Consider the following 56992-nt stretch of genomic DNA (forward strand, 5'->3'; position numbering starts at 1 on the left):
CTGCAGCGCTGATCTGCCTGATCCACGTTGATCGCGATCGGGTCCGGTGCGCCGACGCGTGGACGAGCGGTCTACGGCGTGGCACCCACCCGCTGACCGCTACTCACCGCCTCGAGGACCCCCAGCCACGCGTCGGCTGGGGGTCCTCTCTTTCGTAGACCATTCTGCGAGCTTCATCCGGGTCACCGGTCCGTGTCGCCCTTTCACGTGGACGGTGATGTCCTCAAGCTCACCCTGCAAGTGCCGCCCCTGGCCCCCTGCTGCCCCTCGAAGGGCTGAGCGAGCGACCTGTTCTACTCTCTCCTACGCGGCCGGTGACGCTCCTCGGCTGGTGCCCTGAAGGAATCGCTGTCAGGAGGATCGTTGGATCACGACGAGCGGGTCGACCGGCCCGGAAGCCACGGCGAACACCAGATACAGCGTGAGTTGGGCACCCTCAGCCGCGCGGACCGGTTCTACGACGAGCAGGTACTGGATCGGCTGAACCCGCAGATGCAAAAGTTCGTTGCCCGGCAGGAGATGTTCTTCCTTGCCACGGCGGACAGCCATGGCGAGTGCGACAGCACATTCCGGGCCGGACCGCCGGGTTTTCTCCGGGTACTCGATGAGGCGACCCTGGCGTACCCGGAGTACCGCGGGAACGGAGTCATGGCCTCGCTCGGCAACATCCGGGAGAACCCGCACGTCGGCATCCTGATGATCGACTTCTCTCAGGACCGCATCGGCCTGCATGTCAACGGCCGGGCGCAGTTGGTCACCGACGAGGCCATGCGCCGCAGGTATCTCAACCTGCCCGTTGATCCAGTACCCGGCCGGCGACCCCAGATGTGGGTGGAGGTGGAGGTCGAGGAGGCCTACATCCACTGCTCGAAGCACATACCGCGGCTGGTGAGCGCACCGCTGCGGCAGAACGCGAACGGAGAGGGCGGTGCGGCGGCCAGCGGTGAGCAGGCCTGGGGCACGGACGACGTCAAGCGCAAGGGCGGCGACTACTTCGGAGCCGCAGCCGGGGCAGGGAGGCGACTGCCTTCCCGCTGACGACCAGCCTACGGATCCGCTTCAGCAACACCCCGAGCATGCGGGACCAAACAGGACGGCATGGGCCTGGCGGTGAGGATGCCCTGAGGGCCCTCACCGTCTCGGCAGCGTCTCCCTCGGGACCGGACCCCTGCGCGACGCGAAAGGGCCGGGGCGGTGATGACCAGGAGGATGCCCGCACCATGCTCCGGGGGCCGAGGTGCCGTCGAGAGCCACGTTCTGCATCCCGTCGGGCACCCGGGCGGATCACGGCGCCGTGCGTTTCGTAACGCGCCCGATTCACCGGTCATCCGATCGATCCCACGCACCGCCGCGCACGTCATTCTCACAGCATGACTGACACCCCCCGCCCCGACTCCACAGAACGCGAGCGCGCCCCCGAGCCGGCCGACGGCTCGGGCGGTGCGAGTCGCAGAGCCGTCATCGCCGCTTTGGGCGGTGCCACCCTCGGAGCGGCCGCTCTGGGGCTCTCGTCCGGGCCTGCGGCCACGGCCGCAGGCCGGAACGACGCAGCCCCGGCCCGGCAGGCCGCCGACTGCGTCCTCACGCCCGAGCAGACCGAAGGGCCGTACTACCTGGACCTGGAGACGGTCCGCAAGGACATCACCGAGGGCAAGAGCGGCGTACCACTCACCCTCCGCGTCAAGGTGATCGACACCGCGACCTGCTCCGCGCTGCCCGGCACGGCGGTCGACATCTGGCACTGCGACGCGCTCGGCGTCTACTCCGGCTACGTGGCCGGCGGCTCCACCCCGGACACGACCTTCCTGCGCGGCGTGCAACTGACCGACTCCGGCGGCGTCGCCGAATTCACCACCGTCTACCCCGGCTGGTACGTCGGCCGTGCCCTCCACATCCATGTCAAGACGCATGTCGGCGGCACGGTCGCCAACGGCAAGTACCACGGAGGACACGTCTCCCACACCGGCCAGCTCTACTTCCCGGAGACGTACAACAGCAGGGTCGCCGCTCTGGCTCCCTACCGGAACAACACGGCTACGCGGACGCTCAACGCCAGGGACGGCATCTACCGCAACGGCGGGTCCTCGACCCTGCTGACGCTCACGCAGGTCGGCAGCGACCTCGGCAAGGGAGTGACCGGCACTGTTGTGCTCGGCATCGATCCCGATGCCGTGCCCTGACACGCCGCCCGAGCGGTAGCCGGTCCGCTGCGACGGTGCCGGCCACCGCCCGTTGTGCCGTGGGCCGTCCACGCAGACCGCTCGCAGTCGCGCGTCCCAGTGCGTCGATGACGGACGTGAGCCTCACTTCCGGGAATGGGCGGCCGGGATGCGGGGATGACGGGAGCATGACATGTGAGTCGTGCGGTGCGCCGCTGACCGGTCGCCCCCGCAGTGGTCGACCGGCCCGCTACTGCTCCGGCGCATGCAGACAACGGGCGTTCCGGCAACGTTCGGCGCGCCCGGATTCAAGCCGGGCGCAGAGGGTCGCGTCATCGCCGGCACAGAGCGCCGGCTCCTCGGCCACCGCTCAGGGGCGCGGCCTGCCAAAGGCCCTCGACTCCTTCGTCGGCCGGCGCGCGGAACTGTCGCGGCTGCGCACGCTGCTGAGGACGTCGCGGCTCCTGACGCTGACCGGTGCCGGCGGCGTCGGCAAGACGCGGTTGGCGCTGGAGTTCGCCAGGGACCTGCCCGGCCGCAACGGGCGGGTCGACCTGGTCGAACTCGACGCGCTGCGTGACGGCGCCGCGCTGGCACAGTCCGTCGCCGCTGCACTGGCCGTGGGTGAACGGGCAGGACGATCCGGTGTCGACGTCCTGGTCCACGCGATCGGCGACGCCCGTCGGCTGCTGATCCTGGACAACTGCGAGCATCTGGCCGAGCCGTGCGCCCGGCTGATCGCGACCCTGCTGAGTCACTGCCCTCGGCTACGGATCCTGGCCACCAGCCGGGAGGCCCTGCGCGTACCCGGGGAGACCGTGCTGCGCGTCGGTGAGCTGTCGCTGCCGCCGGCCGGCGCCGGAGACGACCCGGTTGTCCTTCTACGGGCAGACGCCGTCCGGCTGTTCGTCGAACGTGCCTCGAGTTGCTCACCAGGGTTCACGCTGCATCGCGGAAACGGCCGGACGGTTGCCGAGATCTGCCGCAGACTGGACGGCCTGACGCTCGCCGTCGAACTGGCGGCCCGCCGGGCCGGAACGCTTACACCGCGCGACATCCTGGCAGGACTGGGCGACCAGATGTCCCAGCTGACCCTCCTGTCAGGCGGGCACAGGACCGGACCCGGGCGCCACAGCGAGCTGGCCGCCGCGATCGACTGGAGCCACCGACTCCTCGAGCCGGCCGAACAGGCCGTCTTCCGGCGTCTCGCGGTCCTCGTCGGCGGATTCGACACGGCCGCGGCGCGGGCGGTCTGCGCCGGAGACGGTGTCGCCCCGTCGCGGATACTCGGCATCCTGTGCGCCCTCGAGGCCAAGTCCCTGATCACACGTGTCTCGGGAGACACGGCGGGACACGCGGAGACCGCACGATTCAGACAGCTGAGCACCATCCGCGCCTACGCCGTGGAGCGCCTGCTCGCATCCGGCGAGCTGCACAGCACCAGACAGCGGGTCCTCGTGTGGCTGAACGGACTCGCGCAGCGGGCCGGCGACGAGGTGTTCCCCGACCAGGCCGGCAGCCCGCTGACCGTGGAACGGGACAACCTCGCGGCGGCTCTGGATGGCAGCACCGGTTGCGACGGTGGCTCGCGCCCACGGCTGGAGCTGGAACTTGCGCGGGTGCACTACGAACAGGAACAGCCGTCCGCCGCCCGCGCGTTACTGACGGGACTGCTGCGGGAAACCGGCGTCCCGGCGCTCGGCGGGGCGCTATCGGCGCTCGCCGCGCGCGTGGCCTGCCAGCGGGCCGATCCGGCGCAGGCGCTGCGCCTCGGCGAGCAGGCGGTGGCCATGGAGGGCCTGCGCGATCACCCCGCCGGGCTCGCCAACGCCCTGGACGCGCGGGCCGCCGCGCGGCTGTGCCGCGGGGAATTCGACGCGGCCGTCGACGATCTGCGTGAGTGCGTGGAGGTCGTCAGCACGCTGGGCAGACCCAAGGACACCGCATGGTGCACCCATCACCTGGCCTGGGCGCTGCTCCAAGCAGGCGGGGAGCTGGAGGCCGACTTCCTCATGTCCCGCTGCCTGCCGGTGCTCAAAAACCACGCCCCGTGGAACCAGGTCGCGGCCGCTCTGCACACAGCGGGCGCCGTGCGGCTGGCGCTGGGGCAACTGGAAAGCGCCGAGGCACTGTTCGGCGAGGTGCTGCGGATCGTCCCGGAAGCAAGTTTTCACGCGCTCTACCCGGTGGAGGGCCTGGCGCTGGTGGCCGCCGAGAGCGGGGACATGCGACGGGCCCTCCTGTTGTACGAGGCGAGCGCACAGGCACGCCGCCGACTCGACACCGTCTCCGAGGCTCCATGGCGACGCCAGGTGGAACGAACGGTGACCCGTATCAGCACCCGGATGCCGGCATCCGCTCGGGACGCGGCCGTCAGCGGCGGCCGTCGGCTGCCCGCGGAGCGGCTTGTCGCGTACGCCCTGCGGACAAGGGGCGACGACCGCCGAGCGGCTGAGCACGCCGTAGCGGTCGTCGACGACCGGTCGGCGCTCACCGGAAGGGAGTTCATGGTGGCCGAGCTCGTCGCCGACGGACTGACCAACCGTCAGATCGCGGAGCAGCTCGGTCTTTCGATCCATACGGTCGCCACACACCTGGACAAGGTGCGCGACAAGCTGGGCTTGCGGTCACGCACGCGGATCGCCCTGTGGGTGGCCGCACGGACCGAGCCCGGAGACACGTCCGTGTGACGTATCACCGGCCTCTCGCCGTCGTCGCTCGGCGGTCGGGTCCACTCACGTCCTGCTCATCCGACCAGGTCGGTCGGTTCCCGGGACGAGGCAGCTGTCGGCTGGGCTGGATGACCAAGTCGACGCGCTGCTGCGGGACACGCAACTCCGGGTGCCGGTCCGCGCTGTCCTGCGCCGGCTTCGCCGCGGCCTTGTCGGCCAGGGCGTTGACCGCTGCGTTGAATCGCTCCATGGAGGTGGGGGTGGTCGGGTCCCAGGACGTACTCCTTGATGGTGCGGCGGTGCGGGGCCGTCGGATCCTGCCGCGATGCGGGCACCGGGCTCAGGATCTGCGGCAGCCGGGCGCCTGCGCGGTAGAGCAGATAGGCGCCGCCGGCGGTGGTACAGGCGGCCCGGAAGTCGTCGTCGGGCAGGTCCTGGGCGTTGGTCAGCACATACGGCTTGAGGCTGGCCACGAAGTCGGCGACGACCGAGGAGACGTCGCTGATGAGGATGTCCCCCTGGTTGAAGCACTCGTACAACGTGGGCAGTTGCCCGACGATCACGTGGTGCCGGGCAGGTCCGTGGCTCTCCCAGAAGATCCGGTGCCCTTCGGCGTGGAGTGCGTGCCACTCGGCGGCGCCGTCGCGGTCGGGGACCCGAGCGTCACGGATCTGCTGGGCGTCGTCGCTGTCGTGCCGTCCGGCCAGTTCGTCGCACCTGGCCCGGATCTCCCGTCGCCGACATTCCTCCGCACCACACCGCACTCCGCGGGCGGCAGCCACGTCGCGGTTGCGACGGGCTTCCGGACAGCCGCCGACGCTGGCCTGTTTGAGGTTGACGACCCGGCAGGCGTCCATGGCGATCGGCGTCCCACCCGGACAAGACCGCGCGGTGTGGCCGGGTGGGGCGCGGCTACGTGGCCTGGACGCCTGGGATCGCCGTCAGCAAGCGCCGGGCCATGGAGACGACCGGCGCGAGGACTGCAAATTCGGCTTGGCACCTCCCGGGCTTGCAGGCCGGACAGAATCAGCGCTTCACAGCAGCCACCGAGCGATCCGTGACGCCACGGAACCTCAGGCTCCACGCTTGCGGCGGAAGGATGTCCTGCCGTTGCGCTGCAGCAGCGAGACAGTGGTGGCAAGACGCCCTCGGCCCAGGTCGGGTTCGAGGCCGGCGCCCAGTCGGTGCAGCTGGTCGGCGTGCCAGCTGAGGTCGAGCACACCGTCGAGCGCCTTGAGGTCGGCGATCCTGCCGAGCACACGGCGCATGCCATAGCGCAGCCGGTGCGCGACGACTGCTTCGGCTCGGCCCGTGAGGATGACGTCCGCGGCAGCAGGCGTTGTGGCGGTGGGCCGGCCCATTCCGACGACGTCGCACTCGCCGCTGGCTACGGCGTCCTCCATCGCGTCACGGCTTCGAAAGCCTCCCGTGACCGCCAGCGGTATGTCACCCACCAGGCCGCGCACCGTGCGTGCGTACTCCAGGAAGTACGCTTCGCGGGCGCGCGTCGACGCCGCGGCGGAGCCCGTCATCGCCGGAGACTCGTAGTTGCCGCCGCTGATCTCGATCAGGTCGAGTCCTTCCTTCGCGAGAGCCGCGACGACAGCGTGGGACTGCTCCTCGGTGAAACCACCGCGCTGGAAGTCGGCCGAGTTGAGCTTGATGGCGACGGCGAAGCCGGGCGACACCTGTGCCCGTATACGGCGCACGATCTCGAGGACGAACCGCATCCGCCGCTCAGGGTCGCCGCCCCACTCGTCGTCGCGCCGGTTCGACAGCGGTGAAAGGAACTGGGAGATCAGGTAGCCATGGGCTCCGTGGACCTGCACCCCGGAGAACCCGGCCGCTTCGCACACCGCCGCCGCGGTCGCGAACCGCTCGACGATGTCCTCGATCTCCGCGGACGTCAGCTCGCGGGGCCTGGTGGCGCCGGGCAGGTTGAGCGCGACCGGGCTGGGCGCGACCGGTGTGTGCCCGAGTGCAAGCAGATTGGCCTGGCGGCCCGGGTGGTTGAGCTGTACCCAGGTGGGAATGCCGGAGTCCTCGGTCGCCGCGGCCCATCGGGTGAGCGCATCGATGCAGCTGTCGTCCTCTATGACGACATTGCCCGGCTCGACGAGCTGGTGGCGGTCGACCATGACGTTGCCCGTGACGATCAGTCCGTACCCGCCCTGGCTCCAGGTCCGGTACAGCCGTTGGAGGCGATGATCCGGCGCGTTGCGCTTGTCTGCGAGTGCCTCGCTCAACGCGGACTTCATGATCCGGTTCGGCAGCACCTGACCGTTGGGCAGGGTGAGGTGGTCGGGCAGGGAGGTCATGTGCGGTTGTCCTTCGGTGGGAGGGGTGCCTGGCGCGGCACGTCGAGATTGCGGAGCGTTCGGTTGCTTCGCAACCTGGGCAGGTCCAGCGGGCTCAGGCGCGTACACGCTTGAGGAATGGCTCCGCCTATTACCTCGGCGCGTGAGTCGAACCGGGAATCTGAAAGCGAGTCCTGCTGGCCGGACCCGACATGCTGACGATAGAAAGCATGTGCCCGACAGCGATCTGCACGCCGTTACCCGCATGCCCCCGGTCCCACAGAGGAGTCCCCAATGGGAACGTATGAGGATGTCTTCCGCTCCAGTACCGAAGACCCGGAGAGCTTCTGGCTGAGGGCCGCGGAGGGCATCGACTGGGATGTCGCACCGCAACGCGCCCTGGACTCCTCGGGCGCACCGTTCTACCGCTGGTTTCCCGACGGGCGGCTCAACGTCTGTTTCAACGCGCTCGACCGGCACGTCGAAGCCGGCCTGGGCGACCAGCCCGCGCTGGTCTACGACTCCCCCGTGACCGGCGCGCGGCGCACCTACACCTACGCGCAGCTGAGGGATGAGGTGGCGGCCTTCGCCGGAGGCCTGTCCCAGCTCGGCGTGGGGCAGGGCGACCGGGTGGTCGTCTACATGCCGATGATCCCCGAGGCGGCCATCGCGATGCTGGCCTGCGCCCGCATCGGCGCCATCCACTCGGTCGTCTTCGGCGGGTTCGCGCCGCCCGAACTCGCCGTCCGCATCGACGACGCCGCCCCAAAGGTGATCGTCTCCGCCTCGTGCGGCATCGAGGGCAAGCGGGTCATCGCGTACAAGCCGCTGCTGGACCGCGCGATCGAACTCGCCGGACACCGGCCGGAGAAGCGGGTGATCGTGCAACGGCCGCAGGAGCGGGCCGAGTTGGGGTCTGACGACCTGGACTGGGCCGACCTGGTCGCCACTGCGGCGCCCGTCGACTGCGTGCCAGTGGCCGCGACGGACCCGCTCTACATCCTCTACACGTCCGGGACGACAGGAAAACCCAAGGGAGTCGTCCGCGACTGCGGTGGTTACGCGGTGGCCCTGCACTGGTCGATGGGCGCCGTCTACGACATCGGCCCGGGCGAGACCATGTTCACCGGCTCCGACGTGGGCTGGGTGGTCGGGCACTCGTACATCGTCTACGGCCCTCTGCTGGCCGGCGCCACGACCGTGCTGTACGAGGGCAAGCCGGTCGGCACGCCGGACGCGGGCCAGTTCTGGCGCGTCGCCGCCGACTACGGCGTCAAAACCATGTTCACCGCCCCCACTGCCTTCCGTGCCATCAGGAAGGAGGACCCCAAGGGCGCGCTCGCCGCGGAGTACGACCTCTCCCGCCTGCGCTATCTCTTCCTCGCCGGCGAGCGCCTCGACCCCGAGACCTACCACTGGGCCAGCGCCCTCCTCGACATCCCGGTGATCGACCACTGGTGGCAGACGGAGACCGGCTGGCCCATCGTCGCCAACCCGGTCGGCATCGAGGCCACCCCGGTCAAACCCGGCTCGCCCACCCGTCCGCTGCCGGGCTGGGGCGTCCGCGTCCTGGATCCCTCCGGGCAGCCCGCGCCGCCCGGCGTCGACGGCGCGATCGTCGTCAAACTCCCCCTGCCGCCCGGAGCGTTGCCCACCCTCTGGAACGACGACGAGCGCTTCATCGGCTCCTACCTCTCCGCCTTCGACGGCTACTACCTCACCGGCGACAGCGGGCACATCGACGCCGACGGCTACGTTTTCGTCATGGGCCGCACCGACGACGTCATCAACGTCGCCGGACACCGGCTGTCCACCGGAAGCATGGAAGAGGTCCTCGCCACCCACCCCGACGTCGCCGAATGCGCCGTGATCGGCGTCGCCGACGCCCTGAAGGGACAGATCCCCCGCGGCCTCGTCGTCCTGAAGGCGGGCACCGCCCGCGAACCGGCCGAAGTCGAGGCCGAACTCGTCCAGCTCGTCCGCGAGCGCATCGGCGCCGTCGCCTCCCTCAAGGACGTCGCCGTCGTGGCCGCCCTGCCCAAGACCCGCTCGGGCAAGATCCTGCGCAAGACCATGCGCGGCATCGCCGACGGCCACGACGAACCCATCCCCTCCACGGTGGACGACCCGAACGTCATCGAGGACCTGCGCCCTGTTCTTCGCCGCGGCCCCGGTCATACCGCTTGAGCGGCCCCGCAGGCTGGCGGCGACGGGGTCGTCGTGGCCAGGCTGCGAGGAGGTCGGCCACCTGCTTGGCACTTCGTACACGCCGATCATGTGACGACGTGTGAGCGACCCTGACCCGCCTCCGAACGCCCCTCGGAGCAAACCGCTCAACCGACTACCGAGGCGCCGAGCGGCCCTCGTCGGAGCCGACCCCGACAGTCAGCCGATTGCGCCCACCGTCGCCGGCGGCGGAGACGGACGCACCGCGAGGGTCGGCAAGACCACGCCCACGGCCGTCGGGCGCACGACGTCCCGGCGGGAAGACACCCGCAGTGTCCAGGGGTTCGTCACGGGCCCGTCCGCGGCAGGCAGGACCCTGCCGCGGCCTCAGTGATCCTCTGCCGTCGGCGGGGGCGAGAACGATGTCGAAGCGGACCTGTGTCCAGGTGCCGTCGACGACCCGCCCGTCGGGTGTGGGCGTGCCCGCCGGACGCTGGTCGAGAGCCTTGACCAGCGACTCCTTGACGCCGAAGGCCGTGTCGGAGTCGAGCAGTTCCTCGCCCCGGACGAAGATGTGCGTGGCAGGGATGCCACCGGGGTGGTGCCAGTCAGCCGACCGGGCTGAACGTCCACAGCAAGTTGGTGCTCTGCTGCCACGTCCACTGCTTGGTAACGGCCCCTTCGGCGACCAGGCCGCCGCCGTCGAGGACCAGTCCCGTGCTGCGGTTGGCAATCGAGTACCGGCCTTCGCCGCGGTGGATGATCTGCCACTGTTGGGTGTTACTGCCGTCCCAGGCCTTCTGCCGGGCCGGGTCGCCGTTGCCGGTGGAGCCCCAGCCGTCGGCGACCATGCCGTTGGTGCGGTTGACGAGCCGGTAGTAGCCGTTGCCGAGTTCGAGTGCCTGCCACTGGAGATTGGTGCTGTCCACTGCCTCCCACTGCTTCAGGTTCGAGCCGCCGGCCACATTGCCACCGCTGTCCAGCACCAGGTGGTTGGTGACATTGGTCAGGCGGAAGTACTTGTCGGGCCTGAACGTCACCTTCAGTGATCTGATGGCGTCATTGTTGCCGGTCACCCGGAGGTCGGGGGTGTTCGAGGTGAACGTCCAGGCGGTGCCGGTGAAGTTGTCACCGGAGTAGCCCGTCACCTGGTAGCCGTCGGGTATCAGGACGGACGATGCCGTGGCGGGCGCCAGGCCGGCGGTGGACAGCTGGGAGGACGTGTAGCTGCCCAACGGCAGGACCGCGCGGGCACCTTCGTAGTTGACGTTCGAGGTCACCGCCGCGGAAACGCTCACGGGCATGCCCTGGACCTCGACGCACAGCACGGAGACGTCGGCGTTCGGCGCGGTCGCCGGCACCGTGACGTTGATCTGGTCGGTGACGGTGTACGGGAGCGAGACCGAGGGGTTGTTCAGCAGATAGACGCGGCTGATCGTGTTGTCGATCGCCGGGATCCGCAACTGGCCGTTCGTGGGCCAGGTGAAGACGTGGGCGAAGAGCTTGCCGTTCTTCTTGGTGACCTTCCCCCATGAGGGGTCGGTGGCGAACGGGCTGCCGCTGGTGCCGTGAATGCTGTCGCTGTGCGTCGACATCCATGAGGCCAGGCCGTTCAGGACGGTCTGGGATCCGGCGGTGACCGAGCCGTCGCCCTTGGGGCCGATGTTCAACAGGAGGTTGCCGTCCCGGGAGACCACCGTGATGAGTTCCTGGACGATGTCCTTGACGGACCGGTAGGAGTTCTCCCTCCCCGCGTTGTAACCCCAGGCGCCGTTCATGGTGGCGCACCGCTCCCACGGCCGGCTCATCGGCGCGGCGGGGATACCGAACTCCGCGACCGCGTAGTCGCCGAGACCGTGGTCCCGCTTGACCCGTTCGTTGACGATGAGGCCGGGTTTGCGGGCGATCAGCCAGTCGTAGAGGTCGACGCCGTCCGATTCCAGCCACCAGTCCTCCAGGGTGGGGCTGGAAGGCTCGCCGAACCAGTCGCCGTCGAACCACATCAGCGCCGGGTCGTAGCGGTCCAGGAGTTCCTGAAGCTGCGCCTTCAGGTCGGCGATGTAGGCGGTGCGGGCGGCCTGCGAGGACATCGTGGTGAGACCGCTTTGGTGACGGTCGGTCTGGGACGGGTGGTTCCAGTCGAGTATCGAGTAGTACAGGCAGAACTTGATCCCACGGCTCTCGCACTCCCTCTTGAGGTCCATGAGGGGGTCGGTCCGGACGCCGTTGTAGTCGTGCAGGTTGTACTGCCTCGTGCCGGTGGTGTCGGTGAAGCCCCCGACGTTGGAGTCCCACATCGCGAAGCCCTCGTGGTGCTTGGAGGTGATCACGAGGTACTTCATGCCGGCGTTCTTGGCCAGTTCGGCGATGGCGGCGGCGTTGAACTCGGTCGGGTTGAACTTCTTGGTGACCTGGCTCTGGTAGTCCGCCTTGCTCCACTGCTGGCTGTCGAAGGCCCACTCCCCCTGGCCGAGCTGCGAGTAGGACCCGAAGTGGATGAACATCCCGAACCTGGCCTGGTACCACCAGTCCATCTTCGAGGGGACGGCGTACGCCTCGGCGGTGGAGGGCCACAGGACCTGCGGCAGCCCGAAGGCCGCCACTCCCCCGGCGAGGGCGGCGGCCTTCATCAGAGAGCGTCTGCTGAGGGAGGCAGAGGACATGGGGCGGCTCCATGGGTCGAGGGGGGGATGACAGGGCGAGCGGAACGCCGACAGGGGCGGTCATGCTCCGCGTCGCCCCACAAGGAGACATCGGATGGATTTATAGGAGACCGACGATGTCCACGTCTATAGCTGGGGCGAGATTGACTCAAAGAGGGAAATAAACCAGAGGTTTGGAAGACACCCGGAGTTGCGAAGCGCCCACCCACCCGCCGAGTGAAGCACTATACATAGGATCTATTGGGGACCAGGTGAGCCCGGAGCACCGCGCTCTCAGGGCTCGCGAATGAATCCCCCACCGCGAGATGGACGCCGCCGGACGGGCCCATGTGGTCGAGGGGAGCGGCCCAGCCCGGCGGGCCACACCGGCATCCGTCGGTGCCGGGTTGGCGGCTGGTGATCAGTCTGGATGCGGATGCCCGAACAGCAGGTCGTAGCCCGGCGGGAGTTGGAGCAGTGTTGGCGGTCTTCTCCGTGACGCCTTCGATCCGGGCAGCGGTTGCCCGGATGAAGCGATCGGGCGACAGCGGTCGTGTGCCTGGAGCGGGTTGAGCAGGACGAAGGCGATGTCCTACAGGCCCGGCGTGAGCGGCTCGTGCGCGCACGCCCGGTCGACGGCGTCCAGCACGGGCAGCAGCGCCCGGAACACGTTGGCCACCGCGAGTTCGCGGACGGCCATGCGGTCCTGCCGCACCCGCTTGCGGTAGTTGTCGTACTCGGCCTTCACCCGCTGCAGGGTCGGCGGTCCGCTCCTCCACCAAGCGCCGTAGTTGCTGCAGTTCGGTGCTCCGGCCCACTCCCGGTCATCGTCAGGCGGCCTCCGGCTTGTCCTCGTCGACGATCTCGGCGTCCACCACCTCGTCCTCGGACGAGTCATCAGCCGTGCCGCCCGCGGGCGCCCCCGCCGACTGCTCGGCCCGCGACTTCTCGTACAGGGTCGTGCCGATCTTCTGCGCGGCCTGCGTCGTACGGTCGACGGCCTGCCGGACGGCCGCCGTGTCCGCGTTCTCGTCCTTCAGCGTACGACGCCAAGCCCAGCTGGCAGAGGACACAGGCTGCACCAACCGCACGGTGCCGGACGTGTCCGCGGTCGCCGACCCGAACACCGGTGTCGCGGTCTACGACAGCTATCGTTCGGCGACCGGCTGGATGGTCTTCGGCGGCACCAGATGACCACGTCGATGGTGTGCGCGGGCAGCGGGACGGCCTCGATGGTGCCCATGAGGAACTCCACGTTGGTCGCGCCCGCCTTCTCGGCGTTGGTCAGGGCCAGGGCGGCGTCCATGCCGCCGCCCGAACCGAGGTCCAGGACGCGCTCACCCTCGCGGAGTTCGGCGACGGCGGTGAGGTTGCCGCAGCCTAGGGAGGCAGCGCCGGCCTCGGCGGGCTGCTCGCTCATGACTGGCGTACCGGACAAGCTCACCGCTTTCCTGACCGCCCGGCAGCCCGCCGGAGCCAGCACGTGAACGCGCCGCTCGGCCGCAGCGTCGCGGCCGAGCGATCGGGACCGGGTTGCTGGTCGCGGTCTCGCCAACGTTTTCGGTCCGAGTGTCCTCCGCCCTGACTGGCTCACGGGACACAACGTTCGCTGCCGACCCGGCGACACAGCCCAGCCGCCAAGATCGTCGGCAAGGCAGCTTCCCAGGTCAGCAAGGGCGCAGCTCAGGCCCAGGATGCCACCGGCACAAACGAACTGTCCTGCCGGAACAGATCCGTCCCCGCCGTCGCCTCCACCCTCAGCTGGTAGTTGTAGTGCCGCAGGCAGTAGCCGGGATAGTTGTACGACTCCCAGCGGATCGAGCCCGATGCCGTGCCCGTCCTGGCGATGAAGGTCGCGTCCTTCGCGAACGTCGACGTGCCGTCGTTCGCGTCGAAGCGGCCCCGGAAATCGTAGTGGCGCAGGTAGTTGCCGGACGCGTCGCGGAAGGAGAAGGCGTTCGAGTCGGCGAGACCTGCCACGACCGTGAAGGTCGACGCCGTCTTCTCCGCGCTCGTGCTGGAGCCGCTCACCACCGGGAGGTTGAGCAGGGAGGACTGCTCCTGCCAATAGCGGGTGGTGTAGTTGGCCGACTGGAAGGAGCGCGTCACGTTCTTCGACAGGCTCGGACCGCCCGACACCGTCTCCTTGATGACCGTGAAGTGGCGTGCCGTACCGGAGATGGAGGGCAGCGCCTTCGGGGCGGACCAGGTCGCGAAGGTGTCATAGCTGTCGCTGTAGTAGTAGTTGCCGTCGCCGTAGCCGTCGAAGAAGATGCGCCAGCCGCCGTTGTCGAGCTGGATCACGGACGGGCCCTCGCGGTAGCTGCCCCAGCCGGCCCAGTCGCCGGTTCTGGTGATCGTGTAGGGGCCGGTGAGGCTCGACGCCGTGCCGTACTCGATGTACTTGGCCGTCTCGTTCTTCGTGAACGCGTGGTAGGTCGAGCCGATCTTCACGATGTACGTGTCGATGTGGTTCGAGCCGATCCCGGACAGGGCGACGGGTGAACTCCACGCAGTGAGCGCCGAGTTGGTGGCCTTGAGACGGTACGGGGTGAAGATCCACTCGTCGCTGGTGAGCGAGCAGGACACGATGATGTTGACGCTGCCGTCACTGTCGACGAACCACTCGGGCGCCCACGCCCGGGACAGGCCCGCGATCGGGACCGTGTAGTCGTACAGGAAGGTCCAGTTGACGCGGTCGGAGCTGCGGGCGAAGCCGATGGTCGTGCTGACGTCCTGCCAGGTGTGCGTGGTGTAGGTGAGGTAGTAGTAGCCGTCCGTGTGCTTGAAGACGCTCGCGTCGCGGATCCTGTCGCTGGGCGGGGTGTAGGCCGAGGCCTGGACGAGGCGGAAGTCGGTGGCGTCGTCGGACTGGTAGACGTTGACCGTGCCGTCGTTGCTGTTGAGGAACGGGACGATGGTGTAGCGGGTGGCGGAGCCGCTCGCCGGTGCCGCGGCCGATGCCGTGCCGAGCAGGCCGGGCAGTTCGCCCAGTACGAGCGCCGAGGCGGGCAGGGCGGCCATCGCGCGCAGGAGGGCGCGGCGGGACGGGGCGGGGGGTCGAGTGCTCACGTGCGGCTCCTTGGTCCAACCGAAAACCGTGATGTGCGGAATATCGAACACAGTTCGGCAAGTCGGTCAGAAGGTAAAGGTGGGGCCTGTGTGCGTCAATGGATTGAGCAGGACTCGATGACACCTGTGTGACGGTTGCGTTGCCGTCGAATCGCCACCGAGGGAAGGGATGTTCGAGATTCCGTACCACAGGGGCCCGCTGGACGTTACCGTTCAGTAGACAATGCTGTCCCGGAAAGGTGTCCCGCATGACGCTCGACCGTGCCGCAGGCCTGGCGGAGTCCGCCCGAGCTCTCGCCGAGGGGGAAACCACCTCCCGGGCGCTCGTCGAGCAGGCGCTCGCGCGGATCGAGGCGACGCAGCCCTCCCTGAACGCCTTCCGGATCGTGCGGGCCGAGGCCGCCCTGGCCGAGGCCGACGCGGCGGACGGGCTACTGGCCGCCGGCCTGCGGAAACCGCTGCTCGGCGTGCCCGTCGCCGTCAAGGACGACATGGACGTGGCCGGGGAGCCGACCGCCTTCGGCTGCGACGGGGAGTTCCCGCCGGTCGCCGAGGACGGTGAGGCCGTACGGCGGTTGCGCGCGGCCGGGGCCGTCGTCGTCGGCAAGACCAACACCTGCGAGTTCGGGCAGTGGCCCTTCACCGAGGGGCCCGCCTTCGGGGCGACCCGCAATCCGTGGCATCCGGAGCACACGCCCGGCGGCTCGTCCGGCGGGTCGGCCGCCGCCGTCGCCGCCGGTCTCGTGCCCGCCGCGCTCGGCTCGGACGGCGCCGGATCCGTGCGCATCCCCGCCTCCTGGACCCACCTCGTCGGCATCAAGCCGCAGCGCGGCCGCATCTCCACCTGGCCGCGCGGCGAGTCGTTCCAGGGCATCACTGTCAACGGCACCCTCGCCCGCACGGTCGCGGACGCGGCCCTGCTGCTGGATGCGGCGAGCGGCAACCACGAGCTCGATCCGCACCGGCCTGCGGCCATCAACGCCTCGGAGGCGGTGGGCCGTGAGCCCGGGCGGCTGCGCATCGCGCTCTCCCTCAAGCCGCCGTTCACCGCCGTGCCCGCGCGCCTGCAGCCCGAGGTGCGCGCCCGCGTGCTTCAACTGGCCGAGAAGGTCAGCGCGTTGGGGCATGTCGTGGAGGAGGCCGACCCGCCCTACGGTCAGATCGGGCTCGCCTTCGTCCCCCGCGCCACCGCCGGCATCGCCGAGCGTGTCAGCGAGGCTCCCTTCCCCGCACTCCTCGACCGGCGCACCCGCGACGCCGCCCGGCTGGGCCGGCTGCTCGGCGGGGTACCGCTGAGGGCGGCGCGGCGTGCGGAGGCGGCGCTGCAGCGCCGTATCGGCACCTTCTTCGAGTCGTACGACGTCGTCCTCGCGCCCACGACCGCCGCTCCCCCGCCGCGCATCGGCGCGATGCAGGCGCTGAGCGGTTTCGCCACCGACCGCGCGATGATCGCCGCCTGCCCGTATGCCTGGCCGTGGAACGTGCTGGGCTGGCCCGGGGTCAATGTGCCCGCCGGGTTCGTGAGCGGCGGGCTGCCCGTCGGGGCGCAGCTGCTGGGACCGGCCGGCAGCGAGCCCTTGCTGATCTCGCTCGCCGCCCAGTTGGAGGCGGAGCTGCGCTGGCACGAGGCGTGGCCGCCGCAGCGGGCCGTCACGGACTCCCCGGCGGCGTAGACGGGTTCGGCCCGTACCCTGTGACCATGGACGATGCGTCGATGGTCGGGCTCATGGGGCGGGTCACCGGTACGGTCGGGCCCGGCCTCGTCGGCGAGGTGATCGTCCGGGTGCGGGGCGGGGCCGAGCACTTCCTCGCGTACGCGGCCACCGGGACCGACCGGATCGAGCGGGGCACGGTCGTGATGGTCGTCGAATACCTGCCGCCCAGGACCGTCTACGTCACTGCCGCATACGACAGTTGAGCATGCTCCACCCCAGGTGAGAGCCGTTTGCGGGCGGGCGCGTCAAGAACGCGACAAGGATTCGCCGACGTCTTCTCGCGGGCCTCGCGCAGGAGCACACTCCCTTCGTTCGGTGCCGAAAGGGCACCATGCAAAGGGGGCGTATGCCGATGGTTGTCGGCGTCGTTGCGGGAGTGGTGGTTGCCTCCATTCTCGTACTGATCGGTCTGTTCAAGCTCATGTGGCGCGTCGCGGAGCCCAACGAGGCGCTCGTCATCTCCGGCTCGAAGCACAAGACGGAGGGGCTCGGGGAGGGCATGGGATTCCGCATCGTCACCGGGCGCGGCACGCTGGTGCTGCCCGGTGTGCAGGCGGTGCGCAAGCTCTCGCTCGACCTGAACGAGACCGAACTGCATGTGGACTGCGTGACCCACCAGGGCATTCCGCTCAAGGTGCGGGGCGTGGTCATCTTCAAGGTGGGCGACGACTACGTGTCGATCGCGAACGCGTCCCGCCGCTTCCTCGACCAGCAGAAGCTGATGGCGGAGCGGGTGCACAACGTGTTCGCCGGTCATCTGCGGTCCATCGTCGGCGGGTTGACCGTCGAGGACATGATCCGCGACCGGGAGAAGCTCACCGCGCAGACCCGGGCCGCCTGCGGCACGGAGATGGAGAAGCTGGGGCTCATCGTGGACTCCCTGCAGATCCATGAGATCGAGGACCCGACCGGGTACATCCAGAACCTGGCCGCACCGCACGCCTCCGCCGTCCAGCGGGACGCACGGATCGCGCAGGCGGAGTCGAACCGGCTGGCCACGGAGGCCGAGCAGCAGTCGTTCGCGCGGATGGCGGAGGCCACCCGGGACAGCGAGATCTTGCAGGCCGGTTACCAGGCCCAGCGGGACAAGGCGGCCGCACAGGCGCGGCAGGCGGGTCCGCTCGCCGATGCCGCGGCCCGACAGGAGGTCGTCGTCCAGGAGACCCGGGTCGCCGAACTCGAGGCGCACCGGCGCGAGCAGCAGCTCCAGGCGGACGTCCGCAAGCCCGCGGACGCCAAGGCCTACGAGAAGCGCACGCTGGCCGAGGCCGAGCGCGACGCGCGGATCTCGGCGGCTCAGGCCAAGGCGAAGGAGACCGAGCTGGCTGCCGCCGCCGAGGCGACCCGGGTCAAGACGGCCGCGGGCGCGGAGGCCGAGGCGACCAAGGCACGGGGTGCCGCGGCCGCCACGGCGACCAAGGCCACTGGTGAGGCCGAGGCGGCCGCCGCGCAGGCCAAGGGTCTGGCGGAGGCCGAGGCGACCAAGGCCAAGGGGCTCGCCGAGGCGGAGGCCATCAAGGCGCGGGCCGCGGCCCTCGCCGAGAACCAGGAGGCGGTCGTCGCCCAGCAACTCGCCGAGAACTGGCCGGAGATCGTCAAGGCGGGCGCGTCCGCGTTCGGAAGCGTCGACAACATGGTGGTGCTCAACGGTGCGGACGGCATGGCCGACATGCTCGCCAAGGCGCTCACCATGGGCGGCACGGGCCTCGGCCTGGCCCGCCAGCTGCTGGCCTCGATGAACCAGAACGGGCAGACCCCGCACGGGACTTCACCGTCTCTGAACGGGATAGCGGCACCGCCGTCGCAGAAGGTGCCGGTGGAGAAGGAGGGATAGCCGTTCCGGCGGCAGTACGACAACAGCTCCCGGGGGCCCTCGGTTTCGAGGGCCCCCAGGCCTGCTGAGCTGCCCCCCGCCCCTCTAAGGTGCCTGCGTGACTGCGTTTACCGATGAGAACGTCCCGGGCCGCTTCGGCCCCACCGCCACCACCGAGGCCGACCCCCGCCAGGTTGGCAGGGTGCATACCGAGTACTCCCCTGCGCACGACGGCGATCCCGACCCCGGCGAGATCGTGTGGACCTGGGTGCCCTTCGAGGAGAACGACGGCCGCGGCAAGGACCGCCCGGTGCTCGTCGTCGCCCGTGAGAGCGCCGGCACCCTGCTCGCCGTGCAGTTGTCCAGCAAGCGGCACGACGGCGACCGGGAGTGGGTGGCGATCGGCAGCGGGCCCTGGGACCGGTCGGGGCGCGACTCCTGGATCGACGTGGACCGGGTACTGCGGCTGCACGAGGACGGCATGCGCCGGGAGGCCTGCGCTCTGGACCGGGGGCGGTTCAACCTGGTGCGGCAGCGGCTGGCGGAGCGCTACGGCTGGAGCTGAGCGTACGGCCTCGCCGGACCGGACGCCGTTGCTCGATCCGGGGCCTCGTGAGGTCGGCCCTGGACCTCGTGGCGCCGGTCCGTCGTCAGCCGTGCGCCTGCTGGGCGTGCTTGGGCAGCAGGCCCACCAACAGCAGCGTCAGGAGGTTCAGGCCCGCGGCGATGCCGAAGACCAGTTCTGCGGCGGCGAAGTAGGAGTGGACGGACGGGTGTCCGACCCAGGCGAAGAACACCGTGCCGAGGGCGGCGACGCCGATGGCGCCGGCGAACTGCTGGACGGCGTTGAGCAGGCCGGCGCCGGTGCCGACTTCCTCGGCGGTGGCGTCGCCGATGATGAAGTCGACCAGCGGGACGAACACCAGCCCGGAGCCGAAGCCGGTGAGCAGCAGCGCGGGCGCCAGCTTCCAGACGGTGATGCCGGCGCCCCAGTGGGCGAGGGACCACCAGTCGGCCAGGAGGCCGATGACGGCGAGGGCCAGGCCCAGGTGGAGGGTGGCGCGTCCCAGTTTCTCGGCGAGCACGGCGCCGGCCAGCAGGACGGCGACGGCGGTGCCGAGGGCCCAGGGGATCAGCGTGAGGCCGGTGTGCAGCGGCGTCCAGTGCATGCCCTGCTGCAGCAGCAGGTTGATGACGAGGACGAACGCGCTGAGTGAGGCGTAGAACCCGGCCACGATCACCAGGCCGACGACGAAGCTGCGCTTGCGGAAGAGCGACGGTGTGATGACCGGGTGCTCGCTGCGCCGCTGGGAGACGACGAACAGGGCGAACAGGACGACCGCGGCGGCCATCATGACGTAGGCCCAGGAGGGCCAGCCGAGTTCGCGGCCCTGGATGAGCGGGACGATGAGCAGGGCCGAGGCCGCGGTGAGCAGACCGACGCCGGTGAGGTCGAGGCGGGCGGCCGGGTCCTCCCCGCCGCGGCGGGGCAGGACGCGCCAGCCGAGTACGGCGGCGAGGACGCCGAACGGGACGTTGATGAGGAAGATGGAGCGCCACTGGCTGCCGAACAGGTCCAGGTGGAGCAGCCAGCCGGCCAGGATGGGCCCGGCCACCATGGTCAGGCCCATCAGCGGGCCGACCGGGGTCAGGGCCTTGCGCAGGTGCTGGGGCGGGAAGACGACCTTCACCAGGGCCAGACCCTGCGGGATCATGACCGATCCGCACAGGCCCTGGAGCGTGCGGGCGACGATCAGGAACACCACGTCGGGGGCGAGGCCGCAGGCCAGCGAGGCCAGGGTGAAGCCGGTCATACCGAGCAGGAACAGCCGTCGGCGCCCGAGCAGGTCCCCGAGCCGTCCTGAGGTGACCAGGCCGAGTGCGAAGGCGGCGGTGTAGGCGCTCAGCACCCACTGCACGGTCACCTGACCGCCGCCGAGATCGGCGCGGATGGACGGGCCGGCGAGATTGGCGATGCTGGAGTCGATCAGGTCCATGAGGTCGGCAAGGACGACGACGGTCAGGACGAGCCACGCGGTGCGCAGAGGCAGCGTGGCAGTGGTGGGCGCTTGAGATGAGCGCTGGTCAATGGACACGAACACCGTTCTACATCGGAGCACTGTTCCTAGCAATACGAACACTGTTCTTAGTGACGTAGAACACTGTTCGTAGATCCGCTAGACTGCCCGTATGTCACCGACTCCACAGGAACGGCGCGCAGCGCGGCACCAGCTCGGCAGCGGCTCGAGTGCACCGGCGGCCCGGCGTGGACCGTCCGGCGGGCACAAGAAGCCGATCACGGTCGACACCATCATCAGCACCGCGTTCGGCATCGTGGAAAAAGAAGGCTACGAAGCCCTGACGATGCGGCGCGTGGCCACCGCGCTGGAGACGGGACCGTCCTCGCTCTACGCCCACGTGGTCAACAAGGAGGACCTGGACGAGCTGCTCATCGGCCGCCTGTGCGCCGAGATCGACCTGCCCGAGCCGGACCCCGCGATCTGGCGGCAGCAGATCATCCAGGTGTGCACCGAACTGCGCGACCAGTACCTGCGTTACCCGGGTATCTCACAGGCAGCCTTCGCCGCCGCTCCGTCGAATCTGGACACGCTGCGCGTCGGCGAGGGATTGCTCGCCATCCTGCTCGCCGGCGGGATCGAGCCGCAGGCCGCCGCCTGGGCGATCGACTCACTGACGCTCTACGTCAACGCCTACAGCCTCGAGGTGTCCCTGGCGAACCGCCGGCTCAACCGCAGCGACGACGACTGGGTCGTCAGCCGCGGCGAACTGCTGCGCCGATTCGCCGCGCTGCCCGACACCTTCCCCCAGACCAAGCGCCACGCCGCCGAACTCACCGCCGGAACCGTCCACGACCGCTTCGACTTCACCATCGGCCTGATGATCGACGGGCTGGCGGGTGCGCGGCAGGACCCGGCGCGCTGAGGCAACGCGGGTCAAGCCGGCTCGGGTTGCGGCTCCGGTTGCCGCACCGCTGCGACCGCCGGTTCCCATGCTTTGGTGGTCCGCACATAGCCGTAGATCACTGAGGTCAGCGCCAGAATGAGCAGCGGCCCGAACACCCAGGGGTGCATGGCCATCTCCACCGGCAGATAGCGATAGGACACCAGGAGCGCTGCGAAGACCGTCGCGCCGTAGGCGACCAGCTGGATCCCCGATCGGTCCCAGCCGCGGCCGTGCGCGCGCAGGGCTGACTCGATCGTGAGTGTGAACACCACGCCGGCTATGAGGTCCGCGCCGTAGTGGTAGCCGAATCCCAGCGTGGCGCAGAGCGTGGCAAGCAGCCAGAAGGTGCCTGCGAAGCGCATGGGCCGTGGGGCCTTGCGGGAGTGGATGAAGATCGTGGTGGCCCACGCGGTGTGCAGGCTGGGCATGCAGTTGCGCGGAGTGAACGCGTCGAACGGCATCGGATGCGGGGTGTCGAGCGACGGCGGCGTGTCCGGCCACACGTTGGCCAAGGCCCACTGCCCGGTGGGCGGTTGTCCCGGCCACGGGTGGACCGCCGGCCAGTGCTCGATGCCGTTGCCGTAGGCGAAGATCGGTCCGACCACCGGGAAGATCATGTAGATGGCCGGCCCGATCAGGCCGATCACCAGAAAAGTGCGCACCAGATGATGAGCCGGGAAGCGACGCTCGGCCGCCACGTTGCGCAGTTGGTACAGCGCGACGACGACCGCGGCCACCGCGAGCTGGCCGTAGACGAGGTCGAGGAGATGGAAGCCGAACGGGCCCGTGGCCGTGACCAGTCGGCCCACCAGCCAGGACGGTTCGCCCAGCGCATGATCGGCGGTGGCCACGTACTGGTCGAGCACCGTGGGGCGCGTCTTCGAGGTGATGAGCAGCCAGGTGTCACCGGTCTTGCGGCCGGCCACCAGCAGCAGGGCCAGGCCGACTCCCTTCAGCAGCAGCATCCGCTCCTGGCCGGTGCGGCGGGTGACGGCGATGACCGCACAGCCCAGGATCACCCACAACGCGCCGTTCCCGAAGGGGTGGCCGTCGGTCACCTTGATCTCGAACGCCCATCGCACCAGCACGAAGACGGCGTCGATGCCGAGAGCACAACCAGCCGCGATGAACCGTTGCCGCCGGGTGAGCACCACCATCATCAAACCCATGCTGGCGTAGAGGAGGAAACCCGATTTCGGGGGCAGTACCACCTCTTGCACCTGGGTCGTGAGTGGCCCCGGCAGGCCGTAGTGGCGCGCGGCGACCTCCAACGCGATGAGGAATCCGAGCACCACTACACCCGCCGCGGTCCACAGCAGCGTCCGCGGCCGCCACCAGGTGGCGAAGGAAGAACTGGATCTTATTCGCGAGAAGAACCGCGATTCTGTGGGTATCAATTGGCTGGCCGATTTTTCAGATGTCGGTTAGTCAGGTCGCTTTTGTGCTGGATGGCATGGTTTTTCGGTAGAGGGCGGACTATGACGGCGATAGTCGTGAGCTCGAACATGCTATCGGGGCAGTGCAAGTGGGTTTCGCTGGTCACGGCGGTCTCGCGACGCCGCGCCGACTGAGAAGACTCGTTCGGGCCACCCAAGGTTCACTCACCCGATGGTGAACAGACCGATCCCCAGGGCGATCAGCGCCGCGACCTTGGCGGCCTCCAGGGCCACGTAGTACAGGTGGTCGCGCGAGCGGGGCAGGTCCTCACCCGACAGGACCCGGTCCGACCTGCGGTTGAGGCGCGGGCGTACGACGAGCAGTTGTGCGAGGAGCAGCGCCGCCGCGGCAGCGACCGGCCCGACGACCCGGCCGGGTGGATGGCCCGCCGCGACGGAGGCCACGACCACGACGGCGAGCACGGCCTCGACGAGGTTCAGCGCCTGGAAGACCAGCCGCCCGATCCCCAGCCCGATGGGAATCGTCACGCCCGGCGCGCGGAACTTCAGCGGTGCTTCCAGGAAGGAGATCGCCAGCACCATGCCGAGCCAGACGAAGGTGACCGCGACCGCCACTGCGGCCCACGTGGGGTACATCAAGCATGCCTTTCTGCTGTCTGCTGCGGCGCCGGCGCCAGGTGGACCACGCATGCATCGGGTTCGGCGAACGGTTCCAGACCGGTCGCGGCCAGCGGGGCACGCAGCTCGGCCAACGCGCCCTGCATCAGGGCCAGATGGAGCGGGCAGACCAACTGGCCGTACTCCTCGGCGAGTTCGAGGAAGGGGCAGTGCCGCAGCCGGATCCGCGACGGCACCCTCCCGCCTTCCGGGTCCGGGGCGAAGCCGAGGCCGTCCAGCAGCTCGACGAGTTGGCCGGCCGAATCCTCGGCGGTGGGCCGCCGGGACGGGGGCGGCGGCTCGACCAGGGAACGGCCCCAGGCCCGGCCGGCCTCCATCGCGGTGGAACGCGCGTCGGGCCCCGTGGCGGCGATCCGGCTGAGCAGCATCTGCGCGAGCAGCCGATAGCCGCGGGTTCCGCCACGGTCCATGCCCTGCGTCGGGGCGTAGACGGTGCGCGGGCGCCCGGGCCCGGAGGGCTCCAGTACATGCCGCTCGACGAGCCCCTCCCCGGCCAGCGCCTCCAGGTGGAAGCGGACGGTGTTGGGGTGGACGCCGATACGCTCGGCCGCCTCCGCGACACCGAGCGGGGCCGCGGCCGTGCGCAGCACGTCGAGGACTTCGCGACGGCGCGGGCTCCTGTGCGCCCCGGGCATGCCCCTCACTCCCCTCCCACCTGCACTCATTTTCTCCAAATAATACTTGTAATAATTGAGGGGCAAGCGGCGCGGCCGGCGAAGGCGGACAGATGGAGGGGAGCCGATGAGCAAGGCCGAGAGGCAGGTCGGCCGGGAGGCGGAGGCGGCGATGCCACGCGTCCTGTGCCATACCGACGCCTTGACCGCCGCCGCTTCCAGCGATGTCGCGGTGCTGTGGAAGCTCGCCGAGAGCGGACGCCAACTCGACGCCAATCTGGTCCGGTTGACTCCGGGCCGCCATGTCGCCCCGCACGCGGAGCCAAACCTGGACGTACTGGTGCTCGTCGTCGCAGGCGACGGCGTGCTCGGCGCCGGTCCGAGGGACGAGCCGCAGTCACTGACCACGGGCGCCCTGCTCTGGCTCCCCCATGGCTCCACCCGCAGCATCACGGCGGGAGACGACGGCCTCGCCTACCTGACGGTCCACCGCCGCCGTCCCGGCCTGCAGATCGGCCAGGCGCCCTGAGGCCGCACCGCACGCGGGCCCACAGGACCTGGACCCACAGGACCTGGGCCCATGACCTGGACCCACAGGACCTGGACCCATAGGAGCTGTGCGAAAGCAACGAGAGGCAAAGTTCTCAAGCCCGGGAACTCGGACCGTGTTTCGTCCGTCTTCTTGTATGAGTCCCCCGCAGCATCCCCCGTCTGCGGGGGACTCACCGACTCGACTGCGACTGGGCCACCGGAAACGCCCGCGCGAACGCCTCTCGGACCGTATGGCCCGCCGTGCGGTCCAGAACCCCGAAGGTCACGCGCTCGAAGACCCGGGCGAACCGGCCGTCGGGGCCGAGCAGCGCCTTGAAAGCGCCCGCCACCTGCGCCGGGTCGTTCTGGAAGACCCCGCAGCCCCACGCGCCCAGCACCAGCTGCCGGTAGCCGTGGGCCGCGGCCGTCTCCAGCACTCTCTCGGCGCGGACGGCCAGGGCCTGCGGCAGTTCGGCGGCGCGCTGCGGCGCCGTACGCCTGATCACTCCCGCGTTCGGGGCGGCGGCCGTCAGGAAGCCCGCAGTGTACGGCTCGTCCAGCAGGCGGCCGCGGTCGTCGCGGAAGACGGGCACCGCCGGAGAGTGGATGACCCGGTCGGTGTAGAAGGGATCGCGGTGGGTGCGGTGGTGGTCGTAGAACTCCGGGGCCCGCAGCAGGCACGTGTACAGGGCGGAGGCGCGGCACAGGGCCTCTTCCTGGGCCTGGGCGCCGTTCAGAAAACCGCCGCCCGGGTTGCGGGCCGAGGCGAAGTTCAACACCGCCGCCTTCCCGCCCAGCCGGCGCGCCGCCTCCAGGCTGCTCTCGCCGGTGACCTCGAAGAACGTGTCGGCATCGGCGGTCGGTGACACTTGCACGGGGTCCGGCCCGTGCATCCGCGTACCGGCCCGCGCCGCCTCCACCGCCGTGGCAATGGACACCTCGCGCCCGTCGGACGCCCGATAGGCACCCGCCGAGACGATCTGTTCCGTCTGCTGCGCGACGCCGCGCAGGCGCGCGCTCATGGCGCCACCCCCGTGTGCGCCACGCTCGCGCGCCGTGCGCGCTCCCCCGTCGTGCTCATGCACGAATCGTGGGCGATCCTGGACATGCGGTGCAACAGAGTTTCCGCGTCCGCGAACGCCCAGGAAAGCCAGAGAAAACGCCCGGAACGAGGAGATTACCGAGCCGGAACATGCCGATACGCACCCTTGTGCGATGCGGCGGGAGGGTCTTGAGTGGGACGAGTGCTGTCGTCCGGGCACCTGACGGGCCGGGTCGGCGGCACGGTCGAATCTCAGGAGGTTCCCGATATGTCAGATACGCGGAGCACCGCTCCGGCGAGCGACTGTACGGAGCCCCGCACCGCCCTCACCCCACCCGAGGTGGAGGCACTGGTCCGGGGCATCTGTTTCAAGACCGGCCCACCCCGCACTGTCGGGGTCGAAGTGGAATGGCTCGTCCACGAGCTGCACACACCGCAGCTCCCCGTCACACCCGAACGACTCGAAGCGGCCTACGCCGCACTGCGGACCGTGCCCCTGAGGTCGGCGCTCACCGTCGAGCCCGGCGGCCAGCTGGAGCTGAGTTCCCCGCCCGCCACCTCCCTGATGGAGTGCATCGGTACCGTCTCCGCCGACCTCGACGCCGTCCGCTCGGCCCTCGCCGGGCAGGATCTGGGCCTCGTCGGCATCGGTCACGACCCCTGGCATCCGCCCCGCCGGTTCCTGCACGAGCGGCGCTACGACGCCATGGAGACGTGCCTGGACCGCACCGGCCCGTCCGGCCGCCGCATGATGTGCACCTCGGCCTCCGTCCAGGTCTGCCTGGACGCCGGATACGAGGAGCCCGGCCCGCTCGGTCACGGCCGGCGCTGGTGGCTGGCGCACCAGCTGGGCGCGGTCCTGGTGGCAGCCTTCGCCAACTCCCCGCTGGCCCGGCGCGAACCCACCGGCTGGCGCTCCACCCGGCAGCTGCTGTGGCTGGAGATCGGCCCCGGCCGCGCGGGCGCACCCCCGCTGGACGGGGACCCACGCGCGGCCTGGGCCCGGCACGTCCTGGATGCGCCGGTGATGTGCATACGAGGGGACGACGGGCCGTGGGACGTTCCGGAGGGGCTGACCTTCCGGGAGTGGACCAGGTCGGGAGCGCCGCGGCCGCCCACCCGCGAGGACCTCGACTACCACATCACGACGCTGTTCCCGCCGGTCAGACCGCGTGGCTTCCTCGAACTGCGCATGATCGACGCACAGCCGGGCGAGGACGGGTGGATCGTCCCGCTCGCCGTGACGACGGCGCTCTTCGACGACCCGGAGGCCGCCGAGACCGCGTACCGCACCGTGAAGCCCCTGGCCGAACGGGCGCTCACGCTGCCCGCGCCGCACAATCCGCTGTGGATCGACGCGGCCCGCAACGGTCTGGCCGACCCCGAGCTGCACGAGGCGGCCGTCGCCTGCTTCACGGCAGCGCTCGAGGCCCTTCCCCGGCTCGGCGCCACCACCCAGGTCACGGACGCCGTGGCGGCGTACCTGGACCGCTATGTCATGCAGGGCCGCACCCCGGCCGACGACCTGCTGGACCGGGTGCGCGGCACCGACCGGCGCCCGCACGGGAAGGACATCCGCACATCATGACCGACCCCGCCCTCGACGAACTCTCGATCGACGCAGAGAGCCTGCGCGAGCGGGCCCTCACCACACTCACCACCGCCCGCGCCCGCACCACGCTCCTGACCAGCTGTGTCGAGGAGCCCGACCTGACCGCGCAGCACTCTCCGCTGATGTCGCCGCTGGTGTGGGACCTGGCGCACATCGGCAACCAGGAGGAGCTGTGGCTGCTGCGGGCCGTCGCCGGCCGGGAGGCGATGCGCCCCGAGATCGACGGCCTCTACGACGCCTTCGAGCACCCGCGCTCCGAACGCCCCTCGCTGCCACTGCTGCCGCCCGCCGAGGCCCGCACCTATGCGGCCGAGGTGCGCGGGCGGGTGATGGACCTGCTGGAGAGCGCCGACTTCCACGGGACCAGACTCACGGAGGCGGGCTTCGCCTTCGGGATGATCGCGCAGCACGAACAGCAGCACGACGAGACGATGCTGATCACCCATCAGCTCCGCAAGGGCCCGCAGGCCCTGACCGCCCCGGACCCGGAACCCGTACCGCTGTTCACCGGCCCGGCCGAAGTCCTCGTCCCCGGCGGCCCGTTCACCATGGGCACCTCCGCCGAGCCGTGGGCACTGGACAACGAGCGCCCGGCGCACCGGCGCGAGGTGGCGCCCTACTACATCGACACCACTCCGGTGACAAACGCCGCCTACCAGGCGTTCATCGACGACGGCGGCTACGACAACGAGCGCTGGTGGACCCAGGCGGGCTGGGCGCACATCCGCGAACACTCGCTGCACGCCCCGCTGTTCTGGCGCCGTGACGGCAAGCAGTGGCTGCGGCGCCGTTTCGGGGTCACCGAGGTGGTGCCGCCCGACGAGCCGGTCGTGCACGTGTGCTGGTACGAGGCCGACGCCTACGCCCGCTGGGCCGGACGGCGGCTGCCCACCGAGGCCGAGTGGGAGAAGGCCGCCCGACACGACCCCGCGAGCGGCCGCTCGATGCGCTACCCGTGGGGCGATGCCGACCCGGCGCCCGAGCACGCCAACCTCGGGCAGCGCCACCTGCGCCCTGCCCCGGCCGGCAGCTACCCTGCGGGCGAATCCCCGCTCGGTGTACGGCAGTTGATCGGCGACGTGTGGGAGTGGACGTCGAGCGACCTCGCGCCGTACCCGGGCTTCGAAGCCTTCCCGTACAAGGAGTACTCGGAGGTGTTCTTCGGGCCGGAGTACAAGGTGCTGCGCGGCGGTTCGTTCGCCGTGGACCCGGTGGCCTGCCGGGGGACGTTCCGCAACTGGGACTATCCGATCCGCCGGCAGATCTTCTCCGGGTTCCGCACCGCCCGCTCCGTGGGAGACGTCTGATGTGCCGTCACCTGGCCTATCTGGGTCCCGAGGAACCGCTCGGCCACGTCCTCGTGGAGCCCGCGCACAGCCTCTACCGCCAGTCGTGGGCACCGCGGCGGCAGCGGTACGGGACGGTCAACGCCGATGGTTTCGGGGTGGGTTGGTACGCCGAGGGTGATCCGGTGCCGGCCCGGTACCGTCGGGCCGGGCCCATCTGGGCCGACCTGTCCTTCGCCGACCTGGCCCGCGTCGTGCGCTCGGGGGCCGTCCTGGCCGCCGTACGGGATGCGACCCTGTCGGGCGCCGACGCGGAGGCCGCGGCGGCGCCGTACGCCACCGGGCCCTGGCTGTTCAGCCACAACGGCGCCGTCAAGGGGTGGCCGGGCTCGCTGGCGCCCCTGGTGGCGAGCCTGCCCGCGGTCGACGTGCTGTCGATGGAGGCCCGCAACGACTCGGCGCTCGTGTGGGCGCTGGTCCTGGCGCGGCTGCGCGGCGGCGACGACGAAGCTCAGGCGCTGGCCGACACGGTCGTGGAGGTCGCCGAGGCGGCCCCCGGCTCCCGGCTGAACCTGCTGCTGACCAACGGCGAAACCATCACGGCCACCACCTGGGGCGACACCCTCTGGTACCTGTCCCAGCCGGGCCGCAGCACCGTCGTGGCCTCCGAGCCCTACGACGACGACCCGCACTGGCAGGAGGTCCCCGACCGCACCCTGCTCGCGGCGAGCCGCACCGATGTGCTGCTCACCCCCCTCAAGGAGCCGAGCGACGCCTCGGTCCCCGCACTGCCGAAGGAGCCCCGTACGTGAGTCCGTTCCTTCTCACCCGCACCCTGCCCGAGGACGCCACGGACGCCGCCCTGCGCGCCGACGTCCTGCAGGGCCTCACCGGCACGCCCAAGACGCTGCCACCGAAGTGGTTCTACGACGCGCACGGCAGCGAGCTGTTCGAGCAGATCACCGAGCTGCCCGAGTACTACCCCACGCGCGCCGAGCGGGAGATCCTCATCGCCCGCTCCGCCGAGATCGCCGCAGCGACACACGCCCGCACCCTGATCGAGCTCGGCTCGGGATCGTCGGAGAAGACGCGCCACCTGCTGGATGCGCTGACCGACCTGCACACGTACATCCCCGTCGACGTGAGCGAAAGCGCGCTCACGCAGGCCGGGCAGGCGCTCGTCGCCGAGCGTCCCGATCTCCAGGTCCATGCGCTGATCGCCGACTTCACGGCGAGCGTGACGCTGCCGGACACGCCGGGCCCCCGCCTGATCGCGTTCCTCGGCGGCACGATCGGCAATTTGCTGCCGGTCGAACGGGCCGCCTTCTTCGCCTCGGTCCGCTCCCTCCTCTCCCCCGGTGACGCGCTGCTGCTCGGCACGGACCTGGTCAAGGACGAGAAGGTGCTGGTCCGGGCGTACGACGACGCGGCCGGTGTGACGGCGGCGTTCAACAAGAACGTCCTGGCCGTCGTCAACCGCGAGCTGGGCGCCGACTTCGACCCCGGCGCCTACGACCACGTAGCCCTGTGGGACACCGCCGACGAGTGGATCGAGATGCGCCTGCGCTCGCGCACCGCGCAGTCGGTGAAGATCCCCGCGCTCGACCTCGCCGTCGACTTCGACGAGGGCGAGGAGCTGCGCACCGAGGTGTCGGCGAAGTTCCGCAAGGAGGGCGTGCGCACCGAACTGTCCGCGGCAGGGCTGGAGTTGGCCCACTGGTGGACGGACGAGGAGGGGCGGTTCGCGCTGTCGCTGAGCGTGGCGCGCTGACGTTCGCCGCACAGCTGGGGCAGGTGCCTTCGGGCACCTGCCCCAGTTCTTTTTGGTCCGGAACTTCTTCGAAACATTCGGAGATTCATATCCGCATGTGATCTACCCAGTGCGGGTGTCAATGAATAATCCCTGCACAACAAAACGAATGTTTCGCGATCATTGTCGAAACTATTGACGCTTGACGGGGACAGGCCAACACTCTTGGACCAAAACCCGGCCTCAATCCGGCCTTGGACCACGAGGAGGAACCCCGCACATGGACATCGCACCCGCACACCCGATGACCCGCAGGGGCGCCTGCGCGCTGCTGCTGGGCACCACCGCAGCGCTGGCCCTGCCCGGCACCGCCCGCGCCGCCACGGTCGTCACCACGAACCAGACAGGCACCAACAACGGCTTCTACTACTCGTTCTGGACCGACGCGCAGGGCACGGTCTCCATGACCCTGAACTCCGGCGGCAACTACAGCACCAGCTGGAGGAACACCGGCAACTTCGTCGCAGGCAAGGGCTGGAGCAACGGCGCGCGCAGGAACGTGAGCTACTCGGGCAGCTTCAACCCGTCCGGCAACGGCTATCTGTCGCTGTACGGCTGGACGTCGAACCCGCTCGTCGAGTACTACATCGTCGAGAACTGGGGCACCTACCGGCCCACGGGGGCCTACAAGGGCACCGTCTCCAGCGACGGCGGCACGTACGACATCTACCAGACGACGCGGTACAACGCCCCGTCCGTCGAGGGCAACAGGACCTTCAACCAGTACTGGAGCGTGCGGCAGTCGAGGCGGACCGGCGGCACCATCACCACCGGCAACCACTTCGACGCCTGGGCCCGCGCGGGGATGCCCCTCGGCAGCTTCAAGTACTACATGATCCTCGCGACCGAGGGTTACCAGAGCAGCGGCAACTCCAACATCACGGTGTCGGGATGAGCACCGGACGAGGTCTCCCGTTACGTCCCTGGACGACGGCCCTGGCCGCCGTCGCACTGGCCGCCACGGGCACCCTCACCCTCCACGCCGCCCCGGCGCAGGCCGCCGCCTGCAACGGCTACGTCGGACTCACCTTCGACGACGGCCCGTCCGGGAACACACCGGCCCTGCTGGGCGCGCTGAAGCAGAGCGGGCTGCGGGCCACGATGTTCAACGAGGGCCGGTATGCCGCCGCCTACCCGGCGCAGGTCAAGGCCCAGGTCGCCGCGGGCATGTGGGTGGGCAACCACAGCTACACCCACCCGCACCTGACCCAGCTCGGCCAGGCGCAGATCGACTCGGAGATCTCCCGCACCCAGCAGGCCATCGCGGCCGCGGGCGGCGGCACGCCGAGACTGTTCCGGCCGCCGTACGGCGAGACCAACACGACGGTGAAGGCCGTGGAGGCCAGGTACGGTCTGACCGAGATCCTCTGGAACGTCGATTCGCAGGACTGGAACGGCGCCAGTACGGATGCGATCGTGGCCGCCGCCGGCCGGCTCACCAACGGGCAGGTCATCCTCATGCACGACTGGCCCGCCAACACGGTCGCCGCGATCCCCCGCATCGCACAGGGCCTGGCCGCCCGCAGTCTGTGCACAGGCATGATCTCCCCGCAGACCGGCCGCGCCGTGGCCCCGACGGGGGCCTGACCGCGACCACCTGCACCGATACCGGCCGCCACCCCGGTCAGGATCCGACGGGGTGGCGGCCTTCCACGGCCACCATCACGACGAGTACGACCAGAAGCAGCACGACGTAGGCGATGGAGTGGACGCGGTCCGGGACCCGGGCGGTGAGCCGCCTCGCCAGGGCGATGGTGGGCAGCGAGCCGAGCAGGAGGGCGGCGCCCGCGGTGAGGTCGACGTAGCCGAGTCGGCCCGTGCAGGCCGGGGCGGTCGGGGCGAGGGCGTAGACGAGGGTCGCGGCCACGGCGACGGGGACGCTGAGGGGGTTGGCCATGGCGGTCGCCTCGGCCATGGGCAGGCCCCTGCGGCGCAGGAGCGGGACCGTCATGACGCTGCCGCCCACGCCCAGGCCGGCGGCCACGAGACCGATTCCGGTTCCGCCGAGGGTGGTCGTGGCGCGGCCCAGCGGCTTCGGGCCCGTCCGGTGCGCCACCGCGAGGAAGCCCTTGCGCAGCACACTGTCGGCGATCGTCACGAGCAGATAGGCGGCGAACAGCAGTCGCAGTGCCGTACCGCCGATCAGGGTGGCCGCGAAGGAGCCGGCGGCCGCACCGATGGCGATGAACGCGGCCAGCGGCCACACATACGCGCGGTGCAGTCGGCCCTGACGCCACTGGGCCAGCGCAGCCGCCACGGCATTGACGACCATGACCGCCGCCGAGGTCGCCACCGCGACATGCATGGCGTCGGCCGCAGAACACGCCGTGACACTCAGAACGCCGTAGACGACGGGAACGGTGATGAAGCCGCCGCCGAAACCGAAGAGGACCGTCGTGAGGCCGGTCAGGCAGCCGAAGAACAGGAGGGTGGAAAAGGAGATCAGCACTGGTCAGACGCTAGGGATCGGGCGGCGTGGCAGGCAATCGATGAATTGCCAGTCTCCTACGCGCAGCAGACACATCCGCGTGGTTGCGCTTAGTCTCGCGGCATGCGCAACATCCCGGTCGCGGAGGTGGACGACCTCGACCGTGCCGTGCTCGCCATCGGCACCGACTATCCCCACGACCATCTGCTCGTCTGGCACGAGCACCGCCGGGCCCAGGTCCTGTATGCGGCCACCGGCGTCATGCAGGTCGAGACGGACGACGGCAACTGGACGATCCCCACGGCCCGCGCGGTGCTGATCCCGCCCCGGACCAGGCATCAGGTCACGATGGCGGGCGTCAGCACCCGCAGTCTCTACATCGAACCTGCTGCCGTGCCGTGGTTTCCCGCCCGCTGCCAGGCCGTCGACGTCTCCGACCTGCTACGGGCGCTGATCCTGGCCGCCGTCGACATGGAGCCGTGCTACCCGGAGCACAGCCGCGACGCGGCACTCGCCGCCCTCCTCCTCCACGAGCTCAGGAACCTCACCCCGCTCCCCCTCGACGTGCCGCTGCCGTCCGAGCCGCGGCTGCGCGGTCTGTGCGAGGCGTTCCTGCAGAAGCCGGACATCCATGAACCGCCCGCACGGTGGTGCGGGGTCCTCAACGTCAGCGAACGCACCCTGGCCCGCCAGTTCCGCAGCGGCACCGGGCTGACCTTCTCCGAGTGGCGCCGGCGTGCCTGCATCCTGCACTCCCTGAAGCACCTCGCCGCGGGCATGCCCGTCACCCGCATCGCGGCCCTGCTCGGCTATGACAACCCCGCCGCCTATACGGCCGCGTTCAAAGAGCTCCTCGGCCGGCCGCCCACGGCGCACAAGCCTCAACTCGCCCCGTGAAAAATGCCGTTATTGGGTCGCCGGGTGAACGCAGGGTGGTAGGCGGGACGTAAAGAGATATGCCGGGCCTGCGTCGAACGTCAGGCGATCCCGTAGCGATAGGACGACCTTGCCGAACACGGTTTCCCCGACATCCGAAGACCCGCCGCGGAGGTCCCTGACCGGCAACTGGCCCGTGGCCAGGCGTCTGAGGGCCGTGCTGCTGATCCCGGTCATCGTCGCCCTCGTCCTCGGCGGCATACGGGTCAAGCACTCCGTGGACACCTGGCAGGCAGCCGACGACGCAGTCCGGGTGGCCGAGTTGGTGCAGGCGGCGAACAAGTACGCCAGCGACGCGATCAACGAGCGTGACGTGTCCGTCATCCCGCTGCTGAAGGGCGAACGCAACGCCGCCGCGGTCGTGCAGGCCCGCAGTACCACCGACGAGGATGCCAGGGCCTTCGACCGGGCCGTCGACCGCATGCCGCAGAACGCCGGCCTCCTGCGGCGCGTCGGCCTGGTCCGCGCCGGTGAGAAGCAGCTGCCGACGGTGCGCGCGAACGCGTTCACCTCACGCCTGACCGGTGTGCAGACGGAGGAGAGCTACCACCTCGTCCAGCACCCCCTGATGGAGATCTCGAACGAGCTGGGCTTCGGCAGCAACAACCAGGCGAGTTTCGGCCGCACCCTCTACGCCATCTCCCTGACCCAGGCGGCCGAGTCACTGATCCGCTCCATCGGCACCCATCTGCTGGCCGAGGACCGCGGCACCCTTGCCCCGGGCGAACTGGACAGCCAGCTCGCGTCCTTCCGCTCGTACGCCTATCTCGAAAAGGTCGCGCTCCAGGAGTACGCGGGTGCCGGCACCGCCGACGACATGGCACGGCTGCGGAAGGCACTGACGGCCGCGGCCACGCGGGGTGCGCAGCAGCGCGCCGACGCGGCGGCCAAGGCCAGGGCGGCAGGCCGTAGTTACGTCACCCCGCCCGACCTGGACAAGATGACCAGCGAGATCGCCGCCGGCCGGACGACCGCGCAGCTCGCCGCCGAGGGCATCACGCCCGAGTCGTTCTTCGCCGCCTCCACACTCGGCTTCGACGCCTACCGCAGCATCGAGGTCCACCTCACCGACACGGCCCTCGCGGGCGCCCGCGACATCGCCGACGACGCCCGTCGTGACGCGATCGTCAACGCGCTGCTCGTCCTCGCGGCCGTGCTGGTCGCCTTCCTCCTCGCCGCCTGGGTGGCGCGCACGATGAGCCGCCGTATGCGCCGGTTGAGTGCCTCCGCCATCGAGATCGCCGGACAGCGGCTGCCCGCACTGATCACCCGGCTGTCGCGGGCCACCCCCGTCCAGGTCGACTCGCGGGTCGCCCCCATCCCGATCACCAGCACGGACGAGATCGGCGAGGTCGCCCGCGCCTTCGACCACGTCCACCGTGAGGCCGTGCGGCTCGCCGCCGAACAGGCGCTGCTGCGCGGCAACATCAACACGATCTTCACCAACCTGTCCCGGCGCAACCAGTCCCTGATCGAGCGTCAACTGGCCCTGATCACCGACCTGGAGGACCACGAGACCGACCCGGACCAGCTGGAGAACCTGTTCAGGCTGGACCATCTCGCCACCCGGGTCCGTCGCAACGGCGAGAACCTCCTCGTACTCGGCGGCGAGAAACCCGCCCACCAGTGGGACCGGCCCCTGCCGCTGATCGACGTCATCCGTGCCGCCTCCTCCGAGGTGGAGCAGTACGAGCGCATCACCTTCTCCGGCGTACCGGAGGCCGAGATCCACGGCCGGGCCGTGACCGACCTCGTCCATCTGCTGGCCGAGCTGCTGGAGAACGCCACCTCGTTCTCCTCCCCGCACTCGGAGGTCCGGGTGACCGCCGTCCAGCTGCCGGACGGCCGCATCATGCTCGAGATCCACGACCAGGGCATCGGCCTGCCGGCGGAGGACTTCGCGACGATCAACCGCAAGCTGGCCAATCCGCCGACCGTGGACGCCGACATCTCCCAGCACATGGGACTGTTCGTGGTCGGCAGACTGGCGGGCCGGCACGGCATCCGCGTCCAGCTGCGCCCCGCCAGAGAGCAGTCCGGCACGACGTCGCTCGTCATGCTGCCGGACACGATCACCTACCGGACTGCGGCAGAGCAACCCGACACCGAGACCCTGGCCCTGGCCCTGGCCGCCGTGAAAGAGGCCTCCTCATCACGGCACAGCATCGCGGCTGCGTCCATCGCCGCACAGGGGGCGCCGCCGGCCGGTTTCGACGGGCTCCACGGATACGAGTCCTGGAACGACCGCCCGTCCGACCCGCCTCCGCCCGGCCGCGACGAGGACGCCCGCAAACCCCGGGCCAAGGGCGCCCGCTCACGACGGCGTGCACGGCGCGGGCGGGGGCAGGAAAGCGGCCCGGACGTGTCGCGCTCCGCGCCGCCTTGGGGCACGGTGGAGTGACGCGTGACGCAGGTGTCACGGCGGAGAGGAGTACCCGCATGACGAACCACACCTACCGGGTCACTGAGATCGTCGGCACCTCACCCGAGGGAGTCGACCAGGCCATCCGCAACGGCATCACCCGCGCCTCGCAGACCCTCCACAACCTGGACTGGTTCGAAGTCACCCAGGTCAGGGGCCAGATCGAAGAGGGCCAGATCGCCCACTGGCAGGTCGGCCTGAAGGTGGGCTTCCGTTTGGACGAGTCGTCCTGACGGGGTGGGTTCGGCGGCCGCCGAACCCACCGGGCAGACGGAACAGCTCATGGCGAGCGCTGGACGGGCCGAGCAGTTGAAGCAGGTTCCGGGCAGGCACCGAACGGGCCGGCGAACCTCCCTTCCAGGGCAGACGGCACAGGTTCGGGCGGGCACCGGACCCGCCAGGCAGACCAAGCAGGTTCCGGGCGAGCGCCGGATGGGCCGGGCAGACGGGTCGGCCTGCGGCCAGACCATTCGCATCCGGCCAGAGGGCGCCCTCCGGCTTGGAGCCCAAGCCGGGTGGGCAGGACGGCCCGTGGAGAGGCCCGCAGGGCGAACAGACGACGCCGTCGGCGGGCTGCGCCAGACGAACCGGCCTCCGCGCTCGCACCAGTCGGGCCGGCGACAAAGACCAGCCCGCGGATGAGCCCACGAGCCCCGCAAACACGCCGCCCCGAGGACCAACATCCGCTGGACCAGGTAGATGAGCCGGCCCGCACACCCGCTTGCGGACAAGCATGCCGCGCAGTCCGGCGAAGTCGACCTGCCACCGCCGACGGCACTGCGGCCGCGCCGAACCTGCCGGGCGCACCAAGCCCGACGAACCCGCGCGGACAGGCGCCCAACACGCCGGGCAGGAGGCGCCCACCGGGCCAGCCGCGAGGGCCCGCCGGTCGTCGCACTGGTGCATGACGCGCCGGGGCACCTCAGTCGGCCGCCGAGGAGGTGCCCGGCGGCAGGATCCCTGGCAGGACCGCTCAGGTCCGCCCCTCCGCCTCCTGCGCCGTCTCCAGGGCGGACGAGGGGGCGATCCAGTGGGCCAGTACGACCGGGAAGCCGGCCCGTTCGGCGTCCTCGCACACCAATTCGTCGTCGTCCACGAGCACGCGGACGTCCCGGGTGCGGGCCAGGCTGCGCAGGATCTCCAGCTTGGTGCGGCGGGCGGGCCTGCGGTCGTCGTTGCGGCGCATGTGGAGGCGCCCGTCGGGCAGGCCCTGCGCGGCGAGCCAGGTCAGCGTGTCGCGTCGGCAGCGCTCGGGCCGGCCGGTGAGATAGACGATCTCGCACTCCTTCGCACTCTCCAGGACCAGCGCGATGCCCTCCGGGATCGGCGGATCGGCCGGTGCGGCGGCGAAGAACGCGTCCCAGTCGCGCGGCTTGCGTTCCAGGAACCGCTGGCGGTGGGCCGTGTCGGCGAGGGTGTTGTCCAGGTCGAACACAGCGATCGGGCGCTTGCTGCTGTCGGTCACACGCCCACCCTAGATCTGTCCCGCTTTCCCGGTTCAGGGCGTGACTCCGAAGGTGGGAGCGAGCGATGTGTGTCGACGATCAGCGAGGGGCTGCCAGCACGGCCGCGAGGCCCTCTTGCAGGTCCTTGACGAAATACTCGGGAACTTCCAGCGCCGGGAAATGTCCCCCGGTTTCGGGCGAACTCCATCGGACGATCTGCCGGTACCGCTCCTGTGCCCAGGGGCGCGGGCACTTCTCGACGTCGCGGGGATACATGGTGAGTGCTGACGGCACGTCGACCCGAAGCCCGGGGTCGAGCGAGTTGTGGCTCTCGTAGTAGATGCGGGCCGCCGACGCACCCGTCCGCGTCAGCCAATACAGGGTGACGTCGTCGAGAACGCGGTCCCTGGAGATCGTCTCGAACGGGCTGTCCTCGGTGTCCGACCACTCGGCGAACTTGTCGAGGATCCAGGCGAGAAGGCCGACCGGCGAGTCGACGAGCGAGTAGCCGATGGTCTGCGGCCGGGTCGCCTGCTGCTTCGCGTAGGCCGCCCGGTGACGCCAGAAATCGCGGGTCTCCTCGGCCCACCGGCGCTCGACGGCCGTCAGCCCGTCCGTGGACAGCCCAGGCGGTCCCTCCGCGAACGTCGTGTGGATACCGAGAACGTGCGCCGGGAACCTGCCGCCGAGAACCGTGGTGATGTTGCCTCCCCAGTCGCCGCCGTGGGCCAGGAACTTGCTGTAGCCGAGCCGCCCCATCAGTTCCACCCAAGCGGCCGCGATCTTTTCGGTTCCCCACCCGGTGGTGGCGGGCTTGTCGCTGTAACCGAATCCCGGCAGCGAGGGGACCACGACGTGGAACGCGGGCGCGTCTGCGTCCTTTGGATCCGCCAGCTCGTCCACCACATCGATGAACCGGGCGATGCTGTCCGGCCAGCCGTGCGTCAGGATCAGAGGCGTGGCGTCCCCGCGCGCGGATCGGCGGTGCAGGAAGTGGATTCCCAGATCGCCGACGGTCGTGCGGAACTGGCCAATCCGGTTGAGGCGCTCTTCGAACGTCCGCCAGTCGTACCCGGTGCGCCAGTAGTTCACGACATCGACGAGGTCGGCGAGAGGTACGCCCTGTTCCCAGCGGCGAGGGCCGGGCGCGGCGCGAGAGACCGTCTCGGCCTCCGGTAGCCGCGCCGCGGCCAATCGCGCGCGTAGATCGTCGAGGTCGGCGTCAGTCGCGTGGGCTTCGAATGCTTGTACGTCGTTGGCTGGACGGGGCATGAGACCTCCTGGCCATCGCGGAACTGGCTAAGACGGTTCTAGCAGTTCTCCGAGGCGCACTGCAACCGGCTAAGGTGGTTCCATGCGCGATGGGTTCCCTGACTTCCGCCTCGGCAGCGTCCTTGCGACCAGCTTCACGGGGACTCTGTCGGAGCGTCACGGCAACGCCGTGGAGCGCATTCCCACGCCGCAGCGACTCGTCGACTGGCTGACCGTGAGCGGCCTCGCAGTGGACTCCTGCACCCCTGCCCAGCTCGACCTCGCCCGGGAACTGAGGGAGTCGATCCACGCCGTCGCGACAGCGGCCGCGCTCCAGGACGCGCTCCCCGCGCCTGCTGTCCTGGTCATCAACGACCGCAGCGCCCAGGGCCGGGCCTCGGCGTTCCTGACAGCCGAGGGCAAGCGGCAGTGGCGGCTCGGTTCGGCGTCCCTCGTGGAAGACGCCCTCGGTGTGATCGCCGCCGACGCGATCAGCATCATCGCGGGCGAACGCGACGGCAAACTGGCCTTGTGTGCATCACCGACCTGCCGAGCGGCCTTCTTCGACACCAGCCAAAGCCGCACCCGGAAATGGTGCGACATGAACACGTGCGGGAATCGTCAGAAGAAGGCGCGCTTCCAGGCCAAACAACGCAACCCCAGGTCAGCGGAGTGATTGTTGCCTTGCCCAAGCCTCAGTCGGAGGCGTCAGGGGCGCTCTGCAGGAAGTCGACCAGGACCGCGGTGAGTTCGGCGGGGGCGTCCTCCTGGACCAGGTGGCCTGCGCCCGTGATGGGTTCGAGGCGCGCGCCCGGGATGCGGGCGGTGAGTTCGTGGCCCTTCGCCGGGGGGATCCAGGTGTCCTCCTGGCCCCAGCACACCAGGGCCGGGATGCCGATCTCGCCGTAGCGGTCCTGTATCTCGTCGGTGTGGCGCTGGTCCGCCTGGGCGATCTGCCGGTAGAACGCCGCCTGGCCCACCTCCCCGAGCCAGGGCCGAGCGAGCCGGTCCAGCACGGCGGGGTGCAGGCCGGGGCTGCTGGCGGAGCCGATGTACTCGCGTACCAGCGCGCGGTGCAGGGCGGGCGGCAGTTGCTCGAAGACCTCCCAGTGCCCGCCGACCAGCCTGAAGAACGGCGATCCCCACGGTGCCAGCGCGACCGGGTCGACGAGGGCGAGCGCCCGGTAGCGGGCTCCGTGCAGCAGATGCGCCCGCAGGGAGACGGCACCGCCGAAGTCGTGGGCCACCACCAGCGGTTCGGCAAGTCCCCAGTGCGCCAGGAGTTCGGCGAACACCCTGCCCTGGGCGGCCAGGGAGACATCCTGCCCGGCGTACATCTGCGATGCGCCATAGCCGGGCATGTCCCACACGAACACCTGGTGCCGGCGCGCGAGCGAACGTGCCACGGCCCGCCAGACGTACGAGGAGAAGGGCGTGCCGTGACAGAGGACGACCGGGGCCTGTCCCGGTTCCCCGAGGCTGTTCCAGCGAATGTCACCGGAGGCACTGCGGAAGGTCCTGGGCAGCAGCCACTCACTCACGGGTCAACTCCTGCTGTCTCTTCGGCGGGCTCTTTGATCGGTTTCCTCAGCGGCTCCTGGGATAACATCACGCAGGCTGTTGATCGTCCCGATAGCCGTCGTACCGAAGAGGGAGCCATGTGGCGAACGCTGGCCGGTGTGGTGTCCGGTCTGCTCATGCTGTTCGTCGGCAGTCTCGCCTTCAACGCGGCATCCGGGCAAAGCCATTGGCCGGGACCGCTGGACCTGGTGCGGGTCCACCCGTGGGTGGTGCTCCTCCTCCTGATACCCGTGTCGCTGGTCGGGCTGTGGCAGGCGCCGCGCCGGGACCGTCGTGAGAGTCCGCCCGCGCCCATGACGTACCAACTGCCGCCGCGCAACGCCGACTTCACAGGCCGCGACGCCACACTGCGGGAGCTGCGGCAGCGCCTCACCTCGGCGGATGACGTCGCGAGGCTGGTCGTGCACGGGATGGGCGGGGTCGGAAAGACGCAGCTGGCGGTCGAGTACGCCTATCGCTACCTCGAGAAGTACCGGTTCATCGCGTTCGTGCATGCCGAGAACCCCGATCGGGTGGCAGGGCAGTTCGTATCCCTGGCCGGGGAGCTGGGGCTGACGGAAGCAGACTTCGACCAGGTCATCCCGCGGGTGTACGGCAAGTTGGTGGACCGCAGGCCCTGGCTGATCATCTTCGACAACGGGGAGCAGCAGGACACGCTCACCCACGCGCTGCCGCCGGGTGGCCTGGCGAGCAACGGCCATGTCATCGTCACCACCAGGGTGAGGAACTGGCCGAGATGGGCCGGTCTCATCGACCTGGACGTGTTCGCCAGGCAGGAGTCGGTGGGGCTGCTGACCCATCGGGTGCCCAGCCTGACGGCGGCGGTGGCGGACCGGATCGCCGAGGAACTGGGAGACCTGCCCCTGGCGTTGGAGCAGGCAGCCGGACACATGGACTACAACCAGACGCCGCCCGACGACTATCTGGCGCTGGTGACGTCCCAGCTGGAGGAGATGGTCTCGCTGCGTGCGCCGGGAGACCCGTCGGCGGTGAAGGTCGCGGCCCTGTGGCAGCTCAGTGTGCAAAGGCTGCAGGCGCAGCAGCCACAGGCGGTGCGGCTGCTGAGGCTGTGTGCCCTGCTGGCGCCGGAGCCGATCCCGCTGGACCTTTTCACCCGCAGCGCCGAGATCCTGGACGTGGGCGCGGCCGACCCGCTGGGGTGGGACAGGACGGTCGGTGCCCTGGCCGGTCTGGGGCTCGCGCGGCGCGGGAACGCATCCCTGGTGGTGCACCGGCTGGTGCAGGCCGCCATCCGGGCCGATATGCCGGAGGAGACGCACACCGACGCCCGCGTCCAGCTGTGCCGGGCGCTGGTCTCGGCCGTGCCGCACGACATCCACGGGGAACCCGACGCACGGCCGCGCTGGCAGGAACTGCTCCCGCACGTCCTTGCGGTGACCAAGGACGATCCACCCGCCGAGTGCGCTGCGGAGACGGCGGTGCTGTTGAGGTTGGCGTCGGAATTCCTGATCCAGATCGGGGACTACCAAATGGCGCTGCCTCTGTGTGAACGTGCCCTCGCGATCGACGAGTCGCTCGAGGGCCGGGATGCGGAGACCGGCTTCGATCTGATCACCCTGGCCCAGATCCACCGGGAGCTCCACGCTCCCGAGAGGGCACGGCCACTGGCGGAACGCGCGCTGCGGCTGCACGAGGACTGTCTGCCGGCCAACGATCCCGCCATCGCGACGGACCTGGCCACGCTGGCTCGGACGCTGTGCCTTCTCGGTGACCACCGGGCGGCGCTGCCACTGGCCGAGCGGGCGCTACAGATCGACGAGGCGGCGCACGGGCCCAACGACCCGTACGTAAGCTTCGACCTGATTGCACTGGCGAACGTCCATGTCGACCTGGGCGACCACGAGACGGCTCTGCCGCTGATCTCACGGGCACTGCAGATCCGCGAGGCCGTCTACGCGCCGGATCACCTGTACATCGGCTACGTCCTCATCTTCCAGGCCAAGGTTCTGCACGCGATGGACAACCCGGCCGCTGTGGATTTCGCACGCCGGGGCGCGCAGATCCTGCAGACCCGGCTGGGCAGGACCCACCCCAAGACCGAGGAAGCATTCGCTCTGGTCGACCGGCTGCGGTGACGCCGCCGTGCCGGCGGCCCGCGGCATTGGCCTCGGGCAGCCGCGTGACCTGGGCCGATCCGAGGTCGTTGACCCGGCTATGAAGAAGATCAGCGCGCTCGCCGCGCTCACCATGACCGGACTCGCGCTCGCCGCCCCGGCCCACGCGGACAACGGCAACCACTCCGGCGGCCACATCAACACCGTCAGTCACCGAAGCCCTCTTGCCACCGGCCTCTGCAAGGAAGCCCTTGCGCTCGTTCCCATCTTCGCAACGGGAACCGACCAGGCGCTGGACGACGCCTGCAACAACCGGGACCACGACGATCTACGCGGCTAGTCCGAGCACTCCGGCTCCGCATCCCGCCGACAGTGCACCTACGCAGGCCGGGCGCCGGTGGCGGGCAAACTTCCCGCCGCCGGCGCCCACTGCTGAGCGACACCAAGGCGCAGGCGGGAGAACCTATGCACAGGAATGCGGCGACCCGGACCGCGGCGGTCGAGAGCCCGGCACTGATGACGGGATCAGGGACTGCGGGCGAGGTGTCGGCCGCCCCGAAGACCCTGGTCCTGGTACGGCGGACGCGCCGCCACCCTCGGCCCGGCGACCTTCCCCAAGGGCAACTCCTGCAACCTGGGCGGCTCTTGGAACGCCGCTTCGGACTTCAGCACGGGCCCGGCCGACTCGCGGGCCGCGCGCGCCCGGCGGTTCGCTTCCGTCGGCACCGCAGTTCCCGGCCCCGCGGGGCCGGGCGACCCTCGGCGCCCGGTTCTGATCACCCGCCCCGGTGCTGCGGGACGCAGGGGCTATGGATCATGCTTCTCCCATGCCATCCGCCCTCCCCTCCCCGCGCCGCACATTGATCGGCGCGGCCCAGCAGCGCCCCTGCACCCTCGTCGTCTGCCGGGGCTGCTGCTGCGGCGACGCGCGCAAGCACCCCGGCACCGACCACGCCTGGCAGTTGGACCGACTGCGCGCCGCGGCGGCCGAGCACGGCTTCCAGGTCCGTACGACCGACTGCCTGGGCCCCTGCGACCAGGCGAACGTCATCGTCGTCCAGCCCTCGGCGGCGGGGCGCCGGGCCGGCGGGCGGGCCACCTGGGTCGGCTTCGCCATGGACGACGACTGCACCGAGGAGGTCGCCGGCTGGGCGGCGGCGGGTGGTCCGGGCATCGCCGAGCCGCCCGTGACGCTGGAGCTGCAGTTCATCCAGCCGCCGCGGGACGCACGCGTGCGCAGCCGCCGGTGAACCGCCGACCACCCAATTGTTAATGGGATCCATTTTCATGTAGCGTCCTCGGTGCTTGCCCACCGAGGAGGTTTCCCATGGCTGTCCCCAAGCGGAAGATGTCCCGCAGCAACACCCGCCACCGCCGCGCCCAGTGGAAGGCGGCCACCCCGCAGCTCGTCCCGCTCACCCTCGACGGCGTGCGCCACCTCGTGCCACAGCACCTGGTCAGGGCGTACGAGCGCGGGCTGCTGCGCCCCGAAGGCTGAGCCCGCAATGCCGTACGACAAGCCGTACACCCGCCTGCCCCTCACCGTCCTGTCCGGCTTCCTGGGGGCGGGCAAGACCACGCTGCTCAACCATGTCCTCGCGAACCGCGAGGGCCTGCGGGTGGCCGTCATCGTCAACGACATGAGCGAGGTCAACATCGACGCCGCGCTGGTGCGCGGCGGCGAGGCAGCGCTCTCGCGGACCGAGGAACGCCTCGTCGAGATGACGAACGGCTGCATCTGCTGCACCTTGCGCGACGACCTGCTGGAAGAGGTCGACCGGCTGGCCCGCGAGGGCCGCTTCGACCACCTCCTGATCGAGTCGTCCGGCATCTCCGAACCGATGCCGGTCGCCGCCACCTTCGCCTTCGCCCGCGACGACGGCGCCACCCTGGGAGATGTCGCCGAACTGGACACCATGGTCACGGTCGTGGACGCGGCGAACTTCCTGCCGGAACTGGAGGGCGGTGACGAACTCGCCGAGCGCGGACTCGCCCCGTACGAGGACGACGAGCGCACCGTCAGCGATCTCCTCGTCGACCAGGTCGAGTTCGCTGACGTCATCGTCCTCAACAAACTGGACCTGGTGGATTCCCAGGCCGCCGACCGGCTGTGGGCGACACTCGCCCGCCTCAACCCCCTCGCCCACATCGTCCCGGCCACCCACGGACGCGTGGACCTGCACCAGGTCCTCGGCACCCGCCTGTTCGACCTCGAACGCGCCCAGCAGGCGCCGGGCTGGGTGCGGGAGCTCAACGGCGACCACGTACCCGAGACGGAGGAGTACGGCATCTCCTCGACCGTCTTCCGCTCCGAACTTCCCTTCCATCCCGGTCGGTTGTGGACCTTCGTGACCGAGGGGCTGGACAGCGGCGCGTACGGACACGTCCTGCGCTCGAAGGGCTTCTTCACCCTGGCGGGCCGCTCCGGAGTGACGGGACTGTGGTCGCAGGCCGGTTCCGTGGCCCGCTTCGAGCCGTCGGCCGCGCGCGATCCCGAGGCGCCGTACGCGCAGGAACTGGTCCTGATCGGCGTGCAGTTGAACGCGGACAGGGTTCAAGCCGCCCTGGCGGACTGCCTCATGCGGACCGGCGAGCACCTTCCGGACGTCGACCCGTTCCCCGCATGGGACACGTACGGCATCGACGACATCTGCGAGCACGAGCACCAAACCCGTCATCTGCCGACTCCTGCCGACATCCTGGACACGGTCCGCACATCTGAGGATGCTCGAGTGCAAGCGGTGTGACAGCGCGGCACGCCACCGTGGGCGCGCCCTCCAGGAGGAGCGCGCGGTGCGCAGCCGCAACTTCCGCAACCGGCTCATCCGGGCCGGCCCGTTCCTCTGCCTCCTCGTCGCCTCCGTCCTGTGCGCCGCTGTGGGTCGACGGTGCCGTCCCCGTCTGCGAAGCGGGCCGCAACTGCCCGGACGCTCTGGCGCCCGGTGTGCGCGAGGTCGGTGCGGTCATGCTGCTCGGCGTGCTCGGCGCCGCCCTGCACGTCGCGGCGCGGCTCCAGCAGATGGGCGGCAGCTGGAACCCGTACGGGCTGCCGTTGTTCCAGGAGCTCATCAAGCTGCCCATCGGCGCCCTGACCGCGGTGACCGGGCTGGTGCTGGTGGACACCGCCGCCCTGCCCGTGATCCAGGCACCCGACTCGTGGCGTGGCGTCATGGCGTACGCCGTCGTGTTCGGGGTGGCCCAGCTGGCGCTGACCCGCACCATCGACCAGCGCGCCGAGAAGCTCCTGGCGGCCGAGCCCGCCCCGGACGAGGTGCAGCTGGAGAAGGCACCGGAGGATCACCAGGACGTCACGTGACCGGCAGCCACCCGGCGGGCGGGAATGCCGTGGCCCGTCACGCGTTGAACCCCGTGTGAGTTCCCTGATCGCCACCACCCCCTTCTCCGTCCTCGACCGCTCCCGCACCCGCGAGGGCCACACGGACGCGGAGGCGCTGCGTGACACCGTGCGGCTGGCCCAGGAGCTGGAGGATCTCGGCTATCACCGCTTCTGGGTGTCCGAGCATCACGGGGTGCCGGGCGTGGCCGGTTCGGCGCCCACCGTGCTGGCCGCCGCCGTGGCGGGTGCCACGCGCCAGATCCGGGTCGGCACGGGCGGCGTGATGCTGCCCAACCACCAACCCCTTGTCGTGGCCGAGCAGTTCGGGGTTCTGGAGTCCCTCTTTCCCGGGCGGATCGACATGGGGCTCGGGCGGTCGGTCGGCTTCACCGGCGGGGTGCGCAAGGCGCTGGGTAGGGACAAGGACGACGCCGAGGACTTCGGGGCGCAGCTGGAGGAACTGCTCGGCTGGTTCCGCGGGACGTCCCCGACGGGCGTGCATGCGCGCCCCGCGGAGGGCCTGACCGTGCCGCCGTTCGTGCTGGCCATGGGCGAGGGCGCCGCGGTTGCGGCCCGCGCGGGCCTGCCGATGGTCATCGGCGACCTCCGCAACCGCGAGAAGATGCAGCGCGGCATCGACCACTACCGCGACCGCTTCCGGCCCTCCCCGTGGGCGAGCGAACCGTACGTCGTCGTCTCCGGCACGGTCGCCGTGGCCGCCACGCCCGAAGAGGCGCGGCGGCTGCTGGTCCCGGAGGCGTGGTCGATGGCGTACTCCCGCACGCACGGCACCTTCCCGCCGCTGCCGCCCGCCGAGCGAGTCGAGGGGCTCGCGATGACCGGGAAGGAGCGCGGGTTCTACGAGTCCGGGCTCGCCGGCCACATCGCGGGCACCGAGGAGCAGGTCGCGCACGAACTGGAGACGGTGCTGAAGGAGACGGGCGCACAGGAGGTGCTGGTCACCACCAGTACGTACGACCGTGCGGCGCTGGTCGAGTCGTACCGGCGCCTGGCCCGTATCACCTCCCGGTAGTGATCACCATGCGGAAGCGGGCGGTGCCGGAGAGCATCTTCTGGTAGGCCTCGCCGGCCTGGTCCAGGGGCACGGTCTCGGTCATCGGGCGGATGCCGTGCAGGGCGCTGAAGGCCATGGTGTCCTGCACGTCCTGCGCGGTGCCGGACGGATGGCCGCGGACGATCCTGCCGCTCATGAGCAGCTGGAGCGGGCTGATGCCCAGGGGTTCGGGGTCCGCCCCGATGGCCACGAGTTCACCGCGGGGCGCCAGCCCGTCCACGGTGGCCGTGATGGCCTGGGAATTGCCCGCCGTGGCCAGCACGACCCTGGCGCCGCCGAGGGACTGCAGCGCCTCCGCGACGGGCGTGGCAGCCGTGCTGTCGACGTAGTGGTGGGCGCCGAGCTGTTTGGCGAAGTCGGCCTTCTCGGCCCCGCGGGCGATCGCCACGGTCTCGAAGCCCATCGCCACCGCGTACTGCACGCCGAGGTGACCCAGGCCGCCCAGACCCAGCACCGCGACCAGATCACCCGGGCGGGCCGCGCTGCGCCGCAACCCGTTGTAGGTCGTCACGCCCGCGCAGGCCATGGGCCCGGCATCATTCGCGGACAGGGCGTCGGGGATCCGGGCCAGGGCGTCGGCCGGCGCGACCAGCATCTCGGCGAAGCCGCCGTCGTACGCCCAGCCGGGCACCTTGAGGTTCACGCAGACGATGAAGTCGCCCTGCCGGCAGGGCGTGCAGTGGCCGCAGCTGCCGCCGAACCAGCCGACCGTCACCCGGTCGCCCACCTGCCAGCCCCGTTCCTCGGCGCCCTCGCCGAGCGCGTCGATCCGTCCGGCGATCTCGTGTCCGGGGACCACCGGGAAACTGATGCCCGGCACTCCGCCGTTCACGAAGAGGGTGTCGCTGTGGCAGACCCCGCAGGCCTCCACCGCCACCCGTACATGGCCGGGGCCCGGCTGCGGCACCTCGCGCTCGACGATCTGGAACGGGCCGCCGGCCTCGATGGCCTGCGCGACTCGATAGGTACTGCTCATCTGTCCCTCCGGGATGTCGTCTGTCCCTCCGGGGTGGGCGGGAAATGTCACTCCGGGATGGCGGGAAAGGGGCGAAAGCCCCAGGGTCCAGCACACCAGCTCGAAGCCGATCCCGCGCGCGAAACAGACGAACCGATCAAGGACGGTTGGCCGGCTCTACGAAATGGCCCGGAGCCCACCGCGGGAGCGGCGGCGGAGTTGTTCGACGGCCTGGGCCGTCTGTTCGTCGGCGGGCAGCAGGACGACCAACTGCTGGGCGTCCGAGGGGAGTTCGAGCATCTCGCGGACCAGCCGGAGCTCGCATCCGGCCGGGTGGTTGAGGCGGAGGTCCCCGCGCTGCGGAACCACGTGACGGTGCAGGCGGCGTGTGAAGTCGGGGCCGGCGACGGGGGCGAGTTCGGTGCTGAACCATTCGGAACTCTCGACGGACGGTGCGAGCCACAGGTCGAAGGCCTGCTGGTCGGCGACGTCGTCCCAGTCGGCGAAGAACGTCCGGGCGCGGGCGTCGGTGAAGACGTAGCGGGTGAGGTTCGGGGTGTCCGCGTCGAGCACTCCGGTGCCGCTCATCACCGACTCGTAGCCGCTGGTGTGGGCGAGGACGTCGCCCAGCCGGTTGGTGACCATGGCGATGCCCGGCTCGAGGAGGCGGAGAGTCTCCAGGACCGAAGGACGGACCTCGCGGCGCGGTGGCGCCGGCTGGGTGTGGGCGAGACACTCGCCGCCGCTGATCTTCGCGAGGTAGCGCAGGTGGTTGCGCTCGGCCGGGTCGAGGCTGAGCGCATCGGCGAGCGCGTTCACCACCGCCACCGAGGGGTTGCGGTCGCGGCCCTGCTCCATGCGGGTGAGGTATTCGACGCTGATGCCGGCCCGCGCGGCGAGATCCAGCCGTCGCAGTCCGGGTGAGCGGCGGCGGCCGTGGTTCGGCAGTCCCAGCGATTCGGGCTGGATGCTGTCGCGCTTGGCCCTGATGAAGTCCCCCAACGGCGTGCCCATGGGGCGAGCATAGGCCGCGGTCCGCTGATCGCGGAGGGCTCAGCCTGGCCCTGCGGGGGCCAGCCTGAGCACGGTCTGGCTGGCGTCAGGGCGCGGCGTGATCGTGGTGGGCATGGACAACAACGAGCAGAGCAAGCACAAGCTGGTGATCATCGTCGGAAGCGTCCGGGACGGACGTTTCGGCCCGGCGGTGGCCTCGTGGGTGGCCGAACAGGCGGGCGCTCACGGTGGTTTCGATGTGGAGGTCGTCGATCTGGCCGAGGTCGACATCCCGTTGGCGCTGCCTGCGGAGTCGCCGAAGTTCGCCGGTGACGCCTATCCCCGTCCGGCCGGGATGGCGCCACTGACGTCGGCTCTGGAGGGCGCCGACGCGTTCGTCGTGGTCACACCGGAGTACAACCACAGCTATCCCGCCTCACTGAAGGCGGCCATCGACTGGCACTTCACCCAGTGGACGGCCAAGCCCGTCGCCTTCGTCAGCTACGGCGGCGCGGCAGGCGGCCGGCATGCCGTGCTGCACCTGGAGAACGTGCTGACCGAGCTGCACGCGGTGACGATCCGCGACGGTCTCGCCTTCCCGAACTACTTCACCGCCTGGCAGGACGGTCGTCCCCTCGACCCCGACGCCGCCGGGTACGCCAAGACGCTGCTGGAGCAGCTGGCCTGGTGGGCCGGGGCACTGCGCTCGGCCCGCGAGGCCGCGCCCTACCCGGCGTGAGCTGGGACGACGCCCCACAGGCGACGCCGACGGCTTAGAATCGCGGCGTTTGTCCCGCCGTAGCCGAAGACCCGTACGGAGCTCCCGTTCATGCACGACCCACACGACCCGTACGTCCGCGTCCGCGGCGCCCGCGAGCACAACCTCAAGGGCGTGGACGTCGACATTCCGCGGGACGTGTTGACCGTGTTCACAGGAGTGTCCGGGTCCGGCAAGTCCTCGCTCGCCTTCGGCACCATCTACGCCGAGGCCCAGCGCCGCTACTTCGAGTCCGTCGCCCCGTACGCGCGCCGCCTGATCCATCAGGTCGGCGCGCCGAAGGTCGGCGAGATCACCGGGCTGCCGCCCGCGGTCTCGCTCCAGCAGCGCCGCTCGGCCCCGACGTCCCGCTCGTCCGTCGGCACGGTCACCAACCTGTCGAACTCCCTGCGGATGCTGTTCTCCCGGGCCGGCGACTACCCGCCCGGCGCCGCACGCCTCGACTCCGACGCCTTCTCCCCCAACACGGCCGTCGGCGCCTGCCCGGAGTGCCACGGCCTGGGCCAGGTCCACCGTACGACCGAGGAACTGCTGGTCCCCGACCCGTCGCTGTCGATCCGCGAGGGCGCGATCGCCGCGTGGCCGGGTGCCTGGCAGGGCAAGAACCTCCGGGACATCCTGGACGCGCTCGGCCACGACGTGGACCGGCCGTGGCGCGAACTCCCGGCCGACCAGCGGGAATGGATCCTCTTCACCGACGAGCAGCCGGTCGTCACGGTCCACCCGGTACGCGACGCGGACCGCATCCAACGGCCCTACCAGGGCACGTACATGAGCGCCCGCCGATACGTCCTGAAGACCTTCTCCGACTCCAAGAGCCCCACCCTCCGGGTCAGGGCCGAACGCTTCCTGACCAGCGCGCCCTGCCCGGCGTGCGGCGGCAGCAGGCTGCGTCCGGAGGCGCTGGCCGTCACCTTCGCGGGCCGTACGATCGCCGAGCTGGCCGCGCTGCCGCTGACCGACCTCGCGGGCTGTCTGGTGGCGGGCGACGAGACCGCCCGCGTCCTCACCGAGGACCTCACTTCCCGTATCGCACCGGTCCTCGAACTCGGCCTCGGCTACCTCAGCCTGGACCGCTCCACACCCACCCTTTCGGCGGGCGAGCTGCAGCGGCTGCGCCTGGCCACGCAGCTGCGCTCCGGACTGTTCGGCGTCGTCTACGTCCTCGACGAGCCGTCCGCCGGCCTGCACCCGGCGGACACCGAGGCCCTGCTGACCGTCCTGGAGAGGCTGAAGTCCTCGGGCAACTCGGTGTTCGTGGTGGAGCACCACCTCGACGTCGTGCGCGGCGCCGACTGGCTGGTGGACGTGGGCCCGAACGCGGGCGAGCACGGCGGAGAGGTGCTGCACAGCGGGCCGGTGGCGGAACTGGCCTCGGTCCCGCAGTCCGCGACGGCCCGGTTCCTCTTCGACCGCTCCCCCACCGCCGTACGCCAAGTACGCACCGCTCGCGCCCAGTTGAAGGTCGGGCCGGTCACCCGGCACAACCTGCGCGGGGTGACGGCCGAGTTCCCGCTCGGTGTGTTCACCGCGGTCACCGGCGTGTCCGGGTCCGGCAAGTCAACGCTCATCGGCGAGATCACCGAGGACCTGGCGGGTGTGGAACGGCTGGTCTCCGTCGACCAGAAGCCCATCGGCCGCACGCCACGCTCCAACCTCGCCACCTACACGGGCCTCTTCGACGTCGTACGCAGGGTGTTCGCGGCCACCGAGGAGGCGCAGACCCGCGGTTACGGCGTCGGCCGCTTCTCCTTCAACGTCGCCGGCGGGCGCTGCGAAACCTGCCAGGGCGAGGGGTTCGTCAGCGTCGAGCTGCTGTTCCTGCCGAGTACGTACGCGCCGTGTCCGGACTGCGGCGGGGACCGCTACAACCCGGAGACGCTCCAAGTGAGACGTACCGGGGCCGGAACATCGCTCAGGTGCTGGACCTGACGGTGGAGAGCGCGGCTGAGTTCTTCGCGGACACCCCGGCGGTGGCGCGCAGTCTCACCACCCTGCTCGACGTGGGCCTCGGCTACCTCCGCCTGGGCCAGCCCGCCACCGAACTGTCCGGCGGCGAGGCGCAGCGCATCAAGCTGGCGAGCGAGTTGCAGCGTGGCCGCCGCGGCCACACCCTCTATCTCCTCGACGAGCCGACCACAGGTCTGCACCCGGCGGACGTCGAGGTCCTGATGCGGCAGCTGCACGGTCTCGTCGACGCCGGCCACACCGTGATCGTCGTCGAGCACGACATGTCGGTCGTCGCGGGCGCGGACTGGGTCATCGACCTGGGGCCGGGCGGCGGGGACGCGGGCGGGCGGATCGTGGCGGCGGGCACACCGACGGAGGTGGCGGGCGTCGCGGGGAGCGCTACGGCGCCCTATCTGGGACGGGTGCTGCCACCGCGGAATGCGTGAGCGCAGGCGCTGCCCGCATCACAGGGCTGCCAACCATGCGGCGGTGTCGTCGGGGTGCGGGAACCGGACCGTGCGGAGGGGCGCGAAGCGAGGATCGCTGGTGCGCCGTGCGATCTCGCTGCGGCGGCCCGCGTGCTGGGACCAGGCCCACCACACCGGGTGTTCCCTGCTGAGCCAGCCCGCCCAGGTCTCCCTGTTGCCACCGAAGACACGCTCGCGGGTCACCGTGCGCCGCAGGGAGCGGCGAAGGACGCGCGGCATCACGACGCACTTGCCGTAGTCCAGCCAGAGCACGGTGTCGGCCTGCTCCCAGAGCAGGTCACGGACCTCCGGGTAGCCGATGCTGTCGATGATCCAGCGGGGTTGGGCCAGGATGCGTGACACCGCCTCGCCCAGCCTGTCGTTGACTGCCCAGTCGGGGCCGACGAAATACATCGCGTCCATCTCGTGGTAGGGCACATCCAGGCGCTCACTCACGGCCCGCGCGAGCGTGGACTTGCCCGCCCCCGTGACACCCACCACCAAGATCCGCTGCATGCGGGCAATGTACAGCGCAGGCAATACCGCCACCTCACCTGTCAGTCCCCGGACAGCAGACCGGCCACCAGGTCGCGCGGCAGGCCGTGGGTGTCGTGGAGGTAGTGGTAGTCCTCATCCCTCAGCGGGCCCTTGAACTGCCGCCGGGAGAGCACGCGTTGGCCGCGTTCGAGGAGCTGGGTGAAGCGCTGTTCCTCGTCCAGGAGGAGTCTGCGGACGTTGTCGGTTCCGCAGGGCTGATGGAAGTGGTTCAGGGTGTGGTCCACGAGTTCCAGGGGCAGGTCGGTCAGGGTGCGTGAGGGGTCGTCCCGGCGCAGTGTGGTGAGGAGGCGGCGGATGAGGCGGCGAAGTACGTGACCGCGGCCGGTGTTGGACGGGCGTACGCCGTCGCCGAGTACGACGATGCCCGAGCGCAGGTGGTCGCAGACGAGACGGGTCGAGGGCTCGTCCAGGTCCCACAGCGGCGGGAGCAGCCGCAGCCACGGTTCGAACAGGTCCGTGTCGTAGACCGAGCGGTGTCCTTGCAGGACGGTCGTCAGGCGTTCCAGGCCCATCCCCGTGTCGATGGAGGACTGGGGCAGGGGTTCGAGGGTGCCGTCCTCATTGCGTCGGTAGCGCATGTTGACGTGGTTCCAGATCTCCACCCAGCGGGGGTCGGTGGTGGGGGTGCCCTGGGGTGGGGTGCCGATGTCGCCGGTCCAGACGAAGATCTCCGAGTCCGGGCCGCAGGGGCCGACGGGGCCGTTGGACCACCAGTTCTCGTCGTCGGTGAGCTCCACCGGCAGCCCCAACTCCTGCCAGGTGCGCAGTGATTCGGCGTCGGGGCCGACCTGGTCGTCGCCGCCGAAGACCGTGACGTGCAGCCGCTCCTGCGGAATGCCGAATCCGTCGCGCAGCAGTTCGTATCCCCAGCGCAGGCTCTGTGGGTGGCCGTAGTCGCCGAGCGACCACGAGCCGAGCATCTCGAAGACCGTCAGGTGGGTGGAGTCGCCGATCTCGTCGAGATCGGTCGTGCGCAGGCAGCGCTGGACGTTGATCAGGCGCCGTCCCTGGGGATGGGGGCGGCCCTGCAGGTAGGGCGTGAGGGGGTGCATGCCGGAGGTGGTGAACAGCACCGGGTCCGAGGGCGGCGGCAGGAGGGAGCTTCCGGTGATGAGGTGGTGGCCGCGTTCACGGTAGAAGTCGGTGAACGTGCGCACGGTCTGGTCGGTGTTCATGGCGGTGTCCGTTCGGGTCATGGGGACCGGAAGGGACCGCGGGAGCCGCCTGCGAGCCCTGCGAGCCTGCGCAGAGGAGTGGCACCACATCCCGGCGATCCGTTTCCGGCCGCCGGGGAAAGGTGGAGAGGTCAGGCGTCGGCAGCCGGGGAGCTGGTCGCTCGCGCGGCTGCGGTGTGGGTACAACAGGTCCTGACCTTCATGGGGGAACGCTAACAGGGGGCGGTGCGGCCCGTCTTCCGGGTTTCCGGGCCTCGCATCGGGGGCTCCTGCATGCGACTGGATAGGGTCTCGTGACATGCGACTGACGGTTCTCGGCGGCTGCGGCGCCTGGCCCACGGCGGTCCAGGCATGCAGCGGCTATCTCGTCGAGCACGACGGGTTCCGCCTGCTGGTCGATCCCGGCTACGCCAGCCTGCCCCGCCTGCTGCACCACCACACCGTCGACGCGGTCGACGCCGTGCTGGTCAGCCACGGGCACCCCGACCACTGCGCCGACCTCAACCCCCTGCTCCGGGCCCGCGGGCTGAGCGACGATCCTCCGCCGCCCCTGCCCGTGTACGCCCCGCACGGGGCCCTCGACGCGGTCCTGGCGCTCGACAAGCCGCGCATGCTCGCGTCGGCGTACCGGCTGCAGGAGTTCACCCCCGGCGACCGTTTCGCGGTTGGCCCGTTCACGGCCGACACTTGGCTGCTGCCCCACTTCGTGCCCAATGCCGGCATCCGGCTCAGCACCCCGGGCGGCGTGCTCGCCTACACCGGCGACACCGGCCCCAGCGCCGACATCCTGCGCCTTGCAGAGGGCGCCGACCTGTTCCTGTCGGAGGCCACCTACGTCCACGAGGCGCCGGCCGACGATGCCCCCTACCTGCTGACCGCACGTCTGGCCGGACAGTACGCCCACCAGGCGGGCGCTGCCCGGCTCCTGCTCACCCACCTGTGGCCGGGCACGGATCCGACGGCCGCACGGCAGGCGGCCGCGGAGTTCTTCGGGCAGCCGGTCGGCATCGCCACCCCGGACCTCGTCAGCGAGGTCAGCCGGGCTGCCCCCTGATCCGGGCGCTGCGGGACGGGCCGGGCGGCCGGAGCGTGCACCGGACGGTCCCGGAAAAAGCTTCCGCTGACGAGGGCTCTGGTCCTATCGTCTGAGCCCGTGATCAGAAACAGCGTTCCACTGCCCCCGACGGTCTACCCGGTCGCGAAGGGACGTGTGTGGGCCATGCTGGCCGGCTCCCTGGTCTTCGTCGCCCTGGGCATTGCTTTCCTGGTCGCCCACAGCACCTTGAAGATGACTGTGGCGGGGGCTGTGGCCGTGCCCTTCTTCGGGTTGTGCTCGGTGATCATCGTCCAGCGCCTGCTCCGCGACCGACCCGAGTTGGTGCTGGACGACGCGGGAGTGGACCACGTGAGGCTGGGCCGGTTCGGCTGGGACGAGATAGCCGCCGTGCGGATACGCGAGCAGTGGGTGCGCAACACCTCGCAGTTGTTCATCGAGCTGGTGCTGCACGACCCGGACGCCTATCTGGCTCGGGCACCCAAGCTCGTCCGCAGCACCGCGTCCATGAACGCACGTCTCGGCTTCGGTCCGGCCAACATGGCCACGAACACCTTGCCGGTGCCGCCTGGGGCGGTCCTGGACGCGATGCGGCGCCACTGCCCCGGACTCGCAGTACAGCACTGAACGCGTCCGCAGGCGGTGGCCGAGATGGTCGACGGCGCGGGACGGAAAGGCCCGGTCGGTCACCGCGGCGCAACTGATCAACCCGTCAAAGAGACACGCGCTAGGCCACCAGCGCCGCGTGGATCCAGTCCGCTTGAACCGTCGTCCCCGGCTGGGCGGCGCGGGCCAGTGAGCGGCGGTCCGGGTGGCTGCCGGGCGCGATGGCGTCCCGTACCTCGACCTCGGCCACCAGCCCCCGCGCCGACACCACCCGCCACACCGACGCCAGCAGCGAGTCCTCGCCGATGAAGGCGGGCGCCGTGCTGGCCGTACCCCCGGCGATCCGGTAGTGCAGACGTACCGGCTGTACGGGAACGCCCGCGTCGAGGGCGGCCTGGAAGACGGCGCGGCGGAAGGTGCCCTGGGCGCGTCCGCACCAGGTGCTGCCCTCGGGGAAGACCCCGACGGCCTGCCCTTCGCGCAGCGCGTCCGCGATGCGGGCGACGGTTTCCGGCAGGGCACGCAGCCGGTTGCGGTCGATGAACAGGGCGCCGCCACGGGCCGCCAGGGGGCCGGCCACGGGCCAGTCCCGGATGTCGGACTTGGCGAGCATGCGGGCCGGGCGGACGGCGGCAAGCAGCGGGATGTCCAGCCAGGAGATGTGGTTGGCGACCAGGAGCAGTCCCCCGGTGGGCGCGGTGGTGCCGGTGATACGGACCTGGACCCCTGCGGCCCGCACGATCCACCGGCACCACCGCTTCACCAGCTCGGCGGGGATCCTCCCGCCGAGCGGCGACAGCACGACCCCGGCAAGCACCAGGGTCACGACTGCCGCCATCCGCAGCACGGCGCGCGGTACGGCCGTGGCGGACCCCGCCGCCTCTATGCACGCCCCCGGGGTGCAGGGCGCGCTGGGCTGCCAGACGCTCATCAGGCGGGCACGAGGGAGAGGAAGTGCCGCAGATAGCGCGGGTTGACCCGGCGCATCGACAGCAGCACATACAGGTCGGCGACCCCGAAGTCCGGGTCGTGGGCGGGCTGCGCGCACACCCAGGCGCCGAGGCGGAGGTAGCCGCGCAGCAGGGCGGGCAGTTCGGCGGAGGCGGCGGCCGGCGTCGCGCCGTCCGGGACCCAGGGCAGCAGCGGCCGTACCCGGAACTCCTCCGGGGCCAGGTACTTGCCCCGCACCTTCTCCCAGGTGGCGGAGGCGAGCGCGCCGCCGTCGGCGAGCGGGATGGAGCAGCAGCCGGCCAGCCACTCGTGGCCGCGGTCCACCATGTAGCGGGCGATCCCGGCCCAGATGAGGCTGATGACGGCGCCGTCGCGGTGGTCGGGGTGGACGCAGGAGCGGCCGACCTCGACCAGGCCGGGGCGGATCGCGTCGAGCGCGGTCAGGTCGAACTCGCCCTCGGAGTACAGCCGTCCGGCGACCGCGG

The 56992-nt window shown here is 70.3% G+C and carries 50 protein-coding genes and 4 pseudogenes (1 of these 54 cut by a window edge); 32 read left to right on the forward strand and 22 right to left on the reverse strand.

Features of this window, described 5'->3' with window-relative positions:
• Positions 1-363: 363 nt before the first annotated feature.
• The 3 genes from IH68_RS0115525 (at position 364) to IH68_RS49805 (ending at position 4849) form a co-directional block, all read left to right on the forward strand.
• Positions 364-1038 (forward strand): pyridoxamine 5'-phosphate oxidase family protein, encoded by a 675-nt coding sequence (locus IH68_RS0115525; protein WP_051833457.1) that lies wholly within the window; start codon positions 364-366, stop codon positions 1036-1038.
• Between the two features lie 332 nt (positions 1039-1370).
• Positions 1371-2180: an intradiol ring-cleavage dioxygenase gene (locus IH68_RS0115530; RefSeq protein ID WP_078912467.1), complete on the forward strand. Its 810-nt coding sequence runs from the start codon at positions 1371-1373 to the stop codon at positions 2178-2180.
• Between the two features lie 167 nt (positions 2181-2347).
• Positions 2348-4849: an ATP-binding protein gene (locus IH68_RS49805; RefSeq protein ID WP_063763521.1), complete on the forward strand. Its 2502-nt coding sequence runs from the start codon at positions 2348-2350 to the stop codon at positions 4847-4849.
• Between the two features lie 56 nt (positions 4850-4905).
• Here IH68_RS49805 and IH68_RS0115540 read toward each other — a convergent pair whose 3' ends face one another.
• Positions 4906-5688 (reverse strand): hypothetical protein, encoded by a 783-nt coding sequence (locus IH68_RS0115540; protein ID WP_030934906.1) that lies wholly within the window; start codon positions 5686-5688, stop codon positions 4906-4908.
• A gap of 216 nt (positions 5689-5904) precedes the next feature.
• Complete coding sequence (locus IH68_RS0115545) at positions 5905-7149, reverse strand: NADH:flavin oxidoreductase/NADH oxidase family protein (protein WP_030934909.1); 1245 nt, start codon at positions 7147-7149, stop codon at positions 5905-5907.
• Positions 7150-7422: 273 nt separating this feature from the next.
• Between IH68_RS0115545 and IH68_RS0115550 the strand changes: the two genes are divergently transcribed.
• Positions 7423-9315 (forward strand): propionyl-CoA synthetase, encoded by a 1893-nt coding sequence (locus tag IH68_RS0115550; protein WP_030934912.1) that lies wholly within the window; start codon positions 7423-7425, stop codon positions 9313-9315.
• Between the two features lie 587 nt (positions 9316-9902).
• Here the strand turns inward: IH68_RS0115550 and IH68_RS0115555 are convergent.
• From IH68_RS0115555 to grpE, 3 genes and pseudogenes are all read right to left on the reverse strand, one after another.
• Positions 9903-11957 (reverse strand): alpha-L-fucosidase, encoded by a 2055-nt coding sequence (locus IH68_RS0115555; RefSeq protein ID WP_030934915.1) that lies wholly within the window; start codon positions 11955-11957, stop codon positions 9903-9905.
• A gap of 400 nt (positions 11958-12357) precedes the next feature.
• Positions 12358-12522 (reverse strand): annotated as a pseudogene (locus tag IH68_RS57985) (DUF2267 domain-containing protein); the annotation flags it as partial.
• A 6-nt stretch (positions 12523-12528) separates the two neighbouring features.
• On the reverse strand, positions 12529-12684 hold the full coding sequence (grpE, locus tag IH68_RS57990) for a nucleotide exchange factor GrpE (protein WP_234341367.1): 156 nt from the start codon (positions 12682-12684) through the stop codon (positions 12529-12531).
• A 288-nt stretch (positions 12685-12972) separates the two neighbouring features.
• On the opposite strand from grpE, the pseudogene IH68_RS53090 reads away from it, so the two are divergent.
• Positions 12973-13124 (forward strand): annotated as a pseudogene (locus tag IH68_RS53090) (subtilase); the annotation flags it as partial.
• A 1-nt stretch (position 13125) separates the two neighbouring features.
• On the opposite strand, the pseudogene IH68_RS59775 reads toward IH68_RS53090, so the two are convergent.
• Positions 13126-13491: pseudogene (locus IH68_RS59775) on the reverse strand (hypothetical protein); the annotation flags it as partial.
• Between the two features lie 128 nt (positions 13492-13619).
• A complete protein-coding gene (locus IH68_RS0115580) occupies positions 13620-15008 on the reverse strand; it encodes a glycoside hydrolase family 43 protein (RefSeq protein WP_030934924.1) in 1389 nt (462 codons plus the stop codon).
• Between the two features lie 248 nt (positions 15009-15256).
• Here IH68_RS0115580 and IH68_RS0115585 point away from each other — a divergent pair, with 248 nt between their 5' ends.
• The 4 genes from IH68_RS0115585 to IH68_RS0115600 all read left to right on the forward strand — a co-directional run bounded on the left by IH68_RS0115585 (position 15257) and on the right by IH68_RS0115600 (position 19101).
• Positions 15257-16681: an amidase gene (locus IH68_RS0115585; protein WP_030934941.1), complete on the forward strand. Its 1425-nt coding sequence runs from the start codon at positions 15257-15259 to the stop codon at positions 16679-16681.
• A gap of 26 nt (positions 16682-16707) precedes the next feature.
• Entirely contained in the window at positions 16708-16926 is a 219-nt protein-coding gene (locus IH68_RS0115590) for a hypothetical protein (protein ID WP_030934944.1), read from the forward strand.
• A gap of 143 nt (positions 16927-17069) precedes the next feature.
• A complete protein-coding gene (locus tag IH68_RS0115595) occupies positions 17070-18557 on the forward strand; it encodes a flotillin family protein (protein WP_030934947.1) in 1488 nt (495 codons plus the stop codon).
• A gap of 97 nt (positions 18558-18654) precedes the next feature.
• Positions 18655-19101: a type II toxin-antitoxin system PemK/MazF family toxin gene (locus IH68_RS0115600; protein ID WP_030934950.1), complete on the forward strand. Its 447-nt coding sequence runs from the start codon at positions 18655-18657 to the stop codon at positions 19099-19101.
• Positions 19102-19186: 85 nt separating this feature from the next.
• Here IH68_RS0115600 and IH68_RS0115605 read toward each other — a convergent pair whose 3' ends face one another.
• The gene (locus IH68_RS0115605; protein ID WP_234341371.1) at positions 19187-20632 is read right to left on the reverse strand and encodes a DHA2 family efflux MFS transporter permease subunit; all 1446 of its coding nucleotides are present in this window, start codon (positions 20630-20632) and stop codon (positions 19187-19189) included.
• Positions 20633-20726: 94 nt separating this feature from the next.
• Here IH68_RS0115605 and IH68_RS0115610 point away from each other — a divergent pair, with 94 nt between their 5' ends.
• Positions 20727-21479 carry a TetR/AcrR family transcriptional regulator gene (locus IH68_RS0115610; protein ID WP_030934956.1) on the forward strand — a complete coding sequence of 251 codons (753 nt, stop codon included), beginning with the start codon at positions 20727-20729 and terminating at the stop codon, positions 21477-21479.
• Between the two features lie 11 nt (positions 21480-21490).
• On the opposite strand, the gene IH68_RS0115615 is transcribed toward IH68_RS0115610, so the two are convergent.
• The 3 genes from IH68_RS0115615 to IH68_RS0115625 form a co-directional block, all read right to left on the reverse strand.
• Positions 21491-22897, reverse strand: coding sequence for a phosphatase PAP2 family protein (locus IH68_RS0115615; protein WP_078912468.1), 1407 nt, complete (start codon positions 22895-22897; stop codon positions 21491-21493).
• Positions 22898-23101: 204 nt separating this feature from the next.
• Entirely contained in the window at positions 23102-23533 is a 432-nt protein-coding gene (locus IH68_RS0115620) for a hypothetical protein (protein WP_030934962.1), read from the reverse strand.
• Complete coding sequence (locus tag IH68_RS0115625) at positions 23533-24210, reverse strand: helix-turn-helix transcriptional regulator (RefSeq protein WP_030934965.1); 678 nt, start codon at positions 24208-24210, stop codon at positions 23533-23535. Before IH68_RS0115625 ends, IH68_RS0115620 begins: the two co-directional genes overlap by 1 nt.
• A 106-nt stretch (positions 24211-24316) precedes the next feature.
• Here IH68_RS0115625 and IH68_RS0115630 point away from each other — a divergent pair, with 106 nt between their 5' ends.
• Positions 24317-24718 carry a hypothetical protein gene (locus tag IH68_RS0115630; protein WP_030934968.1) on the forward strand — a complete coding sequence of 134 codons (402 nt, stop codon included), beginning with the start codon at positions 24317-24319 and terminating at the stop codon, positions 24716-24718.
• Between the two features lie 193 nt (positions 24719-24911).
• Here the strand turns inward: IH68_RS0115630 and IH68_RS0115635 are convergent, their stop codons facing one another.
• Positions 24912-25742 (reverse strand): TIGR02452 family protein, encoded by an 831-nt coding sequence (locus IH68_RS0115635; RefSeq protein ID WP_030934971.1) that lies wholly within the window; start codon positions 25740-25742, stop codon positions 24912-24914.
• A gap of 288 nt (positions 25743-26030) precedes the next feature.
• Here IH68_RS0115635 and egtA point away from each other — a divergent pair, with 288 nt between their 5' ends.
• The 6 genes from egtA to IH68_RS0115665 all read left to right on the forward strand — a co-directional run bounded on the left by egtA (position 26031) and on the right by IH68_RS0115665 (position 32057).
• Positions 26031-27350: an ergothioneine biosynthesis glutamate--cysteine ligase EgtA gene (egtA, locus tag IH68_RS0115640; RefSeq protein WP_030934974.1), complete on the forward strand. Its 1320-nt coding sequence runs from the start codon at positions 26031-26033 to the stop codon at positions 27348-27350.
• Entirely contained in the window at positions 27347-28681 is a 1335-nt protein-coding gene (gene egtB, locus IH68_RS0115645; protein WP_030934978.1) for an ergothioneine biosynthesis protein EgtB, read from the forward strand. Before egtA ends, egtB begins: the two co-directional genes overlap by 4 nt.
• Positions 28681-29472: an ergothioneine biosynthesis protein EgtC gene (egtC, locus tag IH68_RS0115650; protein ID WP_030934982.1), complete on the forward strand. Its 792-nt coding sequence runs from the start codon at positions 28681-28683 to the stop codon at positions 29470-29472. Before egtB ends, egtC begins: the two co-directional genes overlap by 1 nt.
• Positions 29469-30431 (forward strand): L-histidine N(alpha)-methyltransferase, encoded by a 963-nt coding sequence (gene egtD / locus IH68_RS0115655; RefSeq protein WP_030934985.1) that lies wholly within the window; start codon positions 29469-29471, stop codon positions 30429-30431. The genes egtC and egtD overlap by 4 nt, the downstream gene beginning before the upstream one ends.
• Positions 30432-30690: 259 nt before the next feature.
• The gene (locus tag IH68_RS0115660) at positions 30691-31365 is read left to right on the forward strand and encodes a glycoside hydrolase family 11 protein (protein WP_030934988.1); all 675 of its coding nucleotides are present in this window, start codon (positions 30691-30693) and stop codon (positions 31363-31365) included.
• Positions 31362-32057, forward strand: coding sequence for a polysaccharide deacetylase family protein (locus IH68_RS0115665; RefSeq protein ID WP_030934991.1), 696 nt, complete (start codon positions 31362-31364; stop codon positions 32055-32057). Before IH68_RS0115660 ends, IH68_RS0115665 begins: the two co-directional genes overlap by 4 nt.
• A 37-nt stretch (positions 32058-32094) precedes the next feature.
• On the opposite strand, the gene IH68_RS0115670 is transcribed toward IH68_RS0115665, so the two are convergent.
• Entirely contained in the window at positions 32095-32919 is an 825-nt protein-coding gene (locus tag IH68_RS0115670; protein ID WP_030934994.1) for a sulfite exporter TauE/SafE family protein, read from the reverse strand.
• Between the two features lie 102 nt (positions 32920-33021).
• On the opposite strand from IH68_RS0115670, the gene IH68_RS0115675 reads away from it, so the two are divergent.
• From IH68_RS0115675 to IH68_RS0115685, 3 genes are all read left to right on the forward strand, one after another.
• Positions 33022-33795 (forward strand): AraC family transcriptional regulator, encoded by a 774-nt coding sequence (locus IH68_RS0115675; protein WP_030934997.1) that lies wholly within the window; start codon positions 33022-33024, stop codon positions 33793-33795.
• 175 nt (positions 33796-33970) lie between these two features.
• The gene (locus tag IH68_RS0115680; RefSeq protein ID WP_078912470.1) at positions 33971-36235 is read left to right on the forward strand and encodes a nitrate- and nitrite sensing domain-containing protein; all 2265 of its coding nucleotides are present in this window, start codon (positions 33971-33973) and stop codon (positions 36233-36235) included.
• A gap of 38 nt (positions 36236-36273) precedes the next feature.
• Positions 36274-36489, forward strand: coding sequence for a dodecin (locus IH68_RS0115685; RefSeq protein ID WP_030935003.1), 216 nt, complete (start codon positions 36274-36276; stop codon positions 36487-36489).
• Positions 36490-37229: 740 nt separating this feature from the next.
• Here the strand turns inward: IH68_RS0115685 and IH68_RS0115690 are convergent.
• Positions 37230-37721, reverse strand: a complete 492-nt coding sequence (locus IH68_RS0115690; protein ID WP_030935005.1) for an HAD family acid phosphatase — start codon at positions 37719-37721, stop codon at positions 37230-37232.
• A 79-nt stretch (positions 37722-37800) separates the two neighbouring features.
• Entirely contained in the window at positions 37801-38973 is a 1173-nt protein-coding gene (locus IH68_RS0115695; protein ID WP_030935007.1) for an epoxide hydrolase family protein, read from the reverse strand.
• 82 nt (positions 38974-39055) lie between these two features.
• Here IH68_RS0115695 and IH68_RS0115700 point away from each other — a divergent pair, with 82 nt between their 5' ends.
• Positions 39056-39628, forward strand: coding sequence for a CGNR zinc finger domain-containing protein (locus IH68_RS0115700; RefSeq protein WP_030935009.1), 573 nt, complete (start codon positions 39056-39058; stop codon positions 39626-39628).
• A 19-nt stretch (positions 39629-39647) separates the two neighbouring features.
• Here the strand turns inward: IH68_RS0115700 and IH68_RS0115705 are convergent, their stop codons facing one another.
• On the reverse strand, positions 39648-40493 hold the full coding sequence (locus IH68_RS0115705; RefSeq protein ID WP_030935011.1) for an alpha/beta fold hydrolase: 846 nt from the start codon (positions 40491-40493) through the stop codon (positions 39648-39650).
• 117 nt (positions 40494-40610) lie between these two features.
• Here IH68_RS0115705 and fxsT point away from each other — a divergent pair, with 117 nt between their 5' ends.
• The 7 genes from fxsT to IH68_RS0115745 all read left to right on the forward strand — a co-directional run bounded on the left by fxsT (position 40611) and on the right by IH68_RS0115745 (position 46978).
• On the forward strand, positions 40611-42629 hold the full coding sequence (gene fxsT / locus IH68_RS0115710) for an FxSxx-COOH system tetratricopeptide repeat protein (protein WP_078912471.1): 2019 nt from the start codon (positions 40611-40613) through the stop codon (positions 42627-42629).
• A gap of 79 nt (positions 42630-42708) precedes the next feature.
• Positions 42709-42948, forward strand: a complete 240-nt coding sequence (locus IH68_RS0115715; RefSeq protein ID WP_030935017.1) for a hypothetical protein — start codon at positions 42709-42711, stop codon at positions 42946-42948.
• Between the two features lie 487 nt (positions 42949-43435).
• A complete protein-coding gene (locus IH68_RS0115725; protein WP_030935024.1) occupies positions 43436-43858 on the forward strand; it encodes a hypothetical protein in 423 nt (140 codons plus the stop codon).
• A 77-nt stretch (positions 43859-43935) separates the two neighbouring features.
• Positions 43936-44106 (forward strand): 50S ribosomal protein L32, encoded by a 171-nt coding sequence (gene rpmF, locus IH68_RS0115730; protein ID WP_030935026.1) that lies wholly within the window; start codon positions 43936-43938, stop codon positions 44104-44106.
• A gap of 7 nt (positions 44107-44113) precedes the next feature.
• On the forward strand, positions 44114-45355 hold the full coding sequence (locus IH68_RS0115735; protein WP_078912472.1) for a GTP-binding protein: 1242 nt from the start codon (positions 44114-44116) through the stop codon (positions 45353-45355).
• A 197-nt stretch (positions 45356-45552) separates the two neighbouring features.
• Positions 45553-45924, forward strand: coding sequence for a hypothetical protein (locus IH68_RS0115740; RefSeq protein WP_030935031.1), 372 nt, complete (start codon positions 45553-45555; stop codon positions 45922-45924).
• A 55-nt stretch (positions 45925-45979) separates the two neighbouring features.
• Positions 45980-46978, forward strand: a complete 999-nt coding sequence (locus tag IH68_RS0115745; RefSeq protein WP_030935034.1) for an LLM class flavin-dependent oxidoreductase — start codon at positions 45980-45982, stop codon at positions 46976-46978.
• Here the strand turns inward: IH68_RS0115745 and IH68_RS0115750 are convergent.
• Positions 46965-47996: an alcohol dehydrogenase gene (locus IH68_RS0115750; RefSeq protein ID WP_030935037.1), complete on the reverse strand. Its 1032-nt coding sequence runs from the start codon at positions 47994-47996 to the stop codon at positions 46965-46967. The genes IH68_RS0115745 and IH68_RS0115750 overlap by 14 nt on opposite strands.
• 156 nt (positions 47997-48152) lie before the next feature.
• Complete coding sequence (locus IH68_RS0115755) at positions 48153-48989, reverse strand: helix-turn-helix domain-containing protein (protein WP_030935041.1); 837 nt, start codon at positions 48987-48989, stop codon at positions 48153-48155.
• A gap of 112 nt (positions 48990-49101) precedes the next feature.
• On the opposite strand from IH68_RS0115755, the gene IH68_RS0115760 reads away from it, so the two are divergent.
• Positions 49102-49707 carry an NADPH-dependent FMN reductase gene (locus IH68_RS0115760; RefSeq protein ID WP_030935044.1) on the forward strand — a complete coding sequence of 202 codons (606 nt, stop codon included), beginning with the start codon at positions 49102-49104 and terminating at the stop codon, positions 49705-49707.
• 90 nt (positions 49708-49797) lie between these two features.
• A pseudogene (locus tag IH68_RS49815) lies at positions 49798-52142 on the forward strand (ATP-binding cassette domain-containing protein).
• An 18-nt stretch (positions 52143-52160) separates the two neighbouring features.
• Here IH68_RS49815 and IH68_RS0115770 read toward each other — a convergent pair.
• Positions 52161-52679, reverse strand: a complete 519-nt coding sequence (locus tag IH68_RS0115770; protein ID WP_030935047.1) for an AAA family ATPase — start codon at positions 52677-52679, stop codon at positions 52161-52163.
• A 41-nt stretch (positions 52680-52720) separates the two neighbouring features.
• A complete protein-coding gene (locus IH68_RS0115775) occupies positions 52721-53896 on the reverse strand; it encodes an alanine--tRNA ligase-related protein (RefSeq protein ID WP_030935069.1) in 1176 nt (391 codons plus the stop codon).
• Positions 53897-54194: 298 nt separating this feature from the next.
• Between IH68_RS0115775 and IH68_RS0115780 the strand changes: the two genes are divergently transcribed.
• Positions 54195-54950: an MBL fold metallo-hydrolase gene (locus IH68_RS0115780; protein ID WP_030935072.1), complete on the forward strand. Its 756-nt coding sequence runs from the start codon at positions 54195-54197 to the stop codon at positions 54948-54950.
• Positions 54951-55049: 99 nt separating this feature from the next.
• On the forward strand, positions 55050-55577 hold the full coding sequence (locus tag IH68_RS0115785; protein WP_234341373.1) for an STM3941 family protein: 528 nt from the start codon (positions 55050-55052) through the stop codon (positions 55575-55577).
• 100 nt (positions 55578-55677) lie between these two features.
• Here the strand turns inward: IH68_RS0115785 and IH68_RS0115790 are convergent, their stop codons facing one another.
• Positions 55678-56487 (reverse strand): lysophospholipid acyltransferase family protein, encoded by an 810-nt coding sequence (locus tag IH68_RS0115790; protein ID WP_030935078.1) that lies wholly within the window; start codon positions 56485-56487, stop codon positions 55678-55680.
• On the reverse strand, positions 56487-56992 hold the 3' portion of the coding sequence (locus IH68_RS0115795) for a GNAT family N-acetyltransferase (RefSeq protein ID WP_030935081.1). Its footprint extends 268 nt past the window's final position; the window shows 506 of its 774 coding nt (coding positions 269-774); its start codon lies off the right edge, out of view; it ends in the stop codon at positions 56487-56489. Before IH68_RS0115795 ends, IH68_RS0115790 begins: the two co-directional genes overlap by 1 nt.

The organism is Streptomyces sp. NRRL S-646, assembly GCF_000720765.1.
GTDB lineage: Bacteria > Actinomycetota > Actinomycetes > Streptomycetales > Streptomycetaceae > Streptomyces.

Bases quoted from the DNA above. Each gene is read 5' to 3' on its own strand.
- IH68_RS49805 (WP_063763521.1), top strand. From the start codon at position 2,348: ATGACATGTGAGTCGTGCGGTGCGCCGCTGACCGGTCGCCCCCGCAGT.
- IH68_RS0115665 (WP_030934991.1), top strand. From the start codon at position 31,362: ATGAGCACCGGACGAGGTCTCCCGTTACGTCCCTGGACGACGGCCCTG.
- IH68_RS0115725 (WP_030935024.1), top strand. From the start codon at position 43,436: ATGCCATCCGCCCTCCCCTCCCCGCGCCGCACATTGATCGGCGCGGCC.
- IH68_RS0115770 (WP_030935047.1), bottom strand. From the start codon at position 52,679: ATGCAGCGGATCTTGGTGGTGGGTGTCACGGGGGCGGGCAAGTCCACG.
- fxsT (WP_078912471.1), top strand. From the start codon at position 40,611: ATGTGGCGAACGCTGGCCGGTGTGGTGTCCGGTCTGCTCATGCTGTTC.
- IH68_RS0115660 (WP_030934988.1), top strand. From the start codon at position 30,691: ATGGACATCGCACCCGCACACCCGATGACCCGCAGGGGCGCCTGCGCG.
- IH68_RS0115685 (WP_030935003.1), top strand. From the start codon at position 36,274: ATGACGAACCACACCTACCGGGTCACTGAGATCGTCGGCACCTCACCC.
- rpmF (WP_030935026.1), top strand. From the start codon at position 43,936: ATGGCTGTCCCCAAGCGGAAGATGTCCCGCAGCAACACCCGCCACCGC.
- IH68_RS0115775 (WP_030935069.1), bottom strand. From the start codon at position 53,896: ATGAACACCGACCAGACCGTGCGCACGTTCACCGACTTCTACCGTGAA.
- IH68_RS0115555 (WP_030934915.1), bottom strand. From the start codon at position 11,957: ATGTCCTCTGCCTCCCTCAGCAGACGCTCTCTGATGAAGGCCGCCGCC.
- egtA (WP_030934974.1), top strand. From the start codon at position 26,031: ATGTCAGATACGCGGAGCACCGCTCCGGCGAGCGACTGTACGGAGCCC.
- IH68_RS0115595 (WP_030934947.1), top strand. From the start codon at position 17,070: ATGCCGATGGTTGTCGGCGTCGTTGCGGGAGTGGTGGTTGCCTCCATT.
- IH68_RS0115590 (WP_030934944.1), top strand. From the start codon at position 16,708: ATGGACGATGCGTCGATGGTCGGGCTCATGGGGCGGGTCACCGGTACG.
- IH68_RS0115750 (WP_030935037.1), bottom strand. From the start codon at position 47,996: ATGAGCAGTACCTATCGAGTCGCGCAGGCCATCGAGGCCGGCGGCCCG.
- IH68_RS0115630 (WP_030934968.1), top strand. From the start codon at position 24,317: ATGAGCAAGGCCGAGAGGCAGGTCGGCCGGGAGGCGGAGGCGGCGATG.
- IH68_RS0115760 (WP_030935044.1), top strand. From the start codon at position 49,102: ATGGACAACAACGAGCAGAGCAAGCACAAGCTGGTGATCATCGTCGGA.
- IH68_RS0115755 (WP_030935041.1), bottom strand. From the start codon at position 48,989: ATGGGCACGCCGTTGGGGGACTTCATCAGGGCCAAGCGCGACAGCATC.
- IH68_RS0115700 (WP_030935009.1), top strand. From the start codon at position 39,056: ATGCGCGATGGGTTCCCTGACTTCCGCCTCGGCAGCGTCCTTGCGACC.
- IH68_RS0115780 (WP_030935072.1), top strand. From the start codon at position 54,195: ATGCGACTGACGGTTCTCGGCGGCTGCGGCGCCTGGCCCACGGCGGTC.
- IH68_RS0115540 (WP_030934906.1), bottom strand. From the start codon at position 5,688: ATGGACGCCTGCCGGGTCGTCAACCTCAAACAGGCCAGCGTCGGCGGC.
- egtB (WP_030934978.1), top strand. From the start codon at position 27,347: ATGACCGACCCCGCCCTCGACGAACTCTCGATCGACGCAGAGAGCCTG.
- IH68_RS0115585 (WP_030934941.1), top strand. From the start codon at position 15,257: ATGACGCTCGACCGTGCCGCAGGCCTGGCGGAGTCCGCCCGAGCTCTC.
- IH68_RS0115610 (WP_030934956.1), top strand. From the start codon at position 20,727: ATGTCACCGACTCCACAGGAACGGCGCGCAGCGCGGCACCAGCTCGGC.
- IH68_RS0115735 (WP_078912472.1), top strand. From the start codon at position 44,114: ATGCCGTACGACAAGCCGTACACCCGCCTGCCCCTCACCGTCCTGTCC.
- IH68_RS0115625 (WP_030934965.1), bottom strand. From the start codon at position 24,210: ATGCCCGGGGCGCACAGGAGCCCGCGCCGTCGCGAAGTCCTCGACGTG.
- IH68_RS0115790 (WP_030935078.1), bottom strand. From the start codon at position 56,487: ATGAGCGTCTGGCAGCCCAGCGCGCCCTGCACCCCGGGGGCGTGCATA.
- IH68_RS0115675 (WP_030934997.1), top strand. From the start codon at position 33,022: ATGCGCAACATCCCGGTCGCGGAGGTGGACGACCTCGACCGTGCCGTG.
- IH68_RS0115695 (WP_030935007.1), bottom strand. From the start codon at position 38,973: ATGCCCCGTCCAGCCAACGACGTACAAGCATTCGAAGCCCACGCGACT.
- IH68_RS0115530 (WP_078912467.1), top strand. From the start codon at position 1,371: ATGACTGACACCCCCCGCCCCGACTCCACAGAACGCGAGCGCGCCCCC.
- IH68_RS0115550 (WP_030934912.1), top strand. From the start codon at position 7,423: ATGGGAACGTATGAGGATGTCTTCCGCTCCAGTACCGAAGACCCGGAG.
- IH68_RS0115545 (WP_030934909.1), bottom strand. From the start codon at position 7,149: ATGACCTCCCTGCCCGACCACCTCACCCTGCCCAACGGTCAGGTGCTG.
- IH68_RS0115620 (WP_030934962.1), bottom strand. From the start codon at position 23,533: ATGTACCCCACGTGGGCCGCAGTGGCGGTCGCGGTCACCTTCGTCTGG.
- IH68_RS0115635 (WP_030934971.1), bottom strand. From the start codon at position 25,742: ATGAGCGCGCGCCTGCGCGGCGTCGCGCAGCAGACGGAACAGATCGTC.
- IH68_RS0115715 (WP_030935017.1), top strand. From the start codon at position 42,709: ATGAAGAAGATCAGCGCGCTCGCCGCGCTCACCATGACCGGACTCGCG.
- egtC (WP_030934982.1), top strand. From the start codon at position 28,681: ATGTGCCGTCACCTGGCCTATCTGGGTCCCGAGGAACCGCTCGGCCAC.